55 protein-coding genes, 1 tRNA gene and 2 riboswitches (2 of these 58 only partly in view) are annotated in these 55,101 nt (G+C 63.4%); of the genes, 32 read left to right on the top strand and 24 right to left on the bottom strand.

Annotation, left to right across the window (positions count from 1 at the left end; genetic code table 11):
- The 3 genes from LB572_RS20470 to LB572_RS20480 all read right to left on the bottom strand — a co-directional run.
- On the bottom strand, nt 1-709 hold the 5' portion of the coding sequence (locus tag LB572_RS20470; protein ID WP_224668969.1) for a sugar ABC transporter substrate-binding protein. Its footprint begins 260 nt before the window's first position; only the first 709 of its 969 coding nucleotides appear in the window; its start codon is at nt 707-709; its stop codon lies off the left edge, out of view.
- Nucleotides 710-859: 150 nt separating this feature from the next.
- Nucleotides 860-1,882 (bottom strand): ABC transporter permease, encoded by a 1,023-nt coding sequence (locus LB572_RS20475; RefSeq protein WP_224668970.1) that lies wholly within the window; start codon nt 1,880-1,882, stop codon nt 860-862.
- A gap of 133 nt (nt 1,883-2,015) precedes the next feature.
- Nucleotides 2,016-2,780, bottom strand: a complete 765-nt coding sequence (locus LB572_RS20480) for a phytanoyl-CoA dioxygenase family protein (RefSeq protein WP_140803460.1) — start codon at nt 2,778-2,780, stop codon at nt 2,016-2,018.
- A gap of 218 nt (nt 2,781-2,998) precedes the next feature.
- Here LB572_RS20480 and LB572_RS20485 point away from each other — a divergent pair, with 218 nt between their 5' ends.
- The 4 genes from LB572_RS20485 to LB572_RS20500 all read left to right on the top strand — a co-directional run bounded on the left by LB572_RS20485 (nt 2,999) and on the right by LB572_RS20500 (nt 7,142).
- Complete coding sequence (locus LB572_RS20485) at nt 2,999-3,814, top strand: AraC family transcriptional regulator (RefSeq protein ID WP_224668971.1); 816 nt, start codon at nt 2,999-3,001, stop codon at nt 3,812-3,814.
- Between the two features lie 120 nt (nt 3,815-3,934).
- A riboswitch (SAM riboswitch) is annotated at nt 3,935-4,012 on the top strand.
- Nucleotides 4,013-4,107: 95 nt separating this feature from the next.
- Nucleotides 4,108-5,277 (top strand): homoserine O-acetyltransferase MetX, encoded by a 1,170-nt coding sequence (gene metX / locus LB572_RS20490; protein WP_224668972.1) that lies wholly within the window; start codon nt 4,108-4,110, stop codon nt 5,275-5,277.
- Between the two features lie 58 nt (nt 5,278-5,335).
- Nucleotides 5,336-5,950, top strand: a complete 615-nt coding sequence (gene metW, locus LB572_RS20495; protein WP_224668973.1) for a methionine biosynthesis protein MetW — start codon at nt 5,336-5,338, stop codon at nt 5,948-5,950.
- Between the two features lie 262 nt (nt 5,951-6,212).
- Nucleotides 6,213-7,142, top strand: coding sequence for a glycosyltransferase family 2 protein (locus tag LB572_RS20500; RefSeq protein WP_224668974.1), 930 nt, complete (start codon nt 6,213-6,215; stop codon nt 7,140-7,142).
- A gap of 159 nt (nt 7,143-7,301) precedes the next feature.
- Here the strand turns inward: LB572_RS20500 and LB572_RS20505 are convergent, their stop codons facing one another.
- Both LB572_RS20505 and LB572_RS20510 read right to left on the bottom strand, forming a co-directional pair.
- Entirely contained in the window at nt 7,302-9,143 is a 1,842-nt protein-coding gene (locus LB572_RS20505) for an ABC transporter ATP-binding protein/permease (protein ID WP_224668975.1), read from the bottom strand.
- Between the two features lie 128 nt (nt 9,144-9,271).
- Nucleotides 9,272-10,027, bottom strand: a complete 756-nt coding sequence (locus tag LB572_RS20510) for a class I SAM-dependent methyltransferase (protein ID WP_224668976.1) — start codon at nt 10,025-10,027, stop codon at nt 9,272-9,274.
- 178 nt (nt 10,028-10,205) lie between these two features.
- Between LB572_RS20510 and gloB the strand changes: the two genes are divergently transcribed.
- Nucleotides 10,206-10,973 carry a hydroxyacylglutathione hydrolase gene (gloB, locus tag LB572_RS20515; RefSeq protein WP_224668977.1) on the top strand — a complete coding sequence of 256 codons (768 nt, stop codon included), beginning with the start codon at nt 10,206-10,208 and terminating at the stop codon, nt 10,971-10,973.
- Between the two features lie 23 nt (nt 10,974-10,996).
- Nucleotides 10,997-11,425 (top strand): cupin domain-containing protein, encoded by a 429-nt coding sequence (locus LB572_RS20520; protein ID WP_224668978.1) that lies wholly within the window; start codon nt 10,997-10,999, stop codon nt 11,423-11,425.
- On the opposite strand, the gene LB572_RS20525 is transcribed toward LB572_RS20520, so the two are convergent.
- From LB572_RS20525 to LB572_RS20535, 3 genes are read right to left on the bottom strand one after another with little or no spacing between them, the layout of a single operon-like run.
- Nucleotides 11,422-12,102, bottom strand: a complete 681-nt coding sequence (locus tag LB572_RS20525; protein WP_140803469.1) for a lysoplasmalogenase — start codon at nt 12,100-12,102, stop codon at nt 11,422-11,424. The two genes, LB572_RS20520 and LB572_RS20525, sit on opposite strands and share 4 nt — an antisense overlap.
- Complete coding sequence (locus LB572_RS20530) at nt 12,099-12,986, bottom strand: DMT family transporter (protein WP_140803470.1); 888 nt, start codon at nt 12,984-12,986, stop codon at nt 12,099-12,101. The genes LB572_RS20525 and LB572_RS20530 overlap by 4 nt, the downstream gene beginning before the upstream one ends.
- A gap of 34 nt (nt 12,987-13,020) precedes the next feature.
- On the bottom strand, nt 13,021-13,815 hold the full coding sequence (locus tag LB572_RS20535) for a DUF3108 domain-containing protein (protein WP_140803471.1): 795 nt from the start codon (nt 13,813-13,815) through the stop codon (nt 13,021-13,023).
- Between the two features lie 257 nt (nt 13,816-14,072).
- Between LB572_RS20535 and rpmB the strand changes: the two genes are divergently transcribed.
- The 5 genes from rpmB to LB572_RS20560 all read left to right on the top strand — a co-directional run bounded on the left by rpmB (nt 14,073) and on the right by LB572_RS20560 (nt 18,733).
- The gene (gene rpmB / locus LB572_RS20540) at nt 14,073-14,369 is read left to right on the top strand and encodes a 50S ribosomal protein L28 (protein ID WP_027167505.1); all 297 of its coding nucleotides are present in this window, start codon (nt 14,073-14,075) and stop codon (nt 14,367-14,369) included.
- 107 nt (nt 14,370-14,476) lie between these two features.
- Nucleotides 14,477-15,157 (top strand): queuosine precursor transporter, encoded by a 681-nt coding sequence (locus tag LB572_RS20545; protein WP_140803472.1) that lies wholly within the window; start codon nt 14,477-14,479, stop codon nt 15,155-15,157.
- Nucleotides 15,158-15,165: 8 nt separating this feature from the next.
- Nucleotides 15,166-15,840 (top strand): hypothetical protein, encoded by a 675-nt coding sequence (locus LB572_RS20550; protein WP_224668979.1) that lies wholly within the window; start codon nt 15,166-15,168, stop codon nt 15,838-15,840.
- A gap of 83 nt (nt 15,841-15,923) precedes the next feature.
- Nucleotides 15,924-17,699, top strand: coding sequence for a GtrA family protein (locus LB572_RS20555; RefSeq protein ID WP_224668980.1), 1,776 nt, complete (start codon nt 15,924-15,926; stop codon nt 17,697-17,699).
- Between the two features lie 224 nt (nt 17,700-17,923).
- Nucleotides 17,924-18,733: a hypothetical protein gene (locus LB572_RS20560; protein ID WP_224668981.1), complete on the top strand. Its 810-nt coding sequence runs from the start codon at nt 17,924-17,926 to the stop codon at nt 18,731-18,733.
- Nucleotides 18,734-18,778: 45 nt separating this feature from the next.
- On the opposite strand, the gene LB572_RS20565 is transcribed toward LB572_RS20560, so the two are convergent.
- The 4 genes from LB572_RS20565 to LB572_RS20580 form a co-directional block, all read right to left on the bottom strand.
- On the bottom strand, nt 18,779-19,795 hold the full coding sequence (locus tag LB572_RS20565; protein ID WP_224668982.1) for an esterase-like activity of phytase family protein: 1,017 nt from the start codon (nt 19,793-19,795) through the stop codon (nt 18,779-18,781).
- Nucleotides 19,792-21,690, bottom strand: coding sequence for a cobaltochelatase subunit CobT (gene cobT, locus LB572_RS20570; RefSeq protein WP_140803477.1), 1,899 nt, complete (start codon nt 21,688-21,690; stop codon nt 19,792-19,794). The genes LB572_RS20565 and cobT overlap by 4 nt, the downstream gene beginning before the upstream one ends.
- A gap of 55 nt (nt 21,691-21,745) precedes the next feature.
- Complete coding sequence (gene cobS, locus LB572_RS20575) at nt 21,746-22,732, bottom strand: cobaltochelatase subunit CobS (protein WP_140633012.1); 987 nt, start codon at nt 22,730-22,732, stop codon at nt 21,746-21,748.
- A gap of 123 nt (nt 22,733-22,855) precedes the next feature.
- Nucleotides 22,856-23,479 carry a J domain-containing protein gene (locus LB572_RS20580; protein WP_140803478.1) on the bottom strand — a complete coding sequence of 208 codons (624 nt, stop codon included), beginning with the start codon at nt 23,477-23,479 and terminating at the stop codon, nt 22,856-22,858.
- A 135-nt stretch (nt 23,480-23,614) separates the two neighbouring features.
- On the opposite strand from LB572_RS20580, the gene LB572_RS20585 reads away from it, so the two are divergent.
- Nucleotides 23,615-23,917: a BolA family protein gene (locus LB572_RS20585; protein WP_140803479.1), complete on the top strand. Its 303-nt coding sequence runs from the start codon at nt 23,615-23,617 to the stop codon at nt 23,915-23,917.
- Here LB572_RS20585 and LB572_RS20590 read toward each other — a convergent pair whose 3' ends face one another.
- Nucleotides 23,918-24,724, bottom strand: coding sequence for an alpha/beta hydrolase (locus LB572_RS20590; RefSeq protein WP_224668983.1), 807 nt, complete (start codon nt 24,722-24,724; stop codon nt 23,918-23,920).
- Between the two features lie 292 nt (nt 24,725-25,016).
- On the opposite strand from LB572_RS20590, the gene LB572_RS20595 reads away from it, so the two are divergent.
- The 3 genes from LB572_RS20595 to LB572_RS20605 are packed head-to-tail and all read left to right on the top strand — an operon-like array spanning nt 25,017 to nt 29,852.
- Nucleotides 25,017-26,966: a PrkA family serine protein kinase gene (locus LB572_RS20595; protein ID WP_140803481.1), complete on the top strand. Its 1,950-nt coding sequence runs from the start codon at nt 25,017-25,019 to the stop codon at nt 26,964-26,966.
- A gap of 19 nt (nt 26,967-26,985) precedes the next feature.
- A complete protein-coding gene (locus LB572_RS20600) occupies nt 26,986-28,296 on the top strand; it encodes a YeaH/YhbH family protein (protein WP_140803482.1) in 1,311 nt (436 codons plus the stop codon).
- A gap of 11 nt (nt 28,297-28,307) precedes the next feature.
- On the top strand, nt 28,308-29,852 hold the full coding sequence (locus LB572_RS20605) for a SpoVR family protein (protein WP_224669050.1): 1,545 nt from the start codon (nt 28,308-28,310) through the stop codon (nt 29,850-29,852).
- A gap of 220 nt (nt 29,853-30,072) precedes the next feature.
- On the opposite strand, the gene LB572_RS20610 is transcribed toward LB572_RS20605, so the two are convergent.
- The 3 genes from LB572_RS20610 to LB572_RS20620 are packed head-to-tail and all read right to left on the bottom strand — an operon-like array spanning nt 30,073 to nt 32,737.
- Nucleotides 30,073-30,969 (bottom strand): HlyC/CorC family transporter, encoded by an 897-nt coding sequence (locus LB572_RS20610; protein WP_224668984.1) that lies wholly within the window; start codon nt 30,967-30,969, stop codon nt 30,073-30,075.
- A complete protein-coding gene (gene aroB, locus LB572_RS20615; RefSeq protein WP_224668985.1) occupies nt 30,966-32,111 on the bottom strand; it encodes a 3-dehydroquinate synthase in 1,146 nt (381 codons plus the stop codon). Before aroB ends, LB572_RS20610 begins: the two co-directional genes overlap by 4 nt.
- Nucleotides 32,108-32,737 carry a shikimate kinase gene (locus tag LB572_RS20620; protein WP_224668986.1) on the bottom strand — a complete coding sequence of 210 codons (630 nt, stop codon included), beginning with the start codon at nt 32,735-32,737 and terminating at the stop codon, nt 32,108-32,110. The genes aroB and LB572_RS20620 overlap by 4 nt, the downstream gene beginning before the upstream one ends.
- 239 nt (nt 32,738-32,976) lie before the next feature.
- Here LB572_RS20620 and LB572_RS20625 point away from each other — a divergent pair, with 239 nt between their 5' ends.
- The 5 genes from LB572_RS20625 to LB572_RS20645 all read left to right on the top strand — a co-directional run bounded on the left by LB572_RS20625 (nt 32,977) and on the right by LB572_RS20645 (nt 36,965).
- The gene (locus LB572_RS20625; RefSeq protein ID WP_040989318.1) at nt 32,977-33,129 is read left to right on the top strand and encodes a hypothetical protein; all 153 of its coding nucleotides are present in this window, start codon (nt 32,977-32,979) and stop codon (nt 33,127-33,129) included.
- A gap of 34 nt (nt 33,130-33,163) precedes the next feature.
- Nucleotides 33,164-34,078, top strand: coding sequence for a site-specific tyrosine recombinase XerD (locus tag LB572_RS20630; RefSeq protein ID WP_224668987.1), 915 nt, complete (start codon nt 33,164-33,166; stop codon nt 34,076-34,078).
- A 100-nt stretch (nt 34,079-34,178) separates the two neighbouring features.
- Nucleotides 34,179-35,129 (top strand): acetyl-CoA carboxylase carboxyltransferase subunit alpha, encoded by a 951-nt coding sequence (locus LB572_RS20635; RefSeq protein ID WP_224668988.1) that lies wholly within the window; start codon nt 34,179-34,181, stop codon nt 35,127-35,129.
- A gap of 221 nt (nt 35,130-35,350) precedes the next feature.
- Complete coding sequence (locus tag LB572_RS20640) at nt 35,351-36,637, top strand: L,D-transpeptidase family protein (RefSeq protein ID WP_224668989.1); 1,287 nt, start codon at nt 35,351-35,353, stop codon at nt 36,635-36,637.
- 76 nt (nt 36,638-36,713) lie between these two features.
- Nucleotides 36,714-36,965 (top strand): sulfurtransferase TusA family protein, encoded by a 252-nt coding sequence (locus tag LB572_RS20645; protein WP_224668990.1) that lies wholly within the window; start codon nt 36,714-36,716, stop codon nt 36,963-36,965.
- Between the two features lie 18 nt (nt 36,966-36,983).
- Here LB572_RS20645 and LB572_RS20650 read toward each other — a convergent pair whose 3' ends face one another.
- Nucleotides 36,984-38,099, bottom strand: coding sequence for a CobW family GTP-binding protein (locus LB572_RS20650; RefSeq protein WP_224668991.1), 1,116 nt, complete (start codon nt 38,097-38,099; stop codon nt 36,984-36,986).
- Between the two features lie 8 nt (nt 38,100-38,107).
- Nucleotides 38,108-39,274, bottom strand: coding sequence for a D-alanyl-D-alanine carboxypeptidase family protein (locus tag LB572_RS20655; RefSeq protein ID WP_140810298.1), 1,167 nt, complete (start codon nt 39,272-39,274; stop codon nt 38,108-38,110).
- Between the two features lie 222 nt (nt 39,275-39,496).
- Between LB572_RS20655 and LB572_RS20660 the strand changes: the two genes are divergently transcribed.
- A complete protein-coding gene (locus LB572_RS20660) occupies nt 39,497-40,660 on the top strand; it encodes a M20 aminoacylase family protein (RefSeq protein ID WP_140810291.1) in 1,164 nt (387 codons plus the stop codon).
- An 87-nt stretch (nt 40,661-40,747) separates the two neighbouring features.
- Nucleotides 40,748-40,824, top strand: a tRNA-Arg gene (locus LB572_RS20665).
- Between the two features lie 223 nt (nt 40,825-41,047).
- Here LB572_RS20665 and LB572_RS20670 read toward each other — a convergent pair.
- Both LB572_RS20670 and LB572_RS20675 read right to left on the bottom strand, forming a co-directional pair.
- On the bottom strand, nt 41,048-41,419 hold the full coding sequence (locus LB572_RS20670; RefSeq protein ID WP_224668992.1) for a RidA family protein: 372 nt from the start codon (nt 41,417-41,419) through the stop codon (nt 41,048-41,050).
- A gap of 49 nt (nt 41,420-41,468) precedes the next feature.
- Nucleotides 41,469-42,605, bottom strand: coding sequence for an NAD(P)/FAD-dependent oxidoreductase (locus LB572_RS20675; protein WP_224668993.1), 1,137 nt, complete (start codon nt 42,603-42,605; stop codon nt 41,469-41,471).
- 409 nt (nt 42,606-43,014) lie between these two features.
- Here LB572_RS20675 and LB572_RS20680 point away from each other — a divergent pair, with 409 nt between their 5' ends.
- Both LB572_RS20680 and LB572_RS20685 read left to right on the top strand, forming a co-directional pair.
- The gene (locus LB572_RS20680) at nt 43,015-44,034 is read left to right on the top strand and encodes an ornithine cyclodeaminase family protein (protein ID WP_224668994.1); all 1,020 of its coding nucleotides are present in this window, start codon (nt 43,015-43,017) and stop codon (nt 44,032-44,034) included.
- A 4-nt stretch (nt 44,035-44,038) separates the two neighbouring features.
- Nucleotides 44,039-45,181: an aminotransferase class V-fold PLP-dependent enzyme gene (locus LB572_RS20685; RefSeq protein WP_224668995.1), complete on the top strand. Its 1,143-nt coding sequence runs from the start codon at nt 44,039-44,041 to the stop codon at nt 45,179-45,181.
- A 93-nt stretch (nt 45,182-45,274) separates the two neighbouring features.
- On the opposite strand, the gene LB572_RS20690 is transcribed toward LB572_RS20685, so the two are convergent.
- Together LB572_RS20690 and LB572_RS20695 are read right to left on the bottom strand one after the other, a co-directional pair.
- Nucleotides 45,275-46,246 (bottom strand): LysR substrate-binding domain-containing protein, encoded by a 972-nt coding sequence (locus tag LB572_RS20690; protein WP_224668996.1) that lies wholly within the window; start codon nt 46,244-46,246, stop codon nt 45,275-45,277.
- A 150-nt stretch (nt 46,247-46,396) separates the two neighbouring features.
- Nucleotides 46,397-47,725, bottom strand: a complete 1,329-nt coding sequence (locus LB572_RS20695; RefSeq protein WP_224668997.1) for an amidase — start codon at nt 47,723-47,725, stop codon at nt 46,397-46,399.
- 386 nt (nt 47,726-48,111) lie between these two features.
- Between LB572_RS20695 and LB572_RS20700 the strand changes: the two genes are divergently transcribed.
- The 5 genes from LB572_RS20700 to copD all read left to right on the top strand — a co-directional run bounded on the left by LB572_RS20700 (nt 48,112) and on the right by copD (nt 52,502).
- Nucleotides 48,112-48,897, top strand: coding sequence for a transporter substrate-binding domain-containing protein (locus LB572_RS20700; RefSeq protein WP_224668998.1), 786 nt, complete (start codon nt 48,112-48,114; stop codon nt 48,895-48,897).
- Between the two features lie 72 nt (nt 48,898-48,969).
- Complete coding sequence (locus tag LB572_RS20705; RefSeq protein ID WP_224668999.1) at nt 48,970-49,692, top strand: ABC transporter permease; 723 nt, start codon at nt 48,970-48,972, stop codon at nt 49,690-49,692.
- Between the two features lies 1 nt (nt 49,693).
- The gene (locus LB572_RS20710) at nt 49,694-50,380 is read left to right on the top strand and encodes an ABC transporter permease (RefSeq protein ID WP_224669000.1); all 687 of its coding nucleotides are present in this window, start codon (nt 49,694-49,696) and stop codon (nt 50,378-50,380) included.
- 788 nt (nt 50,381-51,168) lie between these two features.
- A complete protein-coding gene (gene copC, locus LB572_RS20715) occupies nt 51,169-51,537 on the top strand; it encodes a copper homeostasis periplasmic binding protein CopC (protein ID WP_224669001.1) in 369 nt (122 codons plus the stop codon).
- Nucleotides 51,538-51,617: 80 nt separating this feature from the next.
- Entirely contained in the window at nt 51,618-52,502 is an 885-nt protein-coding gene (gene copD / locus LB572_RS20720) for a copper homeostasis membrane protein CopD (RefSeq protein ID WP_224669002.1), read from the top strand.
- 7 nt (nt 52,503-52,509) lie between these two features.
- Here the strand turns inward: copD and LB572_RS20725 are convergent, their stop codons facing one another.
- On the bottom strand, nt 52,510-53,097 hold the full coding sequence (locus LB572_RS20725; RefSeq protein WP_224669003.1) for a histidine phosphatase family protein: 588 nt from the start codon (nt 53,095-53,097) through the stop codon (nt 52,510-52,512).
- Nucleotides 53,098-53,200: 103 nt separating this feature from the next.
- Nucleotides 53,201-53,282: riboswitch (adenosylcobalamin (AdoCbl) riboswitch) on the top strand.
- A 44-nt stretch (nt 53,283-53,326) separates the two neighbouring features.
- On the opposite strand from LB572_RS20725, the gene LB572_RS20730 reads away from it, so the two are divergent.
- Genes LB572_RS20730 through LB572_RS20740 form a run of 3 tightly spaced genes read left to right on the top strand, consistent with a single transcriptional unit; the run spans nt 53,327 to nt 54,922 of the window.
- The gene (locus tag LB572_RS20730) at nt 53,327-53,536 is read left to right on the top strand and encodes a CbtB domain-containing protein (RefSeq protein WP_224669004.1); all 210 of its coding nucleotides are present in this window, start codon (nt 53,327-53,329) and stop codon (nt 53,534-53,536) included.
- Between the two features lie 12 nt (nt 53,537-53,548).
- Entirely contained in the window at nt 53,549-54,289 is a 741-nt protein-coding gene (locus tag LB572_RS20735; RefSeq protein WP_224669005.1) for a CbtA family protein, read from the top strand.
- Between the two features lie 6 nt (nt 54,290-54,295).
- Nucleotides 54,296-54,922, top strand: coding sequence for a hypothetical protein (locus LB572_RS20740; RefSeq protein WP_224669006.1), 627 nt, complete (start codon nt 54,296-54,298; stop codon nt 54,920-54,922).
- Nucleotides 54,923-54,988: 66 nt separating this feature from the next.
- On the opposite strand, the gene LB572_RS20745 is transcribed toward LB572_RS20740, so the two are convergent.
- Nucleotides 54,989-55,101 carry the final stretch of a PepSY-associated TM helix domain-containing protein gene (locus LB572_RS20745; RefSeq protein WP_224669007.1) on the bottom strand. It continues 1,288 nt past the right edge of the window, so 113 of the gene's 1,401 nt are visible here — the last part of the coding sequence; its start codon lies off the right edge, out of view — the gene reads right to left on this strand; the stop codon is at nt 54,989-54,991.

The raw sequence follows: 55,101 nt of genomic DNA on the forward strand, positions 1-55,101 counted from the left end.
TGGAGCAGCATTCCAGCGACAGGACGCCGGAGATCGAGGGGTTCGCCAGCATGGCGTTCTCGATCGCCGAATAGATCTTCTGCGGATCGGTGCCGGTGTTCAGCGTGCTGACCACCTCGATGCCGGGCTCGGCCTTCAGCGCCTCGCGCACGCCTTTTTCGCGATCGAGCGACCACTGGGCGGCGGCGTCGATGGTGGTGATCATCACCTTGCCCTTGCCGCCGAGGACCTTGGCCATCAGCTTGCCGGCCTCGCGGCCCGACTGCACGAGGTCCTGGCCGGCGAAAGCCAGGCGCTTGCTTTCGGGATTGTCGGTGTTGAAGGTGACGACCGGGATACCGGCGGCGATCACCTTGTCGATCAGCGGCGCCAGCGCGTCGGTCGACACCGACGAAATCGCCAGGCCGTCCATCTTGCTCATCAGCGTCTCGATCTCGCTGATCTGGCCGTCGGCGTCGGCGCCGACCGGGCCGATGAACTGCGCGTTGACCTTGTCGGAGGTCGCCGCGCGCTGGACGCCGGCCTTCATGAACGGCGCGAACTCGTTCGAGACGTCATGGTAGGAAACATAGATGTCGAGCGGTTGGCCGGCGGCGATCTTGGCCTTGATGCGGTCGGCGAGCGAGAAATCGGCGAGCTTGGCCTCGGCATGCGCGAGCGCGGGCAAGAGGCTGAGCGCCGCCGCGAGAATGATGTGTCTGATTTTCATGGATAGTCCTCCCTTTTTTGTTTGGCTTGATTGCCCTCAGAGCATGATGCCGAAAAGTGCGCAGCGGTTTCCGGACGACATCATGTTCTATCTCTTTGATTTAGAACCGGATTCAGATTTCAAGTTGCGGCCTGAAACCTGGATCCGGTTCTAGGTCGCGCGGCGCGTGGTCCATTTATCGATGCCGACGGCGATGATGATGACGAGGCCGATCATCAGCTCCTGCACGAAGGGCGACACACCCATCAGCACAAGGCCGTTGCGCATCACGCCGATGATCAGCACGCCGAGTATGGTTCCAAGGATGGTGCCCTCGCCGCCCGACAGCGAGGCGCCGCCGACGATGGTCGCGGCAATGACGTCGAGCTCCAGCCCGAGGCCGGTGCGGCCAGCCTGCCCGCTGGGCAGGAAGGCGAGGCTGAGGATGCCGGCGAAGGCGGCGAGCAGCCCCATCAGCACGAAGGCCCAGATCTTCACGGTGTTGACGGAAATGCCCGACACGCGCGCCGCCTTGGCGCTGCCGCCCACGGCATACACCCGGAAACCGAAGTTCGAATAGGAAAGCACCAGCCATGCCAGCACGGCGATGATGGCGAAGAACACGAGCTGCATCGGAATGACGCTGAACAGATAGCCCTGCCCCATGAAGCTGAAGGTCTCGAGAACGTCGGGAAGCGCGCCGTTGCGCGCGTTGACGGTGACGGGCTGGCCGTTGGTCAGGATGAGCGCGGCGCCGCGCACGATGCTGAGCATGCCAAGCGTGGCGATGAGCGAAGGCAGGCGGCCGTAGGTGGACAGGATACCGTTGATGACGCCGATGACGGCGCCGGCGAAGAGGCCGACCGCGAGCGCCGGCAGCAACCCCCAGCCGGCGATGATCAGCATGCCGGTGACAAGCCCGGAGAAGGCGTAGGTCGATCCGACGGACAGATCCACCTCGCCGGAGATCAGCACGAACGTCATGCCGACCGCCATGATCCCGAGCAGCGAAACCTGTCGGCCTATGTTCAAGAGGTTCAGCGAGGTGAGGAAGGCGTCGGTCGCGAAGGTCAGGAACAGGCAGATTACGACCAGCGCGATGAACACGCCAGCCTCACGGACCCGCAAGAGTCGCGACAATTCAAACCGGCCTGCGGCTGCCGCGCGCGCGCCGCTCCTGACCGTATCGGCCATCCATTCCTCCCTCGACGGCGGCGTGACGGCTGCAGCCGTCCGTCGCTGTTCTTCATCTTCCCATCGATCCGTGGCCTGGGCCCAGGCCCGGATCGATGTCCTCAAGGCCGGGCCTGCGCCCGGCCGGGCCTGCTCACGAAGCCTGCTGGAAAGAGCCCGCAGGCACCTTGCGCAATTGTTCGTAGTTGCCGTATTCGCGCACCTTCTTGAAAGGCGCGTTCTCGACGGCGTTGTAGGAGCAGATGTAGCCCCAGCGATATGTGTCGGAGCGGTTCGCGTCCGAGCGGTGCAGCAGGTTGCCGTCGAAGATCAGGCCGTCGCCCGCCTCCATCTCGACATAGATGTGCTCGAAACGCTTGAGGGCCGCTTCGAGATGCTCCTGCTCGACATTGGTCTGGTCATTCTCGCGGATATGGTTGAGGCGGCCGAGCTTGTGCGTGCCCTTGAGCACCTGAAGGCAGCCGTTTTCGCGCGTGGCCTTGTCGAGCGCGACGTAGATGCTCATCATTTCCGGCGCCAGGCAGCCGTAATTGTACCAATAGCCGAAGTCCTGGTGCCATTCCCACGCGCCGCCTTCGTTAGGCTGCTTCATCGTCATCTTGTGGCTGTAGAGGTAGATCGGCTTGCCGACGGCGTCCTCGGCCAGGTCGACCATGCGCTCGTCGCGGGCCAGCAGGCCGTATTTGTCGTCCTCGGCCTTGGTCCACATCTTCAAAAGCGTGGTCTTGCCCTCCTTGTCGCCCTTGGACATCACGCCGCCATTGCTCTGCTCCTTTTCGAGCTGCTTGCGGGCGTGGTCGCGAAAGTTGGCGACTTCGCCGGCGCCCAGCAGGCCACGGCGAATGATGTAGCCGTCGCGTGCGTAGAGTTCGGCCTCGTGTCTGGTCATCGCGAGCATCGGTATTCTCCCTGGAACCCCGAGCGTCCCGCGATGCCGCGCGGGCGCCCCTGAACCTTTTTGAAGGCCCGGTTCCGATTCGTTTCCGGCCGGAATTGCCAGGCTCATGAAGAGAAATTTAGCCCCTCCACCGGGGAACAAAATGGACAAAGGGAACGCATTTTTTGTATAAAGCGCGCATGCAAAAAAGGACGTCCGTAATTGAGAGTTTCCACTATATGCCAGCCCCGGCCTGGACCCGGGCCGCGTTCAGCGTGCTGCGCGCCGGAAAAGTCGCCGCCGGGCCGGATTACCGGATAGAACGCGCCATCTATCCCGGACAGGACATCCTCTATTGTCTTGCCGGTGCCGGCTATGTCGAAACGCTTGGGCAAAGGATCGACGTCGGCCCTGGTCAACTGGTCTGGATGGCGAACGAGGCGCCGCATGTCCATTCCGCCGATCCCCGGGATCCCTGGACGGTGCTTTGGTTCAGGCTGGACGGGCCGGAGCCGGCGATCCTGCGGCGCAAGCTGTTCGGCGAGGACGCGCCGCGCGCCACCTTCGCCGAGGGAGCGGCTCCGGTCCCGTGGTTCGAGCGCCTGTTTGCCGCGTTGCGCCGCCGCGACGCCAGCCTCGATCTGCGCCTTTCGCATCTGGTTGCCGAATTCCTGCTCCTGATCGATCGCGCATTGGCGGGGCCCGACAGCGACGACCTGCCGAAACCGCTCGCTTCCGGGATCGAAGCGATGCGCGGGGCGCTCGGTTTTGCATGGAACGCGTCGGCTCTGTCAGCCGCCACCGGGCTCGGGCCGTCGCAGACCCGGCGGATGTTTCAGCGCTATCTTCGCACCAGCCCGCATCAGTGGCTGATGCGCGAGCGGTTGATGCACGCGCAGTCGCTGCTGGTGCAGGACGACCAGCCGATCGCCGAGATTGCCGAGACATGCGGCTTTTGCGACGTCTATCATTTCGGCCGCGAATTCAAGCGATCCATCGGCATTTCGCCTTCGGCCTGGCGGCGCAGCGAACTGGGCGTTGCGCCGAAGCGCTGAGCAGATTCCGCGAAGGCGTCATGCGGCTTTCCGGCAAGAATCTGCGACGAGAAATGCGTGCCATGTGTCGGCCTGCCAGGCTACCCGTTGACGAAGCGCGGCGCTGGTCCTAGAAGGTCTGCAGACTCCCGTGGTGATTTGGCCGGTCGGCTTGCAGCCACGTTAAACAACTCGCTAAAGGGCCGTTTGCAACCTGTAACCGGCTTTGCGACGGCAATGCCGGTTTTTTGTTGTCCGCTGCCGGCCGGACACCGCATCGGACGAGACCGATGCGGCACAGGATGAGGACGGACATGGCCGCTCAGCGCGCTGCAAGAACCAAGGACGAGGTCGACCATCCGTCGAGCCCGGTGCTGCAGTTCGGCCCGGACAAGCCGCTGAAGCTCGATGCCGGCACTATCCTTTCGCCTTTCCAGATCGCCTACCAGACCTACGGCACGCTCAACGACGCGCGCTCCAACGCCATCCTCGTCTGTCACGCGCTGACTGGCGACCAGCACGTCGCCAACACCAACCCGGTGACCGGCAAGCCGGGCTGGTGGGAGGTGCTGATCGGCCCCGGCAAGATCATCGACACCAACCGTTTCTTCGTCATCTGCTCCAACGTCGTCGGCGGCTGCCTCGGCTCGACCGGCCCGGCCTCGACCAATCCGGCGACTGGCAAGCCGTACGGGCTCGACCTGCCGATCATCACCATCCGCGACATGGTGCGCGCGCAGGCGATGCTCATCGATCATTTCGGCATCGAAAAGCTGTTTTGCGTGCTTGGCGGCTCGATGGGCGGCATGCAGGTGCTGGAATGGGCCGCAAGCTACCCGGAGCGCGTGTTCTGCGCCCTGCCGATCGCCACTGGCGCCCGCCATTCCTCGCAGAACATCGCCTTCCACGAAGTCGGCCGACAGGCCGTCATGGCCGATCCGGACTGGCATGGCGGCAAATATCTCGATTTCGGCAAGCGCCCGGAAAAGGGGCTCGCCGTCGCGCGCATGGCCGCCCACATCACCTACCTTTCGGAAGCAGCGCTCCACCGCAAGTTCGGCCGCAACCTGCAGGACCGCGAGGCGTTGACCTTCGGCTTCGACGCCGATTTCCAGATCGAGAGCTATCTGCGCCACCAGGGCATGACCTTCGTCGACCGCTTCGACGCCAACTCCTACCTCTATCTGACCCGCGCCATGGACTATTTCGACCTTGCCGCCGACCACGGCGGGCGCCTTGCCGACGCTTTCGCCGGCACCAAGACGCGCTTTTGCCTGGTCTCCTTCACCAGCGACTGGCTGTTCCCGACCGAGGAGAGCCGATCGATCGTGCATGCCCTGAACGCCGCGGGCGCTTCCGTCTCCTTCGTCGAGATCGAGACCGATCGCGGCCACGACGCCTTCCTGCTCGACGAGCCGGAGCTGTTCGCGGCCATCAACGGCTTCGTCGCGTCGGCCGCCCGCGCCAGAGGGCTCAGCGCATGACCCCGAAACGCAGCGGGCCTTTCGGACGGGGATCATGCGCCACGCAGGAGGCGACGCCATGACCGTCAATCGCGCCCAGCGTGTCGACCTCGACGTCGTCACCGACCTGATCCCGGCCAATTCGCGCGTCCTCGACGTCGGCTCGGGCGACGGCGTGCTTCTGGAACTCCTGCAGGAGACCAGGCAGGTCGACGGCCGCGGTCTGGAACTGTCGCAGCGCGGCGTCAACGAATGCGTGGCGCGCGGGCTATCGGTTATCCAGGGCGACGCCGACACGGATCTGAAATTCTACGCCGACAAGGGCTTCGACTTCGTCGTGCTGTCGCAGACGCTGCAGGCGACCCGCAACCCGAAGGTCGTGCTCGACGAGCTGCTCAGGATCGGCAACCGCGCCATCGTCTCCTTCCCCAATTTCGGCCATTGGCGCGTGCGCTTTTCACTGCTGGTCAAGGGCAGGATGCCGGTCACCAAGGACCTGCCCTACTCCTGGTACGACACGCCCAACATCCACTTCTGCACCATCCGCGACTTCGTCAACCTGTGCGAGGAACTCGGCGCGACCGTCGAGAAAGCGACCGCGCTCGACGCCAACGGCCAGAAGATCGGCCTGTCGATGCCCTGGTGGTTCTGGAACTTCTTCGGCCAGCAGGCGGTGTTTTTGCTGAGGCGCTGATGCCGCGGAGGCCGAGTTCCACAAGCGTATGGTTCTTGCCGCTGTCCCCTGGCCGGCGGCCCGTCACGCCGGCCGGAACGCCGATGTGTTGCCATCAAACCGCAATGTTGCAGAAAAGCCACCAATTTCGGCATTTCTGGGCCGGCATGGCGTGACACAAGCGGGGCTTTTTTGTAGCGTTTGCCGCAAATCAGAGGTGGGAACGAAGATCGCCATCGGACCCATCCGACAAACACCAGATCCGACCGGCGGTGGCAGCCCGATGTCGAACCAGGACGTTCCGCTGATCTCAGTGATCACGCCGACCCACAACCGGCGTAGCCAGGTCGTGCGCGCGGTGGAAAGCGTTCTGGCGCAGACACTTACCCACTTCGAGCATATCGTGGTCGACGACGGTTCGACCGACGGCACGGCTGCCGCGCTGGCCGAAATTCGCGACCCGAGGCTGATTTACGTCGGCGCCAAATGGCGCGGCGCCAATGCTGCGCGCAATGCGGGCATCGAGCGCGCGCGGGCACCGGTCGTGACGTTTCTTGATTCGGACGATGTCTATCTGCCGGACCGGCTGGAGCGGACGCTGGCGCGCTTCGACGAGAAGCCTTCGCTCGAAGTGCTGATCAGTTCCTTCCTGTCGCTGAAGGGCGGCCGCAGCACCAAATGCATCAATCGCGAAGCCTTCCTCGACAAGGGCACGCTGCAGCGCGCCCTGGTCTCGCAGACCATCTTCATTGCCGGCTCGGCAATCACGGCGAGGCTCGAGTCGTTGCTCGCGATCGGCGGCTACGACAGCGACGTGACGCGCATGCAGGACCGCGAACTGCTGCTGCGCTTTGCCCAACGCAGCGGCGCCTTGCTGTCCGAGGACATCGACTGGAAGAAATACAATTCGGAGAATTCGATCTCCGGCCGCCGCGACGGCTATGTCGAGGCCTACGCCAATCTGATCGACAAGCATCCTTATATCGCCGACCGCTATCCCGACGTTCCGCCTTACATGATCGCGCGGCAGATCATCGCCGATATCCTCAAGGGCAGGTTGCCGCAGGCATTTTCGGGCTACCACGCCAACCGGTCGTCCAAGTCGCTCGGCTACTCGCCGGCCGAACTCTTGCGCGGCTATGTCGTCGGCCGCCGCGGGCGGCGCGACTGCTACGACGAGTTCCGCGCCAAATACGGCGCCCGGGCGATCTGATCGTTTCGTGAGGCGACCGTGACAGAAAGCCGCCCGCGCTTTTCCTGAAATTATCTTAATGCATGTCGCCCAGAAGTGCGCAGCGGTTCTGGGACAACGACATGCATCAAAACAAAGGCTTAAAGCGCGTCGCCTGGATCCGTTTCAGCGCGACGCGCTTTAGGCTTCCGTTGATTCCTTCTTGCGGCGCGCCGCCGGAGGCGGCGGCTCGATCGCCCCTGCCCGAACGCGCGCGGGTTTCAGTGCCTGGGCCCCGGAATCCTTCACGATGTTCAGCGAGCGGGGGAAGAACTGGTTGTTGTGCTGACCGCGCCCGATATTGATGATCGCGGTTTCGGGCAGGCGTTTCTGCAGCATGGCCAGCACGCGCCTTAGGGACGGCCCGTCGAACGCGTCGAGCGCTTCGTCGATGATCACCCATTTCGGCTTGCGCAGGGCGAGCCTGGCGAAAGCCAGCGCCCGTTGTTCGTCATCGCCGAGCTCGCGTTCCCAGCGCCCGGGATGGTCGAGGGCGGCTGCCAGCCGGTCGAGGCCGACCTCGGCGAGCACCGCCTCGATCTCGGCATCGCTGGCCGGAGGCTCGCCATTCGGATGGTCGAGAACCTCGCGCAACGTGCCGGCCGGGAAATAGGGCACGCGCGGCACGAAGATGGGGGTCTCGCCGGCCGGCAGGCCGATCCGGCCGCTCCCCCATGGCCACAGGCCGGCAATGGCGCGGAAGAACAATGTCTTGCCCGCGCCCGGCTCGCCGGTGATCATGACGCGCTCGCCGGAGTGGATTTCGACATCGGTCTGGGCAAGCTTGGTGCAGCCTTCCGGCGAAGACACCTGAAGTTTGTCGAAGGTCAGGCTGCCATTGGCGTTCTCTCCGAATTGGATGCGTTTTTCCGTGTCGTGCAGCGCATCGGTCTCGGTGAGCGCTATGCGGAAGTCCGCCACGCGCATCAGCGTCGCGCGCCAGTCGGCGATGCTGCCGATGTTGTTGATGAACCAGCGCAGCGACGAATGGACCTGGTTGAAGGCGCCGACCGCCATCATCAGCCCGCCGAACGAGATGTCGCCCGAGAAATAGACCGGCGAAGCCACCAGGATGGGCGCCACCACCGTTATCCAGCCATAGGTGTCGGTCACCCAGGACAGGTTGATCTGCGCGGTGAAGATGCGCCGCATGGCGCCCAGCACCGTGCCGAGATCGATTTCGAGCCGCCGCTTGGCATCGGGCTCGCCGTGATAGAGCGCGATCGCGTCGACATTCTCGTTGATCCGCACCATGGAGGAGCGCAGCTCGGCTTCGCGGGTGTAGCGCTCGCTGTTGAGGCTGATCAGCGGACGTCCGACCAGCCAGCTCAGCCAGGAGGCGATGCCGGCATAGATGAACGCGGCCCAGACCATGTAGCCCGGGATCGCCAGTGAATAGCCGCCGACGTGGAACACGAAGCCGGAAGACAGCTCCCACAGAACGCCGATGAAGGAGACAAGCAGGATGAAGGACTGCAGCAGGCCGACTCCGAGATCCGTCGACAGGTCCGACAGGTGAGCCGCATCCTGCTGCATGCGCTGGTCGGGATTGACGCCGATGGCGCCCGCATTGGCCAGCCGGAAGGCACGCGCCGGGCGCATCCATTGATCGATCAGATCAAGCGTCAACGCCTCGCGCAGCCGCAAGCGGATCATCTGATTGAGCCAGGTCTGGCCGATATTGAGCACCAGAAGCCCGCCGGCGATCATCGCGAAGACCATAAGCTGGTGCAGGAAATCAGCCATGTCGCGCCGCGCCAGCGCATCGTAGAAAGGCTGGTTCCAGCGGTTGAGCAGGACCTGTCCGATCGAGGTTGCGATGATGACCGCGACGATGCCGATGGAGACCCAGGCAAGCTGCCTGCGCACCGGCGAGGATTTCAGCCCCTGCTTGATCGTCGCCACCTGGTCGGCGAGGCTGCTCGCCTCGACCGAGACGGCGGCCTTTTTTGGGCCAGGCTTTTTATCGGTCTGGTTGTCCATGAAGGATATTCCTGGTTTCCGCAGCGGTCACGAACGCCGCGCTGGTCGCGCTTGCCTTAGATCACGCTTGCCTCAGATAGGGTGACGATCGCCGAGCGATGCAAGGCGCGGTAGCGATCACGAACGCGTCACTTGGCAGGGCGCGCATGCCGGCCAAGCCGCGTCGCGCCCTGTGGCGAGAAGACCGGCACGAAGACGCGGCGAGAGGCGCGCTGCGCGACCGGCACGCCCTGATAGAGCCGCTTCTGCGCCTCGACGACGATGACGCCGGAAAAGATCGGCCAGAACCGCCGGCCGGCCTTCTCCAGCACGTTGTGGAAGCGCATCATGAAACGCCGTGGCGATGGCGGGAAGAACAGCGCGTCGCTCCACGTCGCCGGGGTGAAATTCGCCTCGCGCAGCAACTCGGTCAGCTGGCCGCGCGAGAACGGCCGGCCATTGCCGAAGGGCGTGTGCTCGAACCGCGCCCAGACGCCGCGCCGGTTGGGCACGACGATGACGACCCTGCCCGCCGGCGACAGCACGCGCCAGATCTCGTTCAGCGTCTCGCGCGGGTTTTCGGCATGTTCGAGCGAGTGCACCAAAAGCACGCGGTCGATACAGGAATCGACCAGCGGCAGCTCCTCGTCGAACACCAGCGCCGTCGCGGTCGGCCCGGCCGCCGGCCACACCACCGCGCCCTGCGTCGCCGGCATGAAGGCAAAGACCCGCTCGGCATCGGCGCCGAAGCGTTCCAGCCATGGCAGCGTATAGCCGAGGCCGACCAGCCGTTCGTTGGGAACGGTTGCCCATATGGACGACAGCGCCATGGTGATCGAACGCTCGGCAAGGCGCCCGAGCGTGGTCGAGTAGAAGGAACGCAGGTCGACGATATCCGAATGCATGCGCGGGACGGTAGCCGCGACGGGGCCCAAGTTCAACAAAGGCGGAAAGTTCGACAAAGGCGCCAGGTCCGACAAACCAGACAAACCAGGATGACATCGGCGGTCGGCCGCCCTATGTCTGCGACATGACATCGGCGGTCGGCCGCCCTATGTCTGCGACGACGAATGGAGACATGCGATGCCGGTCGAAATCGAGCAGTTCATGTGCCGCACCGACAATTTCGGCGTGCTGGTCCATGATCCCAAAAGCGGGCAGACGGCGATCATCGACGCGCCGGAAGAGGCGCCGATCCTGGCGGCGGTCAAGCGCACCGGCTGGACGCCGACATTGATCCTCACCACGCACCACCATGCCGACCATGTCGAAGCCAATCTGGCGCTGAAGGAACGCTTCAAGTTGCGCATCCTCGGCCCGGAAGCCGAGAAGGCGAAGATCCCCGGCATCGATGAGACGGTGAAACAGGGCTCGGTCGTGCGCGTTGGCGAGGAAAGGATCGAGGTCATCGAGACGCCCGGCCACACCGCCGGCCACATCTCCTACCACCTGCCGGCCTCGAAGGTGGCTTTCACCGCCGACACGCTGTTTGCGCTGGGTTGCGGCCGCCTGTTCGAATGCAAGCCGCCGGTCATGTATGAATCGCTGAAGAAGCTGGCGGCGCTGCCGGCGGAAACCGCCATCTATTGCGGCCACGAATACACTTTGGCCAATGCCCGCTTCGCGGTGACGGTCGATCCGGCCAACCCGGTTCTGAAGCAGCGCGCGGCAAGGATCGAGGCGCTGCGCGCCGACAACAAGCCGACGCTGCCGACCACCATCGGCGAGGAATTGTCGACCAACCCGTTCCTGCGCTGGCATGACCCGGCGATCCGCAAGCATCTTGGCATGGAGAAAGCCTCGGACGCCGAGGTGTTCGCCGAGATCCGCAAGCGCAAGGACAATTTCTGATAGCATCAAGATAAAGGATGCGAATGACCACCAGCGCCGCCGAGATTATCGCAACGCTAGGCCTTCGCCCGCATCCCGAAGGTGGCTGGTACGCCGAGACCTTTCGCGATGCCGCGGGCGGCCCGCGCGGTCATTCGACCGCGATCTACTTCCTGCTCGAGCAGGGCCAGCTGTCAGCCTGGCATCGGGTGAAAGACGCGGCCGAGGTCTGGCACTTTTATGCCGGCGCGCCGCTAGCGCTGTCGATGCATGGGGAAGGCGCAGGCGCGGTCATCGAGCAGGTGCTGGGCGCCGCGCTTGCCGCGGGCGAACGGCCGCAGATCGTGGTGCCCGCCGGCTGGTGGCAGTCGGCGCGCAGCCTCGGCGAATGGACGCTGGTCGGCTGCACCGTGGCGCCGGGCTTCGATTTCGCCGCCTTCGAGTTGGCCGAGCCGGGCTGGCAGCCGTCCTAACCGGCTATGCCCAACAAAAATCCGAGCGTGATCGCCAGTTGGGCGGCGTAGTAAAGCACCCAGACCGTGTAGCGCATCCACAGGCGATGCGGCGAGATCGCCGCGAGCAGGAAGCGCTCGGTCGCCAGCAGCCCGTCCGAGGCGATGAACAGCACCGCGCCGGCGATCACCCAGGGATAGTTCGTCGTGAGCGCCGAAATGCCCATTGCGAGGATCGCCGCGACATAGACGGCGACCGGAGCGCGCAGTTGCGGGCCGACGCGGCGCCAGAGCGCGGCAAGCATGACGATGCTGAACGCGGCCATGGCGAGCGCGAGCGCGCCCCGCCAGGATTCGGCGCTCAACAGGCCGAGCCCGCCGCCCGCCTGTAAAAACAGCGCGACATAGGCGATGTGGCCGGCGAAAAAGCTCGCCAGTCCCCCGAGAAAGGCCTTTTCGCCGTCGCGCGACAGGAAGGCGTCGCCGACGGCGCTCAAGCCCAGCGCCGCCACGAGCAGCAGCGGACCGCCTTGCATGGCGGCGAGCACGGCCAGCAGGGCGACCGCAAGCGTCTTTGCCGCCGTGCGCGTCCATTTCGGCGGCATGTCCAGCGCAAAGGCGTAGATCACGGCCGCGACGAACGAGAACAAAAGCGTTGCGTTGGCGTTGGCCTCGACGCCGCCGGGGAAAGGCATCATGCGTTGGCCTCTTTTGCCGCCGGCTTGCGCATCAGCAGCGACTTCGCCGCCAGAGCGGCGCCGCCGGTGATGAGCACGCAGGCGGCGAGGATGCGCAGCGACGGCTCGGCGACGCCGGCGGCGATCAGCACCAGCGTCGACAACAGCGGCGCGGCATAGCTCGCGGCGCCCAGCACCTGGATGTTGCCGCGCTTGACGCCGATGTCCCAGGCATAGAAGGCCGCGCCCACCGGCATCAGGCCGAGCCCGACGACGGCCAGCCACTGGCCAGGGCCGTTCGGCAGCACCGTCTTCTCAAGCAGAAGATGGCAGGCCAGCGAAAGCACCGACGTCGCCGCGCAGAACCAGGTGACGATCGAGGTCGGCACCGACGGGAAGCGCCGCGACAGGAGCGAGTAGGACGACCACAGAAGCGCGCAGACGGCGGCCATGGCGTAGCCGAAGGCGTAACGCGCGTCGAAGGCGAGTGCGCCGCCCTTAGTGACGATCAGGAACGTACCGGCAAGGCCGAGCAGCGCGCCGACGACATGGTTCCAGGCAAGCCGCTCGCCCGGCATCAGCGCCGAGCCGAGCACGATCAGCAGCGGCCACAGATAGGCGATCAGGCTCGCCTCGACCGCCGGCGCGTTGCGCAGCGCCGTGAAGTAGAAGAAGTGGTAGCCGAACAGGCCGGCAATGCCGATCACCCAGACTTGGCGAGGGATTTTCTGGCTCCTGTCGGGAGCCGGCATCACCAATCGCGCCGCGAGACCAACGCAGGTGCCGATGGCGAAGGTGATGGCCGACAGCAGGAACGGCGGCACCTGGCCCGAGGCATCGGTTAGCAGCGCCAGCAGCGCCCACATGGCGACCGCCGAGAACCCGATCAGTGTTGCGCGCGCCATGCCTGCCCCCCGACGGCGCGCGGCGGCGCCTGACCTAATTTACCGCTTCGAACCGTCCCGCGCTGATGGTCAGCGGACCGATCTGGGTCCCGACCGTGGCGCGGATCGGCGCATATACGCCGGATTGGCCGACCGGTGCAAACGTCACCAGCATGCGGCTCTTGTTCTTGAGGAAATTCAGCGCTTTGCGGCCCTTGCGATAGCCCGCGACCGGTTCGAAGCCCATCTTGCAGGTCACCGTGTCGCCCTTGTAGCCGGGCACGGAGATCGAGCCCTTGGACGCATAGGTCAAGGTCAGGTCGGCGCGCATCTCGCCGTCATAGAATTTGACCGTGCGTCCGCAGACCTTGTCCAGGCTGTCGGCATGGATGACGGTCGCCGCCATCGGATCGAGCACCGATTTCAGGTCGCTGTCGCCGAGCGGCACCCAGCTCTTGGGATCGCGCTTCTTCGGCGCGGGAACGACCTGCGTGGAGGTGACCGCGCCGTTGTTGAAGCGGATGTCGACCATCGAGGCCTTCTTGCCGGACGTATAATCTGCCCTGAACACCCGCGGCGTCATCCGCTTGTCGGAAATGGTGCCCTTCGACGAAATCGTGCCTTTCGTGTCGTCGAAGAGCTTGCCGAGGCCGGCGGCCGAGACGGTGCCGTCGATGGCATAGTTGTCGCCTTCGTAGCGGCTGGAAAAGGTCGCCCTGGCGATCGAAAGGCCGAGATAGGACACCGTGTATTCGCCCTTGAAGGACTGCGGTGCAGTGGCGGCGAAGCTTGTTGCCGGCACGGCAAGGGCAAGCAGGCTGGCGAGTGCATGATGAGATGGACGGAGCATGGCGGCTGGAGAATCCCTGACGGTTCGGCCGGAACGCAGGGGCTCCAGCCTGGCATATCCCTTCGCGAAGGGCTTATAGTGTGAAATCCGGCCTTTATATGGAACGTGGCTGACGGCTGGCGACGTGCCGGAGCTTGACGCAGTGGTGAAATGCCACTATGGAACGCCAACTTTTCCAAAGGCCGCCTGACCGAGACCGCGCGCCGCCCGGCGCGGGCAGTATGGTTTGGCAGGTTTAGAAACTGAAGGTTAGACAAATGTCCCGCACCTGCGAACTCACTGCCAAGGCAGTCCAGACTGGCAACAATGTGAGCCACGCCAACAACAAGACCAAGCGTCGCTTCCTGCCGAACCTGGTCAATGTGACGCTGATTTCCGAAGCGCTGAACCAGAACGTTCGCCTGCGCATTTCGGCCAACGCGCTGCGTTCGGTCGAGCACCGCGGTGGCCTCGACGCCTTCCTGGCCAAGGCCGACGTCAAGGAACTGTCGCAGCGCGCGCGCCTGCTCAAGAAGCAGATCGCCAAGAAGCTTGCCGAGCAGCCGGCCGCTTAAAGCAGCTTTCAGGCGACGACCGCCTCGGGCACCGGCCTTGCCGGCGCTCGGAATAAGAGCGAGCGTCGGCAAGACGCTCGGCTGGTTCCATTACCCAGGATAAAAAAATGAACTTCCTGATGCGATATCTGCCCTTCGTGGCCGCCATGGCGCTCGTCGTCGTGGCCTCAAACATCCTTGTCCAGTTCCCGATGCAAGGCCAGGTCGGCGGCCTGGCGCTCGCCGACGTGCTGACCTGGGGCGCCTTCACCTATCCTTTCTCCTTCCTGGTCACCGACCTCGCCAACCGCCGCTACGGCCCCGCCGTGGCGCGCAAGGTAGTGTTCGTCGGCTTCATGACGGCGGTGATCTGCTCGATCCTGGTCCCGCCCTTCCTGTTCCGTCACGGATTGATCGAATTCGAGACCGCGGCCGACCGGCTGGTGCGCATCGCGGCCGCTTCAGGCGCCGCCTTCCTTACCGCGCAATTGCTCGACGTCACCGTCTTCAACCGGCTGCGCCGGCAGAGCTGGTGGCGCGCGCCGATCGTCGGCACGCTGGTCGGCTCGGTGTTCGACACCGTCGTCTTCTTCGGCGTCGCCTTCTCCGCCGCCTTCGCCTTTGCCGGCCCCAATGACAGCTTCGCGCTGGAGACAGCGCCGCTGATGGGCGTGCTGCCGGTCGAGACGATGCGTTGGGTGTCCTGGGCGCTCGGCGACCTTTCGGTCAAGCTGATCATCGCCGTCGTGGCGCTGATCCCCTACCGGCTGCTCGCCGCCCGCTGGAGCCAGCCGGCGGTCGCGGTGTAGGCCAGACCGTGATTCCCTGGATTCAGCTTGATTCAGCTCGCACGCCCCATGGCGGCCAGGAACTTCGCCTGAAGCAGCGCGGCACCGAGTTCTCGATCATGCTCGGCACCAACGAGCTGATGAACAGCCGCCTCAGCGGCTCCGAGGAAGCGCTCGCCAGGCTTTCCTGCGAGCGGATCGCTGGCCGCAAGCGGCCGAGGCTGCTCATCGGCGGGCTCGGCATGGGCTTCACCTTGCGCGCCGCCCTCGCCGCGCTCGATGGCGATGCTGCCGTCACCGTTGCCGAACTGGTTCCCGCGGTCGTCGCCTGGGCGCGTGGACCGATGGCGAAAATCTTCGACGGCTGCCTCGACGATCCTCGCGTCACCATTCTCGAGGCCGATGTCGGCCAACTGATAAGGCCGGAGAATGCCGCCTGGGACGCCATCCTGCTCGACGTCGACAATGGTCCTGAAGGCATCGTCTACAAGGGCAATGATACGCTCTATGACGCGGCCGGGCTGGCCGCCGCACGCGCCGCATTGAAGCCGGGTGGCGTTCTGGCGATCTGGTCGCAGGGGCCCGACAGCCGTTTCACCCGGCGGTTGAAACAGGCCGGCTTCGCGGTCGAGGAGATCAACACGCGGGCCAACGGCAAGCGCGGCGCCCGCCATGTGATCTGGATCGCAGCCAGAACGCCGTAATCCGGATTGCTGCCGCCGCTTTACGCTTTGTTACGGCCGATGGTGCAGGATCGCGAAAACTCTCAAGGGCATTGCGAACCAGCATGACCGTGCCAGGCACTGGTTGGAAAAACGATCTCCTGCTTGCGTTATGCGCCACGCTGGTGGTGCTGACGATCAACGCGGTTTCCGGCTTCCCCACCCTGACGAACTACGGCGCCGACAATGACAGCATGCTGCGGCTGGTCGAGGTCCGCGACCTGCTCGGCGGCCAAAGCTGGCTCGACCTCCATCAATACAGGATGGGCACCTCCGGCGGCTTTGTCATGCACTGGTCGCGGCTGGTGGACACGCCGCTCGCGCTGATCATCATGGCCTTCGATGCGCTGGGCGCCAGTCGCGCGACCGCCGAACGCGCCGCGCAGATCATCTGGCCGACCTTGCTTTACGGGCTGACCATATTCGTGCTGATGCGCGCCTCGCAGCGCTTCGCCGGCACGAATGTCGCGATGCCGGCGGTCATCCTGTCGACAGCGGGCCTTTTCTTCCTGGTGATCTACAGCCCGGGCGTGATCGATCACCACAATGTCCAGCTGCTGCTGACGGCGGCCGGCCTCTGGCTGCTGATGGAAGCGCCCTCCTGGCGGCCGGCTGCCCTTCTGTCGGGCATTTGCGCCGGCCTGACGCTGGCTGTCGGCATGGAGACCGCTCCATATGTGGCGGTGCTCGGCATCTGTGCCGCCGTCCTGTTCATCCTCGACGACAAGGAGTGCGCCACGGCACGAGGCTTCGGCCTCGGATTTGCCGGCATCGCCTCGCTGGTCTTCGTGGCGACCATCCGGCCGGCCGACTGGGGCGTGGCCCAATGCGACGCCTTCTCGTCCTTCCAGTTTGCCGTCGCAGCACTTTCCGGCTTCGGCCTCGCGATTGCCGCTACCTTGACCGCATCGACGGCACGGGCGCGGCTCTTTTCAATGCTGGTGCTGGCGGCGGTGGTCGCGGTCGCCACGGTCGTGTTCTTCCCGCAATGCCTGGCATCGCCCTATGCGGGCATGGACGAGCGTATCCGCACCTATTGGCTGGCCGACGTGGTCGAAGCGCAGCCCTTCTGGAGCGTCGCCATCCACCAGCCCAAGCTGATGGCGGCGCGCTATGTGACGCCCTTCATCGCGATCCTGCTGATCGGCTTTCAACTGCGAACCCGCCGCCTGCGCCGCGAGGAGACACTCGCCGCCATCCTGCTCGTCGTCGCCTTCGGCGTCAGCCTCTGGCAGGTGCGCGGCTCGACCTTCTCCGTCGCCTTCGCCGTATTGCCGCTCTCGGCCTGGATCGCGAAAATCCGCCTGCGGGCGGACGCCGCGCCGTCATGGCGCCTTTCCGCCGGCATCGTCATAGCGTGGCTGGTCTCGCTCAACGCGACCTGGGCCGGGGTCGCGGTGGCGGCGCAGTCCGTGGTCCAGAAGGCGCCGCAGCGGATCAATTCCGATCCCGACCATGCCGTGACCTGCGGCAACCCGGTCGACTTCCACGATCTTGCCGCCATGCCGGCGACGACGGTGCTCGCTTCGTCCAATCTCGGCTCGGGAATATTGATGTTCACCGGGCACCGGGCGCTGGCCGGCCCTTACCACCGCAATATCGGCGGCAATTTGGCCATGCTCGACGCGTTCATGGGAACGCCGGATGCCGCCCGCGCCGTCATCGAGCGCGAGCATGTCGGACTGATCGCGATCTGCCGCGGCAACACCGAAGAGATATCGCTGGCACAGGATGCGCCAAAGGGCCTTGCCGCGGCGTTGCTGCGAGGCGACCTGCCGGCATGGCTCGAACTGGACCAGTCTACGGCGGGGAAGCCGATCGAGATTTATAAGGTTCGTTGAATATCGGCCTGCGGCCATACCAGCATCGTCGATCGCGCCCCCCCGCAACGCGCCTGCTTTGCGCTGATGCGGCGTAACCCCTTGATTTAGAGAACCGCGATCGACATCAGCCGGGTGGATCATTGCAATCCAGCCTGTGCTTTGGTTAGCATTTCGCCCCGGCGGCGATATATGTATTCACGGAATTTGGATTCGGGGTTCTTTGGATTGGGGAAAGGGTATCCATGTCGGCCATAGACGGCGCGTTGGCGCCAGCATCAGCCAAACAGACGCTGCAGCATGTTGTCTCCCACATGGTGGAAGCGGTGGACCGCGCCACGTTCGTGGAAAAGCCTTTCTGGCATCTTGAGATGACGGATGTCTTTCCGGCGGACCTCTATCTGCGCATGCGCACCGCCATGCCCGAGGCGCGCGAATATCGCGCGCTCAAAGGGCGCAACAACGTCAACATTCAGGCCGACGGCACCGCGACGCGGATCAAGATCGACCTCTACCCCGAATATATCCGCCATCTACCTGGCGAAAAACGGGCGGTCTGGTCTCTGGTCGGCAAGGCGCTGCACGCGCCGGAACTGAAGGATGCGTTCATGCGCCGCCTTGCTCCGGGCCTGGAGCGCCGGTTCGGGTCGGACTTCATGAAGGTCCGCATGTATCCGGTGCCGATGCTGACGCGCGACGTGGCGGGCTACAAGATCGGCTTCCACACCGACACGAAATGGAAGGGCATCACGGTCCAGTTCTATCTGCCGGAGGACGACTCGATCAACCACATCGGCACCCGCTTCGCCGAGCGCAAGGCGGACGGGCGTTTCGAGAATTCGCACCGGATGTCGTTTTCCCCGAACACCGGCTACGCCTTTGCGGTCGGCACCGACACCTGGCACGCGGTCGATACCGTCGGGCCGGAGGTCCGCACCCGCGACAGCATCCTCCACACCTATTTCGTCGACAACACCGCGACGCTCAAGATTCGCAACCGCAGCAAGCGCGCGGCCAATTTCGTGATGAACGAGGTCCGTCACGTCGGCCGGTAGTCTCGGCCGGCGGCGCCCGCCGGCACGGCTGAATCCGTGCCGACCTCAGTCCTGGTGCAGGATGAATTCCAGATAGAGGTTGCGCTGCAGAATCGAATGGTTGTCGTCGGAGATCAGCGACAGCATCAGCGCGCCGTCGTAGCGGGTCCAGACGTCGAGCCCTTCCATATTGTCGATCTGGTAGCCCATGTCGGCCTCCATCAGCACCGGCCCGTCGGCAACCGCGCCTTTTTCGACGCTTTCGCCGTAGATGCGCCGCAGCCGCATCTTCACCCCGCGCGCGATCGAAAAACTGCGCTCCAGGAGCAGCAGGTCGCCGTCCGGCAGGAAGGCGCCGTCGGTTATGTCGAAATCGCCGTCGCGCCTGACGGTGAAGACCCCCTTGTGCGGCCCCTCGATGACGGCGGCGTAGACGTTGCCGGCTTTGTCGAGGCTCCTCTCCGAGACCACGACCAGGCTGCCAGCGTGCTGTCCGTAAGGATTGGCGTGGGTGACGGTCTCGAAGCCGCGGTTCTGGCGCAGCTCTTGCGCGGGGACCAGGTAATCGAGCAGCCTGACCGGCGCTTTCATATTGTCGGGATCGATCTTGAATTGCGCGACGCGCTGGTCGCGCTCGAAACCGACGGTGGCGATACCGTCCTTGACCGCGAGCCCTTCCGCGTCGACCTCCCATTTCCGGTCGATCGGCCGGCCCGACGCGTCGACCATCTGCTGCATGCGAAAGTTCGAAACGCCGGACGGGCGCTTGTCGGCACCGTGGGTGATCGTGCCGAAGAACCAGAAGCCGGTGTCGGCGACACCGACGAAGTCGCTGCCCGGCTTCAGGAAGCGAAGCGCCGACAGCGCGCCGAAATCGCGCGCCGGCGAAGTCATCTCCAGTCCGCCGACGAATTCGAGCGGCCCGAACCGCGTCTCGTCACGGCCGACACGGAACTGGCTGATCGGCCGCGCCGAAACCTCGACCGTCTCGACAGGGGCTTCCGGAGCGGCAACGCCCGGCGAGGCGCAGGCCAGCATGCAGGCGAAAAGCGTCCGCCGCGCACGCCGCCCCGAAAAGATCATCCGGTGCGCCGCAATCCACCGCGCCGCGTGTCGCGCGCGCTTTCCTCGCCGAACAGCGAGGCGAGCTGCTCGGTCATGGCGCCAGCCAACTCCTCGGCATCGACGATGGTGACGGCGCGGCGATAATAGCGCGTGACGTCGTGACCGATGCCGATCGCCAGCAGCTCGACCGGCGAGCGCGTCTCGATCAATTCGATGACCGCCCGCAGATGGCGTTCCAGGTAATTGCCCGGATTGACCGAGAGCGTGGAATCGTCGACCGGCGCACCGTCCGAGATCATCATCAGGATCTTGCGCTGCTCGGGCCGGCCGATGAGGCGGTTATGCGCCCAAAGCAGCGCCTCGCCGTCGATGTTTTCCTTGAGCAGGCCCTCGCGCATCATCAGCCCGAGATTGCGCCGCGCGCGCCGCCATGGATGGTCGGCGGATTTGTAGATGATGTGGCGCAAATCGTTAAGCCGGCCGGGATTCGGCGGCTTGCCGTCCTTCAGCCATTTCTCGCGCGCCTGCCCGCCCTTCCAGGCGCGGGTCGTGAAGCCGAGGATTTCCACTGAAACGCCGCAGCGCTCCAGCGTGCGCGCCAGAATGTCGGCGCAGGTGGCGGCGACAGTGATCGGCCGGCCGCGCATCGAGCCCGAATTGTCGAGCACCAGCGACACCACCGTGTCGCGGAACTTGGTGTCGCGTTCCTGCTTGAAGGACAGCGGCTGCATCGGATCGATGACGACGCGCACCAGGCGGGCCGGATCGAGATAGCCTTCCTCGAGGTCGAAATCCCAGGAGCGGTTCTGCTGCGCCATCAGCCGGCGCTGCAGCCGGTTGGCGAGCCGCCCGACGACGCCGGAGAGGTTGGCAAGCTGCTTGTCGAGGAAGGCCCGCAGCCGGTCGAGCTCCTCTTCCTCGCAAAGATCCTCGGCGCCCACCGTCTCGTCGAAGGCGGTGGTGAACACCTTGTAGTCGATCTCTTTCGGCAGGTTCAGGAAGGGATTGTCGTTGCGCTTGGCCTCGCCAGGCGTCTCGGCGTCGGAATCGTCTTCATCCGACAGATCGTCGGAGGTGGCGTCAGTCGCTTCCGTCTCGGCCGAGTCTTCCTCGTCGGCGGAAGCTTCGGCATCTTCCGACTGCGACTGCTCGGAGCCTGAATCCTCCTCGCCGCCTTCCTCGCTCTGTTCCTCGCCCTGCTGTTCGTTCTCTTCGTTTTCCTCGGAGTCGTCGGTCTCCTGGTCGTCGCCGAGCTCCTCGGCCATTTCCATGGAAACCAGCATGTCGCGCACGACGCGGGCAAAGGCCTGCTGGTCCTCAAGCTTGGCCGACAGGCCGTCGAGGTCGCCGCTGGCCTTCTCCTCGATCCACGGACGCCACAGATCGACCAGCCGCTCGCCGCTCTTCGGGATCGCGCGGCCGGTGAGCTTTTCGCGCACCAACAGCGCAATCGCTTCCTCGAGCGGCGCGTCGGCCTTGTCCCTGACGTCGACGAGGTTCGCCTTGGCGTATTTGTCCTCGAGCATCGAGCCGATATTGTCGGCCACGCCCTGCATGGCGCGGCTGCCGATCGCCTCGACGCGTGCCTGTTCGACGGCATCGAAGATAGACCGCGCCAGCTTGCCTTCCGGCGCCAGCTTGTTGTGGATGCGCTGATCGTGGCAGGCGCGCTTCAGCGCCATGGAATCGCCCAGGCCGCGGGTGATCGCGATATCGTTGCGGGAAGCTTTCTTCGGCAGTTCCGGCAGGCGCGCGCGATTGCCGGCAAGCGCCGGCCGGTCCTTGGCGAAGCCGACCTCGAGATCCTTGTCGCCGGCGACGGCGCGCATGCACACGGTCACGGCGCGCTTGAAGCTGTCCGCTTCAGACCCGTTCTTCGACTTGTTGCGCGTGTTGTCGCCCGGACCCGCCATTCATCATTCCCTGCGCGATTCATGCTGAAAGGCTCAAGGCCTTTCAGCTGCGCGCCTAGCCCAGCACCACGTTGGCGGCGCTCTCCGGCAGATCCTCGCCGAAGGCGCGCTGGTAGAATTCGGCCACCACCGAACGCTCCAGCTCGTCGCACTTGTTGAGGAAGGTCAGCCGGAACGCCATGCCGATATCGCCGAAGATCTCGGCGTTCTCGGCCCAGGTGATGACGGTGCGCGGGCTCATCACGGTCGACAGGTCGCCATTGATGAAGGCCGAGCGCGTCATGTCGGCGACGCGCACCATCTTGTTGACGATGTCCTTGCCCTTGCTGTCGCGATAGTGCTTGGCCTTGGCCAGCACGATGTTCACTTCATTGTCGTGCGGCAGGTAGTTCAGCGTGGTGACGATCGACCAGCGGTCCATCTGCGCCTGGTTGATCTGCTGCGTGCCGTGATAGAGGCCGGTGGTGTCGCCGAGACCGACTGTGTTGGCGGTGGCGAACAGCCGGAACGCCGGATGCGGGCGGATGACCCGGCTCTGGTCGAGCAGCGTCAGACGGCCCGACGATTCCAGCACGCGCTGGATGACGAACATCACGTCCGGACGGCCGGCGTCATACTCGTCGAAGCAGAGCGCGACATTGTGCTGATAGGCCCAGGGCAGGATGCCGTCGCGGAATTCGGTGACCTGCAGGCCTTCCTTGACGACGATGGCGTCCTTGCCGACGAGATCGATACGGCTGACATGGCTGTCGAGATTGACGCGCACGCAGGGCCAGTTGAGCCGCGCCGCCACCTGCTCGATATGCGTCGACTTGCCGGTGCCGTGATAGCCCGACACCATGACGCGGCGGTTGTAGGCGAAGCCGGCGAGGATCGCCAATGTCGTCGCCTTGTCGAACAGATAATCCGGGTCGATGTCCGGCACATGCTCGGTCGCCGCCGAATAGGCCGGAACGACCATCTTGGAGTCGAAACCGAATTTCTCCTTCACCGACACCGTCGTGTCGGGTAGGTTGGCGATGTCGCGATCGACCTTGTTCATCTCTATCAACGTCTCCACGTGCGAAACGCCGCGTTTCGCCGGCAATCGATTTTGTCCGGGGGCGGTCTTAGAGCCTTTTCCAACCTTATGAAAGTTGGAAAACGACATGGACCGTAGGGCCGCTCAGCACAATCCTGCCTGCTTGAGCACGCGATAGGCCTGCAGCACATCGCGGAACCGGTCTTCCGAACCTCTGTCGCCGCCATTCGCATCCGGATGGTGGCGTTTAACGAGTTCCTTATAACGCGCCTTGATGTCCTGACCAGTCGCCTTTGTATCAAGGCCAAGCGTTTCCAGCGCCTTGGCCTCAAGCGGCTTTGCCTTGCGCTCGCGCGGTTCGCGCGCCCCTGAGCCGAACAGGTTGAAGGGATCGCGCATGCGGTTGTGGTAGCCGGCGCGCCCCGAGCGCTGCTGCGCGAAATCCGGCGCCGAGCGCGTCCCGCCGCTAGTGGCGCCCATGCGCCATGTCGGTCTGTGGCCGGTCAACGCCTCTTTCTGGAAGCGCGCGATCTCGTTGTCCGACACGCCGGAGAAGTAGTTGAAGCCCTTGTTGTATTCGCGCACGTGGTCGAAGCAGAAGCGGAAGTACTCGCCCTCTTTCAAGCGTCCGACCGGGGCGCGATGCGTACCGGCCTCGTTACAGCCGTCCCACTGGCAGATCGGCGCGTGCGATTTCAGCTCCGCGTCCTTCTCCGGCCGGATTCGAATTTTCTCGAAATATTTGGGGTACGCTTTCATCTCACCCATTTATGGGCTGTTCGCACGTGCGAAACAAGAATTGACATTTCACCGATGATCGCCCTAACCGCTGAATCGCGGCTTAAAAGCGGTCGAAAACGTAGATTTTGCGGCTATGCCGTCAAGTGGGAAAGGGAAAGCCGGATGTCCATACAGTCGACGATGGAAAACAAGCTGAAGGCGGCGTTTTCGCCCGAAAGGCTCGCCGTCATCAACGAAAGCCACCTTCACGCGGGCCACCACCACGTCGAGCACGGCCACGAGGCCCACTTCGACGGCACCGGCGAAACGCATTTTCGCGTCCGCATCGTCTCGTCGGATTTTGCCGGCATGGGCCGCATCGACCGCCATCGCGCCGTCAACGACCTGCTCGCCGACGAATTGAAAGCCGGCGTGCATGCGCTGGCGATCGAGCCGGCGGCGCCCGGCGAGAAGACGCGCTGGTAGTCAACCGACGGTCGCCTTGAGAAACGCCATTGCCGCCGCGGTCAAGGCGTCGCCGTCCTTGCCGAAATCGCCATTGATCGACATGTGCGTATAGGCGCTGCCGTCGAACATCCTGACCTTGGCTCCGGCGGCGCGCAGGCGTTCCGCGAAAGCTTTCGACTCTTCGCCTCGCCCGGGCGCGCGTGAATAGGCGATGAATGTCGGCGGATGCTTCCTGCCGTCGATATAGCTCGCCGGCGAAAGTGCTTCCCATTGCGTCGGATCAGAGAAGGCGCGGGCGTAAGCGCGCACCATGCCGCCATTCCTGGAAAGCGCGGCAAGATCATAGGCCCTGGTGTCGTCGAGGATCAGCGCGGCGACGCCGGGCAATCCGCCGCGCATGCCGGTCAGCGCAATCAGATGGCAGCCGGCCGAATGGCCCATGCCGACGATGCGGTCCGGGTCGCCGCCATGCCGGGCAATGTTGGCGCGCACATAGGCGTAGGCCTTTTCGACATCGCCGGCCTGGGTGGCGACGTCGGCTTGCGGCAGCATGCGGTAGTCGATCGAGACGAAGACGAAGCCATTGGCGAGCAGGAAGCCCGGCTTGGCGCCGACCTGACTGCGTTTGCCGACCCGCCAGGCGCCGCCATGGACGAAGAAGACCACCGGCAGGTTGTTGGCGCCGTCCGCGGCATAGATGTCGAGCTTGGCCGGACCGTAATCGACGGTTTGCGGTTCCGGCCGGACCGGACGCCCGGCGGCTGACGCACCCGCCGGCAGCAGCGCCGCCAAGGATGCCACGATGAAGCTGCGCCGATCGATCATCGCCATCTCCGCCAGGTTGCGCCGCAGCGGGCACGGATGCTCGCCACGCGCCTCGTTTACGAACCAAAAATGACAACTTTCGGTGCGAAAGCAAATCCACTCCTTGACGGTCCGCTGGCAATCACCACGTATCTTCATAGGCGAGCATTTTCGGCCGAATCGGGGTGTCCCGAAGGTTAATGCCGGAGTGCATTGCGCGCTCTCCCTTCACGTGAAGGGAACCACAATGCTCTCCGGCGGTTGATGAAGCGATGAGCCGATTGGCAGCCTGTCGGCTCCGAGGCAGAGCATCATGCGCGAGAACCAATCAGACGTCTTCGATCTGTTTTCGGAGATTTATTCCAACGCGGCCCAGGAAGAGATTAGCCTTCAGCAATATCTGCTCGCCTGCCGCGAGGACAAATCCATGTATGCCTCGGCGCCTGAACGCATGGTTGCGGCAATCGGCGAGCCGAACCTGGTCGACACCAGCAAGGACGAGCGGCTCGGCCGCATTTTTTCCAACCGCACCATCAAGGTCTATCCCTCCTTTTCCGATTTCTACGGGATGGAGGACACGATCGAGCGCATCGCCGGATACTTCCGCTACGCCTCGCAGGGCCTCGAGGAGCGCAAGCAGATCCTCTATCTTCTGGGCCCGGTCGGCGGCGGCAAGTCCTCGCTGGCCGAACGGCTGAAGAAGCTGATGGAGGAGCGCCCGATCTACACGCTCAAGATCGGCAACAAGATCAGCCCGGTCTTCGAATCGCCGCTCGGCCTTTTCCATCCCGACCGCATGGGCGATCTGCTGGAGGACAAATATGGCATCGCCCGCCGCCGCCTGAACGGATTGATCTCGCCCTGGGCGGCCAAGCGCCTCGACGAACTGTCCGGCGACATCTCCAAATTCAGCGTGGTCAAGCTGATGCCGTCGCGGCTGCGCCAGATCGCCATCGCCAAGACCGAGCCCGGCGACGAGAACAACCAGGACGTCTCGGCCCTCGTCGGCAAGGTCGACATCAGGCAGCTGGAGCACTTCAGCCAGTCCGACCCGGACGCCTATTCCTACAGCGGCGGCCTCAACCGCACGACGCAAGGGCTGCTCGAATTCGTCGAGATGTTCAAGGCGCCCATCAAGGTCCTGCATCCATTGCTGACGGCAACCCAGGAAGGCAGCTACAACGGCACCGAGAATTTCGGCGCCTTCCCTTATCAGGGCATCGTCGTTGCCCATTCCAATGAATCGGAATGGCAGCAGTTCAAGAACAACAAGAACAATGAGGCCTTCCTCGACCGCATCCTCGTGGTCAAGGTTCCCTATTGCCTGCGCTTCACCGAGGAAAGGCACATCTACGAGAAGCTGGTGCGCGAAAGCGAGCTGGCGAACAGCCCCTGCGCGCCCGAGGTGCTGGACATTCTCAGCCGTTTCACCGTTTCGACCCGCCTTGCCGAGCACGAGAACTCGCCGCTCTACACCAAGATGCGCTCCTATGACGGTGAGAACCTCAAGGAGGTCGATCCGAAGGCGAAGTCTGTCCAGGAATATCGCGACGCCGCCGGCGTCGACGAGGGCATGACCGGGGTAAGCACCCGCTTTGCCTTCAAGATCCTGTCGCAGACGTTCAACTACGACACCAAGGAGGTGGCGGCCGATCCCGTGCACCTGATGTACATCCTCGAGGAGGCGATCAAGCGCGAGCAATTCCCGAAGGAAACGGAGGCCGCCTATCTCGAATTCATCAAGTCGGAACTCGCAAGCCGCTATGCCGAGTTCATCGGCCACGAGATCCAGAAGGCCTATCTGGAATCCTACAGCGAGTACGGCCAGAACCTCTTCGACCGCTACATCGCCTATGCCGATGCCTGGATCGAGGATCAGGACTACAAGGACCCCGACACGGGCCAGATCCTCAACCGCGAGGTGCTGGACAAGGAATTGTCGCAGGTCGAGAAGCCGGCCGGCATCGCCAACCCCAAGGACTTCCGCAACGAAGTGGTCAAGTTCACCTTGCGCGCGCGGGCGCGCAACCACGGCCGCAACCCGTCCTGGACGAGCTACGAAAAGCTCCGCGAGGTCATCGAGAAGCGCATGTTCGGCCAGGTCGAGGACCTGTTGCCCGTGATCAGCTTCGGCTCCAAGCAGGACAGCGTCACGGAAAAGCGGCACAACGAATTCGTGCAGCGGATGGTGGAGCGCGGCTATACCCAGCGGCAGGTGCGCCGGCTGGTCGACTGGTACATGCGCGTGAACAAGGCGGGTTGAGCAAAGCCGGGACGGTTCCATGCCGATCTTCATCGACCGCCGCCTGAACCCGAAGGACAAGAGCCTTGGCAATCGCCAGCGCTTCCTCAGGCGCGCCCGCGAAGACCTCAAGCGCAGCATCCGCGACAAGGTCCGCGCCGGCGGCATCGCCGACCTTGATCGCGAGCACGCCGTGCCGATCCCTCGCAAGGGCACTGGCGAACCGACCTTCGGCGACGACAAGGAAAGCGGCCGGCGCCAGCATATCCTGCCCGGCAACCGGACGTTCAGCCCCGGCGATCTCATCGACAAGCCTGGCGGCGGCGGAGGCTACGGCTCGGCTCCGGGGACCACGGAATCCGAGGACGATTTCCGCTTCGTGCTGTCGCGCGAGGAAGTGCTCGACCTTTTCTTCGAGGACCTCGAACTGCCGGATCTGGTCAAGCTCAGTCTAAAGCAGATACTCAGCTTCAAGCCGAGGCGGGCGGGCTTCGCGGCAAGCGGCGCGCCGACCAACATCAATGTCGGGCGCACGATGCGAAACAGCCACGGGCGACGCATCGCGCTCAGGCGTCCAAAGCAGGCTGAGGTCGACGCCGTCGCTCAGCAGATCGCCGAGCTGGAATCCAGGCCGCCGGATGCAAAGACACGCGAACGCATCGAGGCTCTGCGCGAAGAGCTCGATCGGCTGGAGCGCCGGCGCAGGCGGATTGCCTATGTCGATCCGGTCGACATCCGCTTCAATCGCTTCGACCCTCAGCCGCGGCCGAATGCCAGTGCCGTCATGTTCTGCCTGATGGACGTCTCCGGATCGATGGGCGAGCGCGAGAAGGATCTGGCCAAGCGCTTCTTCGTGCTATTGCATCTGTTCCTGACACGACGATACGAGCGCACCGAGATCGTCTTCATTCGCCACACCCACGAGGCCAAGGAGGTGGACGAGCACACGTTCTTCTATCACACGCAAAGCGGCGGCACCGTCGTTTCCACGGCGCTCGAGGAGATGCATCGCATCATCGAAGAGCGCTATCCGGCCTCTGAATGGAACATCTACGCCGCCCAGGCCTCCGACGGCGACAATTTCGCCACCGACTCCGAGCGCTGCATAGAACTTCTCGACCGCAAACTCATGCGCCTTTGCCAGTATTTCGCCTATGTCGAGATCATCGATGAGCGGGAAAGCCACATTTTCGGCTCGACTGAGAACGGCACGTCGCTCTGGCGCGCCTACAACGCCGTCGACGGGAAATGGCCGAACTTCCAGATGAGGCGCATTGCCGCGCCGGCCGACATATACCCGGTCTTCCGCGAGCTCTTCGCCAGGCAGCCCGACCTGCGCAAGAGCGCTTGAGAGCTTCGGCGATGGTCAGCCAGGCGCGCAAGTCCGCACTGCTGTTTTCCGGGTCCGACTGGGATTTCAACAAGCTGTCCCGGATCTATGAAGAGATCGAAGCGATCGGCCGCGAAGAGCTTCGCCTCGACATCTACCCGGTGCAGATGGAGATCATTTCCTCCGAGCAGATGCTCGATGCCTATTCGTCGATCGGCATGCCGCTGATGTACCGGCACTGGTCGTTCGGCAAGCGCTTTCTCTACGACGAGCTTCTCTACCGCAAGGGCGCTCGCGGTCTGGCCTACGAGATTGTCATCAACTCCAACCCCTGCATCGTCTACCTCATGGAAGAAAACACCATGGCTCTGCAGGCCTTGGTGACGGCGCATGCCGCGCTTGGGCACAATCATTTCTTCAAGAACAATCACCTTTTCCGGCAATGGACGGATGCCGGCGGGATCCTGAGCTATCTGGATTTTGCCAAGAGCTACATAGCCCGGTGCGAGGAGCGGCATGGCCTGGCCGCGGTGGAGGCGATTCTGGATTCCGCGCATGCGCTGATGGAGCAAGGCGTGTTCCGGTACCATCGGCCGCCCAAGCTGTCATCGGAACAACAGCGCGAAGGGCTGCGCGAGCGCCTCGAATACGAGGAACGCTCCTTCAACGATCTGTGGCGAACGCTGCCGCCTTCGCAGGCAAAGGGCAAGCCGGAAGCAGAGGAGGAAATCCTTGCCGAGCGGAAGAAATCGCTCAACCTGCCGGAGGAGAACCTGCTCTACTTCCTCGAGAAGAACAGCCTCATCCTCGAGCCTTGGCAGCGCGAGATCGTCAGGATCGTGCGGGTCATCGCGCAATATTTCTACCCGCAGCGGCAAACCCAGGTGATGAACGAAGGCTGCGCCACCTTCGTGCATTACACGCTGATGAACACGCTGTTCGACCGTGGCCGCCTCAACGAAGGCGCCATGCTCGAAATCCTGCGCAACCACTCGAACGTCATCTTCCAGCCGGCCTATGACGACCCGCGCTTTTCCGGCATCAATCCCTACGCGCTGGGTCTCGACATGATGCAGGACATCCAGCGCATCTCGACCGCGCCGACCGCCGAGGATCGAGACTGGTTTCCCGACATCGCCGGCCGCGGCGACTGGCGCGACACCTTGCTCGATGCCTGGGCCAACCATCGCGACGAATCCTTCATCCGCCAATATCTGAGCCCGACGCTGATCCGCAAATGGCGGCTCTTCGTGCTGGCCGACGGCGCCGACGAGCCGCACTACGAGGTGGCCTCGATCCACAATGAGCGCGGCTATGCCAAGATACGGTCGGCGCTGGCGCAAAGCTACGATATCGGCGCCAGCCGTCCCGACATCCAGGTCGTTGACGTCGACCTCTTGGGCGACCGGCATCTGCGGCTCCAGCACAAGGTCAAGGACGGCGTCATGCTCGAGGGCCAGAGCCGCGATGCGACCCTGCGCCATATCCGCAACCTCTGGGGCTATGACGTCAGCCTTGCAGCAATCGACGCTGGAACCGGCGCGCTGCTCAGCGAGCGCTGGACCAAGGAATTGTGAGATCGCGGGCCACACCGCCCAGGTGTGTTGAGATTCAGGTGAGGCCGAGCCGGAGTCGAAGACGGGCGCGAAGCGACCAAACTGGGTCGGTTCCGAGAACCGGCCTATGCCGGCCGTAGCCTTCATAAAGCGGAGAAACTTATGAGGGCTTCGGCCGGCGAAGGCCGGAAGCGCAGGGAGCCGCCATTTGCAGGCCGGCATCACCTGAATATCAACACGCCTAGCCTTCGCCGGCGGGTCTGATCCTCAACCTCGCAATGCGGTTCTTGTCGCGCTTCATCACCACGAAACGCTTGCCGTGGAAGGTGAAAGCCTGCTTCTCCTCCGGGATCGACTGCGTCTCGTGGATGACGAGGCCGGCGATCGTCGTCGCCTCCTCGTCGGGCAGGTCCCAGTCGAGCGCGCGGTTCAGATCGCGGATCGGCACCGTGCCATCGACGACGACGGAACCGTCGGCTTCTTTCTTCACGCCCTGCATGTCGACATCGTGCTCGTCGGCGATCTCGCCGACGATTTCCTCGATGATGTCTTCCAGCGTCACCAGCCCTTCGACCTCGCCATATTCGTCGACGACGATGGCGAAATGCGCCTTGCGCCGCAGGAAGGCGTTGAGCTGTTCCTGCAAGGTGGTGGTGTCCGGCACGAACCACGGCTTCGCCGCGATCTTCATGACGTCGATCCGCGAAAAGTCGTTGCCGACCTCGTTGAGGGCCCTGAGCAGATCCTTCGCGTGCAGCACGCCGACGATGTTGTCGAGCGAGCCCTTCCATAACGGCATGCGGGTGTGCGGACTCGTGAGGATCTCGCGCACCACCGCTTCCGGCGCGTTGTCGGCATTGACCGAACGCATGTTGGTGCGGTGGACCATGATATCCGACACTTCGAGCTCGTCGAGGTCGAAAAGGCCCTCGAGCCGATTGCGCTCCTGGCGGGGAGCCTCGCCGTCGCGGCGAAGTTCGTCGCTGTCCTGGTCCTTGCCGTTGCGCTCGGCCCGCTGCGGCGGCTCGATCGGCCGCAGCGCATAGCCGAAAGCGGCAAGCAGCCTGGCGCGGAACAGAAGCGCCAAAAGCACGATGGCGGCAAGGACGGCGGCGGCGATCCAGCCGGCGTCGGTCATCTGGGAAGGCCCGCCGCGGGCCTTCCGGGATGGCTCGTCTTGAGGAAGGAGAGCACTTCCGAGGGCGGCACGTCCTTGGCGATGAAAGCCTGGCCGATGCCGCGCGTCAGGATGAAGGTCAGCGCGCCGCGTGATACCTTCTTGTCCTGGGTGATGAAGCCGAGCAGCGCCTCGGCGTCCGGCAGCTCGCCCGGAATATCGGCCATCCGCCAGGGCAGGCCGACGGCGCGCAGATGCGCTTCGACACGGCTTGCGTCGTCAGGGCTCGCCAGGTTGAGGCGGGCCGAGAAACGGTGCGCCAGCGCCATGCCGATGGCCACGCCCTCGCCATGGACGAGACGCGCGCCGTCATATTGCGTGGCGGCTTCCAGCGCGTGGCCGAATGTGTGGCCGAGATTGAGCAGCGCGCGGTCGCCGGTCTCGAACTCGTCGCGGGCGACGACGTCGGCCTTGGCGCGGCAGGCCTCGGCGATCGCCTCGACGCGGGCCGGACCGCCGGCAAAGACTTGCCCCCAATTCTGTTCCAGCCAGGCGAAGAAGGCCGGACGGTCGATCAGCCCGTATTTGGCGAGCTCGGCATAGCCGGCGCGGAACTCGCGGATCGGCAGCGTGTCGAGCACCTGGGTGTCGGCGAGCACCAGCTTGGGCTGGTGGAAGACGCCGACCAGGTTCTTGCCGCGCGCGCTGTTGATGCCGGTCTTGCCGCCGACGGAGGAATCGACCTGCGCCAGGAGCGAGGTCGGGATCTGCACGAAATTCATGCCGCGCCGCACGATGCCGGACGCAAAGCCTGCAAGGTCGCCGATGACGCCGCCGCCGAGCGCGATGACCACGTCGCGGCGTTCGAGTTTTGCCGCGAGCACGCCGTCGACCACCTCCTCGAGATGGGCAAAGCTCTTGGTCTTCTCGCCGGCCGGCAGCGTGACGACGGCGGACTGGATACCGCCTTTCTCCAACCCGGCCTTCAGCGTGTCGAGATGCGCGGCGGCGACGTTCTCGTCGGTGACAATGGCCGCGCGGGTGCCGGGAAGCCGGCGCGCGACCTCCTCGCCGGAGCGCGCCAGCAGTCCGGCACCGATCAATATGTCATAGGCGCGCTCACCGAGCCCGACCTCGACCTTCACCGGTTCGGCATCGCTCACGACTGCACCTCGTCCGTTGTGGCGCTTGCAGCGCCTGTCGCGATCGTCTCGACATCGAGATGGCCGCAGAGCGCGGCGACGACTTCACCCGCGATGATCTCCTTGCGGTCATCGCGCGTCGGCACCGTCAGGTCGGCCGTGGCGTAGACCGGGTAACGCTCGTCCATCAGCCGCTCCAGCACGGCGCGAGGATCGGGGTTTTTCAATAGCGGCCGGTTCTGTTTCTTCGAAACCCGCTCCATCAAGAGATCGAGGTCGGCCTTCAGCCAGACCGAGACGCCATAAGCCGCGATCGCTTCGCGCGTCTGCGCGTTCATGAAGGCGCCGCCACCGGTCGACAGCACCTGCGGCCCGTTCTCCAGCAGACGCAGGATGACCCGCTGCTCCAGCGCGCGGAATTCTGGCTCGCCATAGCGCTCGAAAAGCTCCGGCACGGTCATGCGCGAGACGCTTTCGATCTCCTGGTCGCTGTCCATGAAGGGCAGCGAGAGCATCGTCGCCACCTTGCGGCCGATCGCCGTCTTGCCGGCGCCCATCAGCCCGACGAAGACGATCGAGCGGCTGCCGAGCGCTTCGATCAGCGCGGCGCGGCCTTCGTCCGTCGGATTTGCAGGCAGAGCGTTCATTAGGGCCTCTTTGCGCCGTATCGACATCAAAAGCCTGTTTGCGTCAAGCACGGCCGGACAAACGTCCTAAGCAGGTTCCGCAAAACCGTCCCACGGTTTTGCGAAGGGAACCTGCTTGGGAGCTTTTCCGGCAAAACCTCCGTCCACCGGAATCCTTCGTCCTTGAATTGGCCGGCTTGGCGTCCCATAAGGGCACAGGGCTTTGGAAACGCAGAATAAGAAGACGGGCAAAAATTTGAATGCCGACTTTGTTTCGGTTTGTCGTGACGCTGGCGGTTCTTGCAGGCATTGCCTATGGCGCGATGTTCGCGCTGGCGATGTTCGTGGAGCCGAAAAAGGCGGAAATGAGCGTCCGTATTCCCGCCGAAAAGCTCAACCCCAAGAAAAACTGACCCAACAAAACTGACGAAGCACTGATCCGGCCCGATGAACAGCGCCGCCCGCATCGAAGCCTTCCTCGAAATGATGAGCGCCGAGCGCGGCGCGGCCGAAAACACGCTTTCGTCCTATCGGCGCGACCTTGAGGACGCTTCGGAAGCGATCAAAGGCGGGCTGGCGCGCGCCGGATCGGCCGACATCCGCACCTATCTCGACGACATTGCCGCGCGCGGCTTCGCGCCGACCTCGCAGGCGCGCAAATTGTCGGCGATCCGCCAGTTCTTCAAATTCCTCTATGCTGAAGGCCTGCGCGGCGACGACCCGACCGGCACGCTGGACAGCCCGCGCAAGGGCCGGCCGCTGCCGAAGACGATGAGCGAGGCCGAAACCGGGCGCCTGCTCGACCGGGCAGCGCAGGAGGCGGGCGAATCCGAACCGGATGGCGACAGGCTGGCCGCATTGCGCCTGCACGCGCTGGTCGAGGTGCTCTACGCCACGGGCCTGCGCGTGTCGGAGCTTGTCGGCCTGCCGGTGACGGTGGCGCTGCGCGACGACCGCTTCTTCATGGTGCGCGGCAAGGGCGACAAGGAACGCATGGTGCCGCTCTCGGCCAAGGCGCGCGCCGCCATGCGCGCCTGGCTTGCCGCACGGGCCGAGCGGCCGGCCTTTGCCGAGAGCCCGTTCCTGTTTCCGGCCTCCTCCGACAGCGGCCATCTCTCCCGGCAGGTTTTCGCTCGCGATCTCAAGGGCTTGGCCGCGCGGTCCGGCATCGCTTCGGCGAAAATCTCGCCCCATGTGCTTCGCCATGCTTTTGCCAGCCATCTCCTGCAGAACGGCGCCGATCTCAGAGCCGTTCAGCAACTCCTGGGCCATGCCGATATCTCGACCACGCAGATCTACACCCACGTGCTGGAGGAGCGGCTGGTGCGTCTGGTCAACGATCATCATCCGCTTGCCGACTAGGCCTCATATCGCTATGTGAGGGCGACGTTCCACCGCCCGGGGCCGGCATTTCAGCGGTTCCGCCAGCCATTTGCCTTCCGACGGATCGGTCCGCCCAAGCATGTACAACTACCTCGACTTCGAAAAGCCGGTGCAGGATCTGGAGCTCAAGATCCTTGAGCTGAAGAAGCTTGCCGAGAACGGCGAGGCGGTCGATGTCGCCGAAGAGATCAGCCGGCTGGAAAAGCGCTCGCGCGACGCGTTGCGCGACCTCTACAAGGCGCTCACCCCCTGGCAGAAGGTGCAGGTCGCGCGTCATCCCGACCGCCCGCATTGCGTCGACTACATCAAGGCGCTGTTCACCGATTTCACACCTTTGGCCGGCGACCGCAATTTCGGCGACGACCAGGCGATCGTCGGCGGCTTCGCGCGCTTTCGCGGCGAGCCGTTGGCGGTGATCGGCCAGGAGAAGGGCTCGGACACGGCGAGCCGCATCAAGCACAATTTCGGTTCGGTGCGGCCCGAGGGCTACCGCAAGGCGGTGCGCCTGATGGAACTGGCCGACCGTTTCAAGATCCCGCTTCTGACGCTGGTCGACACCGCCGGCGCCTATCCCGGCGTCGGCGCCGAAGAGCGCGGTCAGGCCGAGGCGATCGCCCGCTCGACCTCGGCCTGCCTGGCCCTGAAAGTGCCGTCGATCTCGGTCGTCATCGGCGAAGGCGGCTCCGGCGGCGCCATCGCGATCGCCACCGCCAACCGCGTCTACATGCTGGAACACGCCATCTATTCGGTGATTTCGCCCGAGGGCGCCGCCTCGATCCTGTGGCGCGACACCACCCGCTCCAAGGACGCGGCGACCAACATGAAGATCACCGCGCAGGATCTTCTCGAGATGAAGATCATCGACACCATCATTCCCGAGCCGATGGGCGGCGCCCAGCGCGCGCCTGAGACGGTGATCGCCTCGACCGGCGACCTCATCGCCAGGACGATGAAGGATTTTGCCGGCGCCAATACCGATTTCCGCGAGCAGCGCCGCGAGAAATACCTGGCGATGGGCCGCAGCCTCTGACCGTTTTCGGATCGGCTACTCGTTAAACTGTGGCCGCAATGAGCAATTTCGCCACAAAAATGCCGCCGCATTCGGCTCAATGAGACTTGCCGTGAGGGGTTGGTCGAGGCTTGCGGTAAGGAATTTTCAAGGTTAACGGGCTTACGGTCCACTGGTGTTCAGCCTGCGGGCCGGCCATGCCGAGAGCCGTTGGCCCCGAGAGAAGAGACGTAGCCGTATCGATGTTTGCCAAGCTTGCCCGCACCGGAGTCCTGATCGCCGCCATCGGCGTTGCCGGCTGCAATGATTCGTCGATGAAGGATTTCGCGCCGGAGGCCAACAAGCCGCTGCCGGACAAGATCCTTGCCGACATGAAGGCCAAGGGCATGGTGCGCACCTCCTCGGTGATGGCGCGCATCTTCAAGGAAGAAGGCAAGCTGGAGATCTGGAAGGCCAAGACCAATGGCCGCTACGAGATGGTCGCCAGCTACGACATCTGCAAATGGTCGGGCAAGCTCGGCCCCAAATACACCGAGGGCGACCGCCAGGCGCCGGAAGGCTTCTACACGGTGCGTCCGTCGCAGATGAACCCGCGCTCGAATTACCATCTGTCCTTCAACATCGGCTTCCCCAACGCCTATGACCGCGCCAATGGCCGCACGGGCCAGAACCTGATGGTGCACGGCGCCTGCTCGTCGTCGGGCTGCTATTCGATGACCGATGCCCAGATCGAGCAGATCTATGCCTTCGGCCGTGACGCCTTCCAGGGCGGCCAGACCGAGTTCCAGATCCAGGCTTTTCCGTTCCGCATGACCGCCGCCAACATGGCGCGCTACCGCAACGATCCTAACTACGACTTCTGGAAGATGCTGAAGGTCGGCTACGACAATTTCGAGATCACCAAGGTGCCGCCGAAGGTCGACGTCTGCGAGAAGCGCTACGTCTTCAATCAGGTCGCGCCCGAAGGCACGACCTTCGACCCGACCGGCCCGTGCCCCGCGACGACGCAGCCGGATTCGCTCAAGACCGCCTTCGGCAATTACGAGAAGAGCTATGACGCGGCTTTCAATTCGGCCGTGAACTCCAGCACGCCGCCGCCGAAGCCGACGATTGCCGGCGTCAAGGAAGCCAGCATCGTTTCCGACTGGTCGAAGCGCCGCGCGCGCGGCGAGCGCGTGCCGATCGAGCCGCCTTCGATGAATTCCGACGGCTCGGTGACGGAAACGACCCGCATGGGCCGCATCGATTCCCCTGCCGGCCGCAAGATGGCGGCGATCGACGCGGAGAAGGAAGCCAAGCGCAAGGCCGAGGAGCAGCGCCTGGCGGCCATCGAGGCGGCCAAGGCCGCCAAGGAGCAGGCAAAGGCGCAGGCTCTGGCCGAGAAGGAAGCCGCCAGGCAGGCGGCGCAGCAGCCGGTCGTCACCGCAGGCGTCGAGCCCGTCCAGCCCGCGCCGGAGCAGGCCGTCGACGCCGATCAAGGCACCGTGTCGAAGCTGAAGAAGAAGCTGCTCGGCATGTTCGGCGGCTGAGATTTCTATGCGTGTCGCCCGAAAGCATGCCCTCGGGCATTGACCCGAGGGTGGAAGGCGGTTTTGGGATAACGGCATGCATGAGCAAAAGGCAAGGCAGGCCGCCATCTACGATCTCAAGGGGCTGAACTGTCCATTGCCGGTGCTGAAGGCGCGCAAGCGGCTCGCTGCAATGCGGCCCGGCAGCCTGCTTTGGCTGGAAACCACCGATCCGCTCGCGGTCATCGATATCCCCGCTTTCTGCGCCGATGCCGGTCACCAATTGGTCGAAACGGCCGCGGTCGCTGGCGGTCATCGTTTCCTGGTCGAGCGCGGCAGCGCGGCCTGAGCCGGCGTCTTTTTCGGCTTATAATCCTGCAATCGCCAGGGGATTGGCCTCCAACGCCGCGCGGTCCGGCGTGTCGATCGACGGCTTGTTGGTGAAGGCAGCGAACAGCCGTTGGATATAATCCTGCGGCATGTCGAGCGTGATCAGCACCAGCCGGGTGCCGCGCTGGTCGTCTGGCCAGGTCGGCAGCCTTGCAGGCGGATGCAGGACCTTCTGCACGCCGTGGATGACCAGCGGCCGCGACGGATCCTCGGCGAGCTCGATGACACCCTTCATGCGCAACAGCTTCTCGCCATGCGTCGAGCGCAGAAGGTCGAGGAACATCTCGATCGCCGAGAACGGCACCGGGCCGTCATGGACAAGCGAGTGCGAGCGCACGCGCGTATCGTGGCGATGGGCATGGTGATGGTGGCCATGATCATGGTGATGATCCTGATCATGGTGATGATCTTGATCGTGCGCCGCCTCTTCGCCAAGCCAGCGCCGCACGTCGGCGGACTTGGTCTGAGGATTATAGAGCCCGCAATTGAACAGTGCCGCGGCGCCCGTGCCGGCCTCGTTGACGTCGAGCACGACGGCGCCTGGATTGATCTGCTTCAGCCTCGCCCGCAGCGCCTCGATCTCGGCGGCATCGGCAAGGTCGGTCTTGGTCAGCACGATGCGGTCGGCCACCGCCGCCTGCTTCACCGCCTCGACATGGCTGTCGAGCGTCGCCTCGCCATTGACGGCGTCGACCAGCGTGATGACGCCGTCGAGCCGGAACGCCTGCACCAGCGCCGGATGCGCCATGATCGATTGCAGCACCGGCGCCGGATCGGCCAGACCCGTCGTCTCGACGACGACACGGGCCAGTCTGGCGATACGGCCGGTCTGCAGCCGGTCGACGAGATCGGCGAGTGTGTCGACCAGGTCGCCGCGCACCGTGCAGCAGAGGCAGCCGTCGGAAAGCTGGATGATGCCGTCGGACGCCTGCTCCACCAGCAGATGGTCGATCGCGACCTCGCCGAATTCATTGATGATCACGGCGGTATCGGCAAGCCCGGGATCCTTGAGCAGGCGATTGAGCAGCGTCGTCTTGCCGGCGCCGAGAAAGCCGGTGAGCACCGAAACGGGAATGGGAAAGCTGCTACCCATGGCAGGGATCAGTTCGCCGTCTTGGCCGACTGGTCGCCCTGCGCCCCGGCAGCGGCGGTCGCCAGCGGCTCGGCGCCGGCCGGCGCCGGCCTGTCGGGCCGCCAGCTCGGCAGCGGCACATCGGCGTAATTCTGATCGACCTGGTCGACGAAAGCCTTCGGCGCCGGACCGGTCGCGCCGCCGAGCCCGACCGCGACCAACGTCGGGTGGTCGAGCTTCACCCGGTATGGCGATTTCGGCGCGTCCTTGGCGGCAACCTCGGGTGCTGCCTCGGACTGCTCTTCGGGCGCCTTCTTCTTGCAGATCTCGTCATGCATGTCGTTGGGCGACAACGTGTCGCCATAGGGCTTGAGCGCGGCAAGGGTCGTCGAGGTGGCCGCAGGCATCTCAAAACCCTGGTCGAGCAGCTTTGCCGCCGCTTCGGCGCGGCTGATCGCCGATTTCTCGCCCAGCACCACGGCGACCAGCGTGCGCCCGTTGCGCGTCGCCGAGCCAATCATGTTGAAACCCGACGAGCAGACGAAACCGGTCTTCATGCCGTCGGCGCCGGGATAGCGGCCGATCAGCAGATTGTAGTTCGGAATCGCCTTCTTGCCGACGGCAAGGCCCTCGATCGAGAACCAGGGGGCGTATTGCGGAAAATCGGTGCGCAGCGCCGTCACCAGCACGGCAAGGTCGCGCGCGGTCGTATACTGTTCCGGCGAATAGAGCCCGTTCGGATTGACGAAATGCGTTCCGACCATGCCGAGCCGGGCCGCCTCCGCGTTCATGCGGTCGGCAAATGCGGCTTGCGACCCGCCGATATTCTCGCCGACGGCCATGGCGATGTCGTTGGCCGACTTGACCAGCATCATCTTCAGCGCATTGTCGAGCCGCATCACCGAGCCGGGCTTGAAGCCCATCTTGCTCGGCGGCTCGCCAGCCGAATGTTTCGTCACCTTGATCGGCGAATCGAGCGCCACCTCGCCGGCCTGGATGGCCCGGAACGTGACATAGGCCGTCATCAGCTTGCTGAGCGAGGCCGGATACCAGCGCTTGAACGCGTCCTGATGCTCCAGAATGGAGCCACTCTTCAGATCGAATAGGACCACGGGATTGGCGCGCGCCACGCCCGCAAGCGCCGGAAATGCCAGCGCGCCTGCCAGCAACAGGTTGATGAAATGCCTTTGCCGCATGATCAAATCCGAAAATCGCCTCTTGCCGTAGTCGCTGCCGGGTCCGTAAGATTTCGTTACCCATCGCCAGCACAAATTCGGCCCGACCCTCGACCCCGGACCGCATTGTTGTGGTGCTATTTACCCTATGTGACGTCAAAATGGCAAAGTGCCATACATTCACAATTGCTGAGCAACGGCTCTGAACCGACTGCCGCCAATCAACCAAGAGATGGAACGATCATGCCGATTCTCAACCGCGCCGCGCAAATGCAGGAAGAAGTTGCCGGCTGGCGACGACATCTGCACCAGACGCCGGAGCTGAATTTCGACGTCTTCCAGACCGCCGGCTTCGTCACCGAGAAGCTGAAGGCCTTCGGCTGCGACGAAGTGGTGACGGGACTGGGCAAGACCGGCGTCGTCGGCATCATCCACGGCCGCAAGGGCGATGGCCCGACGATAGGGCTGCGCGCCGACATGGATGCGCTGCCGATCGACGAGATCACCGGCAAGCCATGGGCCTCGACCGTGCGCGGCAAGATGCATGCCTGCGGCCATGACGGTCATACCGCGATGCTCTTGGGTGCGGCCAAATATCTCGCCGAGACGCGCAATTTCGCCGGCAGCGTGGCGGTGATCTTCCAGCCGGCCGAGGAAGGCGGCGGCGGTGGCAACGAAATGGTCAAGGACGGCATGATGGACCGCTTCGGCATCGAGAAAGTGTTCGGCATGCACAACATGCCGGGCCTGCCGGTCGGCCAGTTCGCCATCAAGCCCGGCCCGATCATGGCCGCGACGGCCGAATTCACCATCACCGTCAAGGGCCGCGGCGGCCATGCCGCGATGCCGCACGGCACGATCGACCCGATCGTCATCACCAGCCAACTGGTCGGCGCGCTGCAGACCGTCGCCTCGCGCAGCACCGATCCGGTCGAGGCCGTGGTGGTGTCGGTGACGAAGTTCCACGCCGGCGACGCCTATAATGTCATCCCCGAAAGCGCTGAGATCGCCGGCACCGTGCGCACGCTGAAGAAGGAAGTGGCCAAGAAATCGGAAGAGCGCATCCGCGCGCTCTGCGCCGGGCTCGCCTCCGCCTTCGGCGCCACCATCGAGGTCGATTACGACGCCAACTACCCCGTCACCTTCAACCATGCCGAGGAAACCGTGTTTGCCGGCGATGTCGCCGCCAACATCGCCGGCGACAGCCATGTCCACCGCGCCATCCAGCCGGTGATGGGCGGCGAGGATTTCTCCTACATGCTGGAAGCCCGCCCCGGCGCCTTCATCTTCATCGGCAACGGCGACTCGGCCGGCCTGCATCATCCGGCCTACGACTTCAACGACGAGGTCATCCCGCACGGTATGAGCTATTGGGTGAAGCTGGCCGAGACCGCGCTGGCCGCCTGACGATCCGCCGGTCGCCGCGACCGGCGGTCCCATAGCCTTCTCGCCCCTTGGCGAACCGGCCCGAAGCGTTTATGTGTCGGGCCGCGTGGTCCCGTAGCTCAGTAGGATAGAGCGGCAGATTCCTAATCTGTAGGTCACAGGTTCGATTCCTGTCGGGATCACCAATATTTTCAGATGCTTAGCTGGTCAACTGCCGTACTTTTTTGCCCACTAATTGCGGTAGTTAATACGGCGAATTTCGTAGACCTACAGACTCTGGGCAGCCTGCCCCAAGGCGAACAGGCCTTAATCCGCCGCGAAGCGGGGGCTAGATGCCGTAATTGAGGCAACCCGGAGGGGTAACGAGATCGGTCGATGGGCCTCACCACCTTGACCTAGCGCGGAGCGTCAGATCGCTGCAGTAAGCTGGATTTCGACCCGGATTTCAGGCAGCGCGAAGCTCGCTCCGACCGTGGCTCGCGCTGGGGGTTCCGCGCCGTCGAGCCATTTGACCCAAGCCTTGTTCATCACGTCGAAGTCCTCAACGTCCCGCAACCAGATCTGTGCGAGCAGCAGCTTCGATCTGTCCGAACCGACGCTGCGCAGAAGAGCATCCGCTTTTTCCAGGATCTGCTGTGTCTGGCCGGTCGTATGGGCATCCTTATCGTCGGCGGTCAGGCCCGACAGATAAACCGTTCCGTTGTGAATGACGATCCGGCTAAGCCGCTCGTTTTTCTCGAATCGTTCAATTTTTGCTATCGAGCAAGATCCTAATGTCATGGATGGAAGCGCAGACCTCGTGATCGCTCTATTGCGTTCGGAGGGAAGGTCAGGCGTGCGCAACGGAGGGGCGTTGAGGGTTCTCCTGGAAGAACCTCTGCGGTCGAAATGTCTCCATCTCGTCGTGCATCTTGCCGCGCACGACCTCGTCAGCGACCACCCTGCCCAGCTGCGGCCCAATCGTCACGCCACTGTGCGTCACCGCCATATAGTGACCGGCGATGTCAGGCATCGCGCCAGCGCAAGTAAAGCCATCCTCTGGGAATGGCCGGACGGTCGTGCGAATGGCTTCCACGCCAGCGGACTGGAGCGCCGGCAGGACCTTGCTGGCCGCTTCCAACAACGCTGCCGCCTCATCACCGGTGGGGCTAAGCGCTTCCGGTTTCTTGAGGGTCAGGTCCACCGAGACCTTGTGGATCATAATGCGGCCGGCACCATCGGGACGGATGTCCAGATCGTCAGCATGCAACTGGCTCCGAAGCGTCAAGGCCACTGGTGGGGTAAAGGCTAGCACGCCGATCGTCGAGGAAAGCGGGATGCCCTGGGCATCGCCGAGCCTCTGGCTGGACCAGCCTCCCGTGCAGTTCACGACCGCGTCGGCAGCGTATCGCTCGCCGTTTGCAGTGCGAACTGCCTGGGCGCGGTCACCCTCGGTTTCGATCTCGGTCACGCGTGAATTGACGTTTATCTGTGTACCCCAGCGCTCCTTCGCCGCCCGCAACAGCCAGGCCGAATAGAGAACCGGATCAACCCAGCCCTCTTCCGGATAGTATGAGATCGGATAATCGCCCATGGCCGACACATCGATATCGGGCTCCATCTCGGCGACGAGCTTCCTGTCGATCCACTCAACGCCGTAGCCCCATTCCTTCATCTGTCGGTAGTTTTCGAAATAGTCGTCCATGGCTTCCGGGGCCGTGCGCCAATCGAAACTTCCGGTCTGAGTAAACCAGGGAGCGGTGCCGAAGTCACGCTTGAGCTCGAGGTGGGCGCGCATGCCCGCGACGTTCAGATCGAAATACGGCCGAGGACGTTTGGTCGTCGCATTTGTCCAGGCGAAGCTTACCGCCGACGTACCCCCCGCTATCCTTCCGGCCTCCAGCACAACGACGTTTGCGCCTGCCTTGGCGCATTCATAAGCAGCAGAGCTACCGACGATGCCGGACCCGATGACGACTACACGCATATAGAAAACCTCCAATGAACTCGCATTGCTCACGCCAATCGGTGTGTTGATATTGGCGAGCCAAAATCCTCCATGCCGCCGTTTGCAGAGCGACGACCGGGATGGATATGCGTTCTGACACTGCCAGATGCGGCAATATTACTTTTGCGTTGGCGGACACATCACGGCTGTTAACAAGCGCGGCATCCGATGCTGCGTGAAAACATTGCGACGGGTGGCAATCGCGGTCAATTGAACTGACCGCTGCCGTTAATGGCCAAAAGTTATGAACCGCGCTCGCTTCGAGCCGATCGATGCGGTGCATGATCGGACATCGTCAACTTCTCGTTCGAAGTTATGAATTCCGCTGTCATCGGCGTGCCGAGGCAATGCTAAGCTTTTCAACGTCTGGTGCACACGAGGGCGTCGAATGGAAGAGACTGCAAAGTTGAATGCCGAGACGGAATTCCTTCTGATCGACAAGCACGCGATTCGGCAGGCGTTGTCTTTCCCTCAGGTGCTTGAGGCGACCGAGGCGGCGCTGCTCAAGACTTCGAACGGCGTCGCCCGTCAGCAAATCAGGCGCACGCTCGAGCTGCCGGGGGCGGCGGGAAGCTGCCTGTCTTTGATGTACGCGGCCTTGGACGACCGGCCGCTGTTCGGGGCGAAGGTGCTGTCGGTATTTCCCGACAATTTTTCACACGGGCTCGCGTCCCACCGTGGTGGGGTGTTTCTGTTCGACAAGGAACATGGGCGCCCTGTTGCCCTGATCGACGGGGGCGAGCTCACGGCATGGCGGACAGCCGCAGCCAGTGCTGTCGCCACTAGGGCGCTTTCGCGCCCCGACAGCTGCATACTGACCGTGTTCGGCTATGGTGAGCAGGCGCGCCGGCATGTCGAGGCGATCGCTCATGTGCGTCCAGTCCGCGTGATCCACGTGTGGGGTCGTGACTTTGCCAAGGCACAGCGCTTTTCCGAGGATATGTCGACATCCGGCTTCGAGGCGCAGGCGCATCACGACGCTGCCGAAGCCGTTCGCGAAGCTGACATCATCTGCACGACGACATCTTCCCAAGAGCCGGTGCTGTTCGGCGAATGGTTGCTGCAAGGTGTCCACATCAATGCTGTCGGGGCAAGCGTGGCCTCATGCCGCGAGATCAACTTTGAATGCGTGCGCAGAGCGCGTATCTGGGTGGACTATTTGCCGATGGCGCTCGCCGCCGCGGGAGAATTGATCGAGGCAATCGAGAGCGGCAAAATTAACCGCGACCATATTCGCGGCGAAATCGGCGAGGTCCTCGCGGGCACACAGCCTGGCCGTACAAGCGAGGCAGACATCACCCTTTATCGATCTCTTGGCGTTCCCGCCCAGGACATCGAACTCGCCAATATTGTCTATGCCTTGGCCCGAGATTCGGGGCTCGGAACGTCAATCGATTTCAGGTTGTGATGCCATGTTGAGCTGCCAGCGCGATCTCTTCACGCTTACTCGCGAGACGGCTTATCTTGACGCCGCCTACATGTCCCCGATTCCTGTAGCCGCCATCGCGGCCGGAGAGGCTGGCGTCAGGGTGAAGGCCGAGCCGTGGAAGATGACCATCGCATCCTATTATGACGAGGTGGAGCAAGCGCGCCAGCTTGCCGCCTCGATGGTGGGGGCCAATGCCGACGACATCGCCGTAGTGGCGGCCACCAGCTATGGCATGGCGATCGCTGCCGCCAATGTCCCGGTCCCGGCCGGTTCGGCGATCCTTCTCATGGAGAACGAGCACACCTCCCATCGCTATGTCTGGTACGATCTTGCAGATCGCGCCGGGGCTTTCGTGGATCTCGTTCCGCAACCTGCCGACGGCGACTGGACTGGCGCGATCGTGTCGGCGATCCGGAACTCGGATCGTCCCATCGCGATTGTCGCGGGCACCTTGGTCCACTGGTTCGAAGGGATGGCGATCGACCTAGAGGCCGTGGCGGTCGCGGCGCGGACAGCGGGGGCTGCGCTTGTCGTCGACGGAACCCAGTGGGTTGGTGCGGTGCCGTTCGACGTCGGTCGCGTCCGACCGGATTTTCTGGTCTTTGCCACCTACAAGTTTCTGCTCGGCCCCTATCGTCTCGCGTTCCTCTACGCCGACCCAAGCTGGCACGAGGAGGGACGCACGCTCGAGCATCATTCATGGAACCGGCTGGGCGGCGACAAGTCTGATTTCTACAAGGTGCCGGTGGCGAAGTTTCTTCCCGGAGCCCGGCGGTTCGACATGGGGGAACGTTCCGATTTCGCTGTCCTGCCCATCGCAATCGCCGCCATGAAACTCATCCAGGGATGGTCTGTCGAACGCGTGTTTGAGCGCCTCCGTTACCTCAACGACTTCGTCTGGGCCCAGGCGAACAGCAGAGGGCTGGACGTGGCGCGTCCACGAATGCCCACGCCTCATATCTCAATCCTCGATATTGGCGACCGGCTGGCACCGAACGCCGCGCAGGAATTGAAACGGGCAAATGTTCACGTCACGCTGCGCGGCACGAAGATGCGGGTCTCGCCACATGTCTACAATGACGAAGAGGATGTTGATCGCCTGTTTCAGAACCTGCCTCTTCGCTAGCGAAGACATGCAGTCGAAAGTGGTGCGCCGGGGCGGCACCATCTGCATGGCTTTGTGTCGGGCCATCGCCTCCAGCTGTGCCAGGGCCTGATCCTACCTTGTTCCCAAGGCGGTTATTCCAGCGTCGACGCCGTTCATGAAGCTTCGCGTGGTCTGAATGAGATGCTCGGTAAAGGCGTCCGCGGCCGTCGATGCGATGACGCCCCAGGGCCGATAGACGCTCAGGTTCAGATCGAGATGCGGCCGGAAATCCCGGATTTCGATCGGCAGGTCGCGCGCCATCCAGGCGGAGAGCCGGTCGACGACCGTCACGCCGGCGCCGGAGGCAGCAAGCGCGATGCAGGCGCCGGACAGGCTGGCCTCCACTTTGAGCAGGCGGCTGATCCCCCGTTTGTCGCAAAGCGCATCAAGTTGCCGCCGCATCGGATCGGCGGAACCCATCGATATGAAGTCGAGACCGTCGAGGTCGTCCACCTGGATCACTTCAAGCTGAGACAGCGGATGCCCCGCCGGCATGACGCATACGGGCGGCGTCGCGGTCAGCGCGCGCCTGACGATCGAGGGGTTCTCTTCCGATGCCGTAACGCCGATACCGATGTCGAGCTGATTGCGGCTAGCTCTTTGCACCACGGTCGCGGAGCTACGGATATCCAGCGAAATGGACACGGATGGATGCTGTTTTGAAAAGCTCGTTATGATCGACGGCAGGATCGTTGAACCGAACGCGGGAAGCGCGCAGATGTTCAGTCTGCCGCTACGCAGTTCGCGGATCTCCTTTGCAGCCCGCGAGATGCCGCGTGCGGACTCAAAAACGCGCTGCACCTCGGCATAGAGCATGTGCGCTTCAGGAGTAGGGATCAGCCGTTGCCGGCTTTTTCGGAAAAGCTGGAAATCCGCTTTCTCAGTGAGGTGCTGGAGCATTTTGCTGACAGCGGGCTGCGTGATGTCGAGCGCATCGGCTGCCTTGGTCGTCGTTCCATGCAGCATCACGGAAGCGAAAACTTCTATCTCGCGAGGCGTAAACTCCGCCTCCTTTCCAACTACGTCCCTTTCACCGACCTTCATGGGCGCTTGCCTCGCCTTCTCGATTCTCCGTGCCGTCAAAACTGGCTACGACGCCGACAATGTTAGCGTCCCGCACGCGAGGTTCAATAAGGTACGCGAATGAAGTTTATTCCACAGGGTTATTAACGTTGACGACCTGAGAATGATGTGTCAGCGGCCTGTCAGCATATCGGCGACATCGAGTAACGCAGCATCCTGACCGGGAAGAGCGGCAAGCTGTACTGATACCGGGAGGTCGTTCGGCACCTCCAGCGGTGCCGCCAAAGCCGGCATACCGAGCATATTTGCCCAGCGACGAAATCGACCGCCGGCCAGTCCCCACGGCACCATCTCTCCATTCACCTGTGTGAGCTCGTCCGAAAGTCGGGGCGCCGATCCGGGAGCTGTCGGGATAGCCAGAACATCCACGCCTGCCATTTTCTTCAGAAATTGTCTTCGGACATTGTCCCGGATCTCGACAGCTTTACCATAGGCGTCGCCACTGATGCGAATGCTGTCCTGCAGGAAGGCGCGAACCGCGTCGCCGACCAGATCTGGATTCCGCTCGATAGGATCACGGTACGTTTTTGCAAATTCGTATTGCAGGATCGTCATGCCGACGGTGACGAATGTCTCACTGTCTTCAAAGGCAACTTCTATGGTGCCTACCTTCGGATGATCGAGCATCGGGGCCAATGCGATCTCGACGGTCCTGTCGACGGGAGCGCCAAGTAGATCAGGGCAGACCCCGATCGTGATGCTGTCCCGCGATTCCACGTGAGCGTTCGCTGATGGACTGAGCCGTTTTCCGGCCAGCACCTCGGTCACCAGGCGAACGTCGCTCACCGAGCGCGCGAGAACACCGACGCAGTCAAGCGAGGGTGCCATGCTCATGACGCCGTTTGTGTCGATCAGACCATTCGTCGGCTTATAGCCAAACAATCCCGTTGCAGCGGCCGGAGACCGGTTTGAACCGCCGGTGTCCGTGCCAATCGCGGCCGCGCAAAAGCCGGCTGCGACCGCGGCAGCCGATCCGCTGCTCGTGCCGCCAGTCCCCCGGCTTTCGTCAAGCGGGTTGACGACCTTGCCGAACCAGGGGTTGTCATGCCCGCCGACGCAAAGTTCATGAAGGTTGGTCTTGCCGATGATTATCGCGCCTGCCGCCTGAAGGGCGGCCACGCAGGCGGCGGTGTTCTGGGCGATGCGGTCGCCAAACAGACGAGATCCGGCTGTCGTCGGCCAATTCTCGACATCGAGAACATCCTTGATGGCGATGGGCACGCCATGCAGCGGGCCACGCCTGTGACCTGATCGGATTTCATCTCTGGCACGCATCGCCGCATCGAGGGCGTCTGCTTCGCTGACGAAGATCATCGCTCTGATTTGCCCGTTCAGCTCGTGGATGCGTTCAAGGCAGCCTTCGACGATTTTAACCGGCGATAGGCCGGCAGCGATCTTGTCGCTCGTTTCCTGGAGGGACCCGCAAGCACTGCTTTTCATAAGGCAACCCCAAGGGACAGCAGACGATCAAGGATGACACAGCCAGGATTTAGCCGACAGGCCGGAGCCTATTTCTTCGCGGATGGGACTGGCGTGGAAAACTCATAGTTGGTCGATTGGGTTGCGAGGGCTATCGATGCAATTAGGCGCTCTTGATCCAAGCCTAACCGCGTTTTGCGAGGTTTTGGCCCTCATAACTATTGGTGATGAACCCCATTGGAGAGAGCATTAGATCGGCTCGACCTGAACTGTTAGCGTTTCTGCACACTGCCCTGGAAGCGTCACCTAGTTGGGACGGACTATCCGCTCAAAAAAGGTGAGCACCCGGGCGGTTAAGCCATCAATGCGCAACTAAAAGTGCACACGAACAAAAAAGGGGAATAACCATGAAAAAACTTGCAGTCGTCGTTTCATTGATCGCGGCGGTCTTTGGCGCCGCCAGCCCTACGTCGGCAGCCGATGACTTCATTCGCTTCGGGGTTGCCGCCGAGCCGTACGCCCCCTTCTCGGTCAAGGATGCCAGCGGCAAGTGGCAGGGCTGGGAAATCGACATGATGAACGCGGTCTGCACCGAGATGAAGGCGAAGTGCGAGATCGTCGACATCGCCTGGGACGGGATCATTCCAGCGCTGTTGGCGAAAAAGTTCGACGTCATCTGGAGTTCCATGTCGATCACGGACAAGCGCAAGGAGGTGATCGACTTCACCGACAAGTACTATTACTCGCCCAACGTCCTTGTCGGCGCCAAGGCAGACACGCGGCAATTCGATGTGACCAAGCCGGACACGTTCAAGGGCGTCACCGTGGCGGCACAGAGTGCGAGCCTGCAGGCGACGTACATGCAGGAGAAGTTCAACGGCATCGCCGAGGTGAAAGTGTATCCGACACTCGACGACGAGATCGCCGACATGCAGGCAGGGCGGGTGGACCTCATGGCGGCAGCAGGGATCCAGATCCAGGACTTCCTCAAGAAGCCCGAAGGCCAGGCCTATGAAATCAAGGTGACGCTGCCGCATGAGAAGATGTTTGGCTATGGCGACGGCGGCGGCGTGCGCAAGGAAGACACGGCGCTCAGGGACCGCCTCAATGCTGCGCTCAAGGCTGTAAAGGCCAGTGGCGAGTACGACACGATCACCCGGCGGTATTTCGACTTCGATATCTACGGCGATTGAGCGTCTGGTTCACGCCTGGTGCCGGCCCTCAATTACGGCCGGCACCATCGACATTGAACTGGAGTTCGCCTTATGAACCCGACAGTATCTTGGCTGAGCCTGCTCAGCTTCGGAGACAAGGGCTGGGGCGACGAATTGCTCTTCGGCGCCTGCCTGAGCATTGGCATTGCGATAAGCGCCTATCTCGTCGGCCTGGCGCTCGGCCTCATCGGTGCCGTGGCCAAGATCTCGAAGAACCGCGTGGCTCGCGCAACGGCTGGCGCATACACGACTATTATCCGGTCCGTCCCTGACATCCTCATCATTTTTCTCGTCTACTATACCGCGACCGACGCGCTGCGCTGGGTCGTGAGCCTGACGGGACTGACTTCGGAATTTCAGCTCAACGGATTTGTCGCTGCGATGTTGTCGCTCGGCATCGTGCAGGGCGGCTACAGCACCGAGGTCCTGCGCGGTGCGATCATCGCTATCCCGAAAGGTCAGTTGGAGGCGGCCCATGCACTCGGTCTGACACGCCGCCAGACATTCTTCCTGGTGACGTTGCCGCAGATGGTCCCCCTGGCACTGCCAGGCCTCGGCAATCTGTGGCTGGTCGTCCTGAAGGAAAGCTCGCTGGTCAGCCTCATTGGTTTTACGGAGCTTGTTCTGGCGGGCAAAATGGCCGCGGGCGCAACGCACGATTACTTCGTGTTCTATTGCGCGATCGCAATCGTGTTCCTCGTGATGTCAGGCATTTCGGCGATGCTTTTTCAGGGCTTGGAAACAGCCACTGGCAATCCCGGAAGGCGAAAATAGCGTGACAGAGTTTGAGGCATATCTCGCCAGCCAACTCCTGGCAGGCATTCAGACAACCATTGTCCTGTTTGTCGGCTGCGCGGTGGTCGGCAATCTGCTTGCGATCCCGATCGCCCTGGCTCGTTTGTCCAGCAGGCGATGGGTGCGCTATCCAGCGGACGCCTTCACCCTGGCATTTCGGGGCACTCCGCTCCTCGTCCAGCTTTACCTCTGCTACTACGGCGTTGGCCAGATCCTCTCCGGGATCCCTGCCATACGATACAGCATGATGTGGCCCCTGTTGCGAGGCGCCTCCTGTTACGCGTTTTTCGTACTGTCGCTGAACACAGCGGCTTATTGCAGCGAAATATGGAGGGGCGCGATCCGGTCGATCCCGGAGGGACAGCGCGAAGCCGGCCAGTCGCTTGGCCTGTCCAAAACGCGGATCATGATTTCCGTGCTTCTTCCGCAGGCTTTCAGGCTGGCACTGCCGGCGATCGGCGGTCAGAATATTCTGCTTTTGAAGGGTACCGCCCTGGCCTCGACGATCACCGTCTTCGAATTGATGGGTGCCGCAAACCTCGTTCGCGCTCAGACTTTCAGGGTCTACGAGCCGCTGTTCGCTGCCGCGCTAGGATATTTCCTGTTGGCCGTATTGGTGACGAACGGCTTTGGCTTCTTCGACAGACGGCTTGCTCGGCGATATTGATCGACTTTTTAGTCCGGGATCGCTCGCGTCTCCTGCGGAATCTTCGTGGCGTTTTGCTGGATCGGGTCCACGTGCTCACACTCCAGCTTTCAGGATGAAACCTCACGGTCGGTTTCGCAGTGAGTCGTCCATGATGACAAGAATGTGAAGTCTTTCCGGACCTTCGTCACGATCAGAAGCGTGGTCGACCCTTTGGCACTTATGATATCCGGCAACTAGCGTTACAGTGGCCAGCTTCGGCAAGCGAGATTTGTGCCCTCGGCGATAGCACAGGCGTAGCTTTGCCTTCGGAGGGCCGGCCAGATCAAGATGCCCTGCAAACGATGGTCCGCTTCCGCAGCGATTGCCGCTGCCCTAATCCTCCTCTTCCAGACCCTGCTAGGCGGTGCCTGGATGGGAGCGCAGGCCGCTGCCGGACCTCGCGATGCGTTTGGCAACGTCCTATGCACGACTGATACCGGCGGCCCCGGCCACGACTCTTCGCATGAGGGCGGATATAGTTGTGACTGCTGCCTGTCCGGATGCGATCTCGGAACGGCCATCATCCCCGAAGCGGACAGCGTCGGCGCCGCGCCGATCACCTACCTGCTAGTTTCCGATGACAAGCGGCTCGCCGTCGCGCCAGTCCGTGGTCAGAAACTGGGACCTCTCGGTCCGCGCGGCCCGCCGTCCCCCGGCTCCCATCATCTTGCAAAGCCTGTCCGGGCTTCGGCAGGGCAAATCACAAAATCAAATTCACGGTTCGATTGGGCTGAGCCAAGGCCACCTGAAAACAAGGAATCAAAATCATGCGTAATGTCATTCTCTCCGCCGCCTTTGCGGCTGTCTCCTCTGTCACGCTCTCAGGCGTCGCTTATGCACACGCCCATCTGGAGGCCGCGCAACCCCCGGTCAACGGCACGGTGAAACAAGCCCCCACCGAACTTGACCTCAAGTTCAGTGAAGAACTCAATCTGAAGTTTACCGGCGTGAAGGTCACTGGGCCGGATAAGAAGGAGATCAAGACGGATGGCGACATGCTTATGGACGGCGACAAGACGTTCATGGTCAATCTCCCCGCCGGGCTCGGCGCAGGCGCCTACAAGGTCGAATGGCATGCGCTCTCGCAGGATGGCCACAAGACCCACGGCGACTACAAGTTCACCGTGAAGCCTTGAGCGCGAATGACGGGGTGCCCCGGCATTTCCGCCTGCCTTTCCATGACCGACGCTCCGTTCCTCTGCCGCTGGACTGGCCCATGAGCCCGGATGTGCTGCTTGCGGCATGCCGCTTCGTGCACGACAGTTCGCTGATGGCGCTGTGGGGTACCTCTGCCTATCTTGCGGTACTCGTGCCGCAATCCGTGGCGGAGCCGGTCGCGGGCAGGCTGACAATCTTTCGCCTCGCCGCAGTCAGCCTGACCCTGGGTACTACCTGCCTCACCCTGCCGACACAAACGGCGATGATCGGCGACGGCTGGTCCGACGCCGTGAACGGCCAGATGCTATGGGATGTTCTTGCCTCAACCAACATCGGTACGGCGTGGCTGGCTCAAGCTTTGGCCGGCGTCCTGCTTGTCGCCACGCAAATGATCGCGCCCCGCTTAAGACTGGCGACAACCGCGATCGCATCGGGGCTTGGCCTCGTCTGCCTGGCGCTTAGCGGTCATGCGGTCATGAACGAAGGGTGGCGGGGCATCGTCCACCCGCTTAACGATGCCCTGCACGTCCTGTCGGCAGGCGCCTGGGTGGGTGCGCTTTTGCCTTTGCTGCTCATCCTGGCAAGCGCCAGCAAGGCGCCTTTCGACGCCGACGCCGCGACGGCACTGCGCCGCTTCTCGAACGCCGGCCATGTCGTCGTCACCTTGGCTATTCTGTCCGGAATTGCCAACAGCTTCTTCATTGTCGGTTGGCCGTTCGGGTTGTCGTCGCCCTATCGCATGCTGCTGTCGATGAAGGTTGTCGCCGTCCTGGCCATGATTGCGATGGCGACAGCCAACCGCTACTGGTTCGTGCCGCGTATCGGTCGTGCGCACTCGACCGCACTCCATGCGATCCGAGTTGGCACCGCCATCGAGATCGTGCTCGCGCTCGCCGCGATCCTGTTCGTTTCGATTTTCGGCATGCTGGATCCGAACTCCTGATTTAGAGCTAGTCGGCGCCGGGCCGCCCGCGCGGCTGCGAACCATGGGCGCGCAGCAGCCAGCGGGTGCCGTCGCTGCGGAAATCGGTAAAGCTGAGTGGCTCGACATCGATCTTCCGGGCCGAAGAGAGCGGCGCGCCGAGGACATGAATGATCGCGGCGCGGATGATGCCTGCGTGGGTCACCGCGATGGTGTGGCCACGCTCGGCAACCAGCCGCTCCATGAGCTTTGCCGTCCGACGGGCGACGTCGGCGGGTGACTCGCCCCCTTGGGGAGCCGCATCCGGGTCCGAGAACCAGGCGGATATGCCCTGCGGATCTTCGGCCTGCACCTCTTCAAAACCCTTGCCTCCCCATTGCCCGAATTCCTGGTCAGCGAGCAACGGCTCGACCGAGCCTTCTAGTCCGAACGCCTCGGCGGTCTGGCGCGCCCGCAGCGCCGGGCTGGTCCAGACGCGGTCGGCGCGGCGCAACCCCGGGCCGACCGCGCTCGCGCGAGTGAGTGCCTGCGACTCCAGCCGCTCATCTAAAGGGAAGCGCCCCTTGCGCGCGGCAAGCGTTGCTCCACTTGCGATCATCGTCAGGCGTACGAGCATCAAAACCGCCTCTGTGGCCTAGTCGAATTGCGCGTCACGATCTCGTGTCGCTCGTTGACGATACATTGACGGCGAACGAGGCGCTGAATAGTGTCTGCGACGATACGGGATTGGAAGTCGGTGTAAATCCGGCACGGTCGCGCCACTGTGATCGGCAACAGCCGAAAGTCAGGCCTTCTTCCGTAGCATTCGTTCGATCAACGGGACGCAGTATCCCAGGAGAGGAAAAATGTCCGACACCACCTTCGCACCCAGCTACGGCCCGGTGCCGATTCCAGTCCGCGAGCTTCTGCCGTGGGCCATCTTCGGCGGCCTGCTGCTTATGTTGGCGATCTATTTCGTCGGTGCGGAAGAAGGCGCGACATCGCTGATCCGCGGCATGTATGTGCACGAATTCGTGCATGACGGCCGCCACTTGCTCGGCTTCCCCTGCCACTAAGGGAAGATTGACATGGTCGGAAAACTCTTGCTGCGCGGCATGCTCGTCGGGCTGGTCGCGGGGATTTTGGCGTTCGCCTTTGCGCGGGTCTATGGCGAGCCGCAGGTCGACAAGGCCATCGCCTTCGAGGAACAGCAGGACCAGGCCGCCGGCGTGGCGCCGGAGCCGGGGATTGTCAGCCGCGCCACGCAGGCCGGCATCGGCCTCGCCAGCGGCGTGCTGGTCTATGGCGCCGCGCTTGGCGGGCTGTTCTCACTCGTCTTCTCGTTCGCTTATGGTAGGATGGGATCGCTCGGACCCCGCGCCACCTCCGCGCTGCTGGCGCTGCTCGGCTTCTTCGCCGTGATCGTGGTTCCTGGGCTGAAATATCCGGCGAACCCGCCCTCGGTCGGCAATCCCGAAACCATCGGCTACCGCACCGAACTGTTCTTCATCATGATCGTCGTTTCGCTGGCGACGATGGTAGCGGCTGTGGGCCTCGCGCAACGGCTGTGGGACAGACTCGGCGCCTGGGATGCGACGATCGTTGCCGGCCTTGCCTTCCTCGTCGTTTTCGCGCTGGTGAAGGCCGCTCTTCCCGACATCAACGAGGTGCCGGAACAGTTCTCGGCGGTGGTGCTTTGGCAGTTCCGCGTCGCTTCGCTGGGTATTCAGCTGGTGATGTGGACCGTCATCGGGCTTGCCTTCGGTGCTGTCGTCGAGCGAGAGCTCGCGGCGCGCAACCAGCGTGGCGGCGCCCGCCGCTACGCCTGACCCGCGATGCGCTGGCCGCCTCGGTTTTTCGCCCTGGCGGCCTTCGCGCTTGTCTTCCTGCTCGCCGCCGCGCCTGCTGATGCGCACACCACGCGCTCGACGCCGCCCCCGCCCGGCATCCAGATTCCCAGCCTCACCCATGGCCAGATGGCGGTGATCGCCCGCTATCGCAGCGATATCCTCGATCTGGCTCTGCGGCAGACAGAGACCGATCCGACCTTCCGGCGCCTCTACAATCACGGCAACCTGCAATACACATACTGCCTCTGGGGGTTGATGCCGGGAAGCCTTGCCGACGAGCAGAGTCCATTTAACGAATGCAGTCATGCGTATCTGGCGACCGCCAAGGCTCTTCTCACCTACATGGCGAAGATGCCCTCGGCCCAGAACGAAGCCAAGGCGCTGATTTCCAACATCGACGCCGACATGGTGCGTAGCGGCGCCTCCTGGGTCCTGTGCCAGTTCAGCGCCGAGGGCTTCAGCACCGGCGAGATCGTCGAGCCGCGATGGCGAGGCGTTTTCTTCCACCTGCCCAGCCTTGCCGTGCTGGTGTTGGCAGCGACGGCGCTCATCGCCGCTGGCTGGTCGATCTTCGGCTCGCACGCCTCGCGAAACAGGTCAATCGCCGCATAGCGGCTCGCCGGATCTTCAAGGCCGAGGTCGCCCGCGCCAGGCGGGCGACCGTCAAGCAGTCTGCACTCAGGCCCCCGCCGGCTGTAGACCTGCTTCCTTAAACCGCTTGGGCATCAAGAAGTCGATGATTGAGAAGGCCACGATCGCCAGGCCCGTCAACGGGAAGATGATCGAGACCG

This window comes from Mesorhizobium sp. BH1-1-5, assembly GCF_020165615.1.
In the GTDB taxonomy this organism is placed as follows: Bacteria; Pseudomonadota; Alphaproteobacteria; order Rhizobiales; family Rhizobiaceae; genus Mesorhizobium.

Excerpts from the sequence above, each read along its gene's own strand:
- LB572_RS20580 (WP_140803478.1), bottom strand. The coding sequence starts at position 23,479 with ATGGGTGAGATGAAAGCGTACCCCAAATATTTCGAGAAAATTCGAATC.
- cobS (WP_140633012.1), bottom strand. The coding sequence starts at position 22,732 with ATGAACAAGGTCGATCGCGACATCGCCAACCTACCCGACACGACGGTG.
- LB572_RS20725 (WP_224669003.1), bottom strand. The coding sequence starts at position 53,097 with ATGCTCGTACGCCTGACGATGATCGCAAGTGGAGCAACGCTTGCCGCG.
- LB572_RS20690 (WP_224668996.1), bottom strand. The coding sequence starts at position 46,246 with ATGAAGGTCGGTGAAAGGGACGTAGTTGGAAAGGAGGCGGAGTTTACG.
- rpmB (WP_027167505.1), top strand. The coding sequence starts at position 14,073 with ATGTCCCGCACCTGCGAACTCACTGCCAAGGCAGTCCAGACTGGCAAC.
- LB572_RS20705 (WP_224668999.1), top strand. The coding sequence starts at position 48,970 with ATGAACCCGACAGTATCTTGGCTGAGCCTGCTCAGCTTCGGAGACAAG.
- LB572_RS20670 (WP_224668992.1), bottom strand. The coding sequence starts at position 41,419 with ATGACATTAGGATCTTGCTCGATAGCAAAAATTGAACGATTCGAGAAA.
- LB572_RS20625 (WP_040989318.1), top strand. The coding sequence starts at position 32,977 with ATGCCGACTTTGTTTCGGTTTGTCGTGACGCTGGCGGTTCTTGCAGGC.
- LB572_RS20650 (WP_224668991.1), bottom strand. The coding sequence starts at position 38,099 with ATGGGTAGCAGCTTTCCCATTCCCGTTTCGGTGCTCACCGGCTTTCTC.
- LB572_RS20640 (WP_224668989.1), top strand. The coding sequence starts at position 35,351 with ATGTTTGCCAAGCTTGCCCGCACCGGAGTCCTGATCGCCGCCATCGGC.
- copC (WP_224669001.1), top strand. The coding sequence starts at position 51,169 with ATGCGTAATGTCATTCTCTCCGCCGCCTTTGCGGCTGTCTCCTCTGTC.
- LB572_RS20620 (WP_224668986.1), bottom strand. The coding sequence starts at position 32,737 with ATGAACGCTCTGCCTGCAAATCCGACGGACGAAGGCCGCGCCGCGCTG.
- LB572_RS20555 (WP_224668980.1), top strand. The coding sequence starts at position 15,924 with ATGACCGTGCCAGGCACTGGTTGGAAAAACGATCTCCTGCTTGCGTTA.
- LB572_RS20660 (WP_140810291.1), top strand. The coding sequence starts at position 39,497 with ATGCCGATTCTCAACCGCGCCGCGCAAATGCAGGAAGAAGTTGCCGGC.
- LB572_RS20510 (WP_224668976.1), bottom strand. The coding sequence starts at position 10,027 with ATGCATTCGGATATCGTCGACCTGCGTTCCTTCTACTCGACCACGCTC.
- LB572_RS20485 (WP_224668971.1), top strand. The coding sequence starts at position 2,999 with ATGCCAGCCCCGGCCTGGACCCGGGCCGCGTTCAGCGTGCTGCGCGCC.
- LB572_RS20525 (WP_140803469.1), bottom strand. The coding sequence starts at position 12,102 with ATGATGCCTTTCCCCGGCGGCGTCGAGGCCAACGCCAACGCAACGCTT.
- metX (WP_224668972.1), top strand. The coding sequence starts at position 4,108 with ATGGCCGCTCAGCGCGCTGCAAGAACCAAGGACGAGGTCGACCATCCG.
- LB572_RS20590 (WP_224668983.1), bottom strand. The coding sequence starts at position 24,724 with ATGATCGATCGGCGCAGCTTCATCGTGGCATCCTTGGCGGCGCTGCTG.
- LB572_RS20585 (WP_140803479.1), top strand. The coding sequence starts at position 23,615 with ATGTCCATACAGTCGACGATGGAAAACAAGCTGAAGGCGGCGTTTTCG.
- LB572_RS20700 (WP_224668998.1), top strand. The coding sequence starts at position 48,112 with ATGAAAAAACTTGCAGTCGTCGTTTCATTGATCGCGGCGGTCTTTGGC.
- LB572_RS20520 (WP_224668978.1), top strand. The coding sequence starts at position 10,997 with ATGACCACCAGCGCCGCCGAGATTATCGCAACGCTAGGCCTTCGCCCG.
- LB572_RS20735 (WP_224669005.1), top strand. The coding sequence starts at position 53,549 with ATGGTCGGAAAACTCTTGCTGCGCGGCATGCTCGTCGGGCTGGTCGCG.
- LB572_RS20645 (WP_224668990.1), top strand. The coding sequence starts at position 36,714 with ATGCATGAGCAAAAGGCAAGGCAGGCCGCCATCTACGATCTCAAGGGG.
- LB572_RS20675 (WP_224668993.1), bottom strand. The coding sequence starts at position 42,605 with ATGCGTGTAGTCGTCATCGGGTCCGGCATCGTCGGTAGCTCTGCTGCT.
- LB572_RS20655 (WP_140810298.1), bottom strand. The coding sequence starts at position 39,274 with ATGCGGCAAAGGCATTTCATCAACCTGTTGCTGGCAGGCGCGCTGGCA.
- LB572_RS20595 (WP_140803481.1), top strand. The coding sequence starts at position 25,017 with ATGCGCGAGAACCAATCAGACGTCTTCGATCTGTTTTCGGAGATTTAT.
- LB572_RS20730 (WP_224669004.1), top strand. The coding sequence starts at position 53,327 with ATGTCCGACACCACCTTCGCACCCAGCTACGGCCCGGTGCCGATTCCA.
- cobT (WP_140803477.1), bottom strand. The coding sequence starts at position 21,690 with ATGGCGGGTCCGGGCGACAACACGCGCAACAAGTCGAAGAACGGGTCT.
- LB572_RS20530 (WP_140803470.1), bottom strand. The coding sequence starts at position 12,986 with ATGGCGCGCGCAACACTGATCGGGTTCTCGGCGGTCGCCATGTGGGCG.
- LB572_RS20560 (WP_224668981.1), top strand. The coding sequence starts at position 17,924 with ATGTCGGCCATAGACGGCGCGTTGGCGCCAGCATCAGCCAAACAGACG.
- LB572_RS20630 (WP_224668987.1), top strand. The coding sequence starts at position 33,164 with ATGAACAGCGCCGCCCGCATCGAAGCCTTCCTCGAAATGATGAGCGCC.
- LB572_RS20610 (WP_224668984.1), bottom strand. The coding sequence starts at position 30,969 with ATGACCGACGCCGGCTGGATCGCCGCCGCCGTCCTTGCCGCCATCGTG.
- LB572_RS20600 (WP_140803482.1), top strand. The coding sequence starts at position 26,986 with ATGCCGATCTTCATCGACCGCCGCCTGAACCCGAAGGACAAGAGCCTT.
- LB572_RS20565 (WP_224668982.1), bottom strand. The coding sequence starts at position 19,795 with ATGATCTTTTCGGGGCGGCGTGCGCGGCGGACGCTTTTCGCCTGCATG.
- LB572_RS20505 (WP_224668975.1), bottom strand. The coding sequence starts at position 9,143 with ATGGACAACCAGACCGATAAAAAGCCTGGCCCAAAAAAGGCCGCCGTC.
- LB572_RS20635 (WP_224668988.1), top strand. The coding sequence starts at position 34,179 with ATGTACAACTACCTCGACTTCGAAAAGCCGGTGCAGGATCTGGAGCTC.
- LB572_RS20740 (WP_224669006.1), top strand. The coding sequence starts at position 54,296 with ATGCGCTGGCCGCCTCGGTTTTTCGCCCTGGCGGCCTTCGCGCTTGTC.
- LB572_RS20480 (WP_140803460.1), bottom strand. The coding sequence starts at position 2,780 with ATGCTCGCGATGACCAGACACGAGGCCGAACTCTACGCACGCGACGGC.
- LB572_RS20500 (WP_224668974.1), top strand. The coding sequence starts at position 6,213 with ATGTCGAACCAGGACGTTCCGCTGATCTCAGTGATCACGCCGACCCAC.
- LB572_RS20695 (WP_224668997.1), bottom strand. The coding sequence starts at position 47,725 with ATGAAAAGCAGTGCTTGCGGGTCCCTCCAGGAAACGAGCGACAAGATC.
- LB572_RS20605 (WP_224669050.1), top strand. The coding sequence starts at position 28,308 with ATGGTCAGCCAGGCGCGCAAGTCCGCACTGCTGTTTTCCGGGTCCGAC.
- LB572_RS20685 (WP_224668995.1), top strand. The coding sequence starts at position 44,039 with ATGTTGAGCTGCCAGCGCGATCTCTTCACGCTTACTCGCGAGACGGCT.
- LB572_RS20535 (WP_140803471.1), bottom strand. The coding sequence starts at position 13,815 with ATGCTCCGTCCATCTCATCATGCACTCGCCAGCCTGCTTGCCCTTGCC.
- gloB (WP_224668977.1), top strand. The coding sequence starts at position 10,206 with ATGCCGGTCGAAATCGAGCAGTTCATGTGCCGCACCGACAATTTCGGC.
- metW (WP_224668973.1), top strand. The coding sequence starts at position 5,336 with ATGACCGTCAATCGCGCCCAGCGTGTCGACCTCGACGTCGTCACCGAC.
- LB572_RS20475 (WP_224668970.1), bottom strand. The coding sequence starts at position 1,882 with ATGGCCGATACGGTCAGGAGCGGCGCGCGCGCGGCAGCCGCAGGCCGG.
- LB572_RS20680 (WP_224668994.1), top strand. The coding sequence starts at position 43,015 with ATGGAAGAGACTGCAAAGTTGAATGCCGAGACGGAATTCCTTCTGATC.
- copD (WP_224669002.1), top strand. The coding sequence starts at position 51,618 with ATGAGCCCGGATGTGCTGCTTGCGGCATGCCGCTTCGTGCACGACAGT.
- LB572_RS20545 (WP_140803472.1), top strand. The coding sequence starts at position 14,477 with ATGAACTTCCTGATGCGATATCTGCCCTTCGTGGCCGCCATGGCGCTC.